The sequence below is a fragment of the Bacillus sp. GW821-FHT01G09 genome (genome assembly GCF_059422205.1).
The window spans coordinates 54,430-110,691 of sequence record NZ_JBWKWL010000003.1 but is presented as its reverse complement, the minus strand read 5'-3'; the positions used below and the strand labels follow the sequence as shown (position 1 = coordinate 110,691).

Genomic DNA, 56,262 nt, shown 5'->3' with positions numbered 1-56,262 from the left:
TTCAAGTCATGATCATGTTCACCCTGCTGTTGACTATGGCATTTTCGGCAGATGCAGCCGATTCAAGCTACTATGATGAGGATTACCGTCCTCAATATCACTTCACACCGGAGGCAAACTGGATGAATGACCCAAACGGAATGGTATATTATGCTGGGGAATATCACTTGTTCTATCAATACCATCCATACGGGCTTCAGTGGGGGCCCATGCATTGGGGGCATGCCGTCAGCAAAGATTTGGTTACATGGGAACACCTTCCTGTTGCGCTCTATCCGGATGAAAAAGGCACGATCTTTTCTGGAAGCGCAGTTGTAGATAAAAATAACACAAGCGGTTTTCAAACAGGCAAAGAGAAGCCGCTTGTGGCCATTTATACACAGGATCGGGAAGGCCATCAAGTGCAAAGTATTGCCTATAGCAACGACAAAGGAAGAACATGGACGAAATACGCTGGCAACCCTGTCATTCCAAACCCAGGTAAAAAAGATTTTCGCGATCCAAAAGTCTTTTGGTATGAGAAAGAAAAAAAGTGGGTAATGGTGCTTGCAGCTGGTGACCGAATTCTCATGTATACATCAAAAAATCTGAAACAGTGGGCGTATGCAAGTGAATTTGGACAGGGGCAAGGAAGCCACGGGGGAGTATGGGAATGTCCGGATTTATTTGAGCTACCGGTAGATGGCAAACCGAATCAAAAAAAATGGGTCTTGCAAGTCAGTGTCGGAAACGGAGCGGTTTCGGGAGGATCAGGTATGCAATATTTCGTAGGGGACTTTGATGGAACTCATTTTAAAAATGAAAACCCATCAGACAAAGTTCTCTGGACGGATTACGGCAGAGACTTTTACGCAGCTGTATCCTGGTCTGATATTCCAGCCACAGACAGCCGCCGGCTATGGTTAGGGTGGATGAGCAATTGGCAATATGCGAATGATGTTACGACATCCCCATGGAGAAGTGCAACGTCCATTCCAAGAGAGTTAAAATTGAAAGCGTTTACCGAAGGGGTTAGAGTGGTCCAAACACCAGTGAAAGAGCTGGAAACCATTCGCGGAACCTCTAAGAAGTGGAAGAATCTGACCATATCGCCTGCAAGTCATAATGTGTTAACGGGGCAATCTGGAGATGCCTATGAAATAAATGCAGAATTTAAAGTAAGCCCTGGTTCAGCTGCTGAATTTGGTTTTAAGGTCCGAACAGGTGAAAATCAATTTACGAAGGTCGGCTATGACCGAAGAAACGCCAAATTGTTCGTTGACCGGAGCGAGTCGGGCAACAACACCTTTAATCCGGCCTTCAACACCGGAAAAGAAACAGCCCCATTGAAGCCGGTAAATGGGAAGGTTAAGATGCGCATTTTTGTTGACCGCTCCTCGGTTGAAGTATTTGGGAATGACGGAAAGCAGGTCATAACGGATATTATTCTCCCAGACCGATCAAGCAAAGGGCTTGAATTATATGCTGCAAATGGCGGTGTAAAGGTAAAATCTTTAACCATACACCCTTTAAAAAAGGTATGGGGAACGTCACCTTTTATGTCCAATATGACTGGCTGGACGACTGTAAATGGCACGTGGGCCGACACGATTGAGGGGAAACAAGGGAGGTCGGACGGAGATTCCTTTATCTTGTCTTCAGCATCCGGGTCAGACTTCACTTATGAATCTGATATCACCATTAAGGATGGAAACGGAAGAGGGGCAGGAGCACTAATGTTTCGCTCTGACAAAGATGCCAAAAACGGTTACCTTGCCAATGTAGATTCGAAGCATGACCTAGTGAAATTCTTTAAATTTGAGAACGGTGCTGCTTCTGTCATTGCTGAATACAAAACACCGATAGACGTTAATAAAAAGTATCATCTGAAAACAGAGGCCGAGGGCGATCGCTTTAAAATCTATTTAGATGATCGTCTTGTGATTGATGCAAATGATTCCGCATTTTCAGAAGGCCAATTTGGCTTGAATGTGTGGGACGCGACTGCTGTCTTTCAGAATGTAAAGAAGGAGTCTTAATTTTAAAAAAGGCACAGAGCCGAACAGTCTGTGCCTTCTCGTTATTTTAACAAATTTAAAGATTCGCGGTTAAATGCTTCCAAATCATCAGGTGTTCTGCTTGTGACAATGTTGTGGCTGACGACTACTTCTGCATCTTTGTAGTTTGCACCGGCATTGATTAAATCTTTGCGGATGCTGCGGTAGCCTGTGATATCTTTGCCTTTTAGAAGATCCGTATCAATCAGTACTTGCGGGCCGTGGCAAATTGCGAAAACAGGTTTTTTGTTTTCGACAAATGCTTTTGCGAATTCACCCGGACGGTCATCTGCACGAAGCAAATCCGGAGAGAATCCCCCAGGAATTAAAAGTGCATCAAAGTCACTTGCATCCACATCAGAGATGGCTTTGTCAATCTTTACTTTCTCGCCATGCTTACCGGTAACTTCTTTGCCGGCTTCCAAATCGATAGCCACAACACTGTAGCCAGCTTCTTCGTATGCTTTTACCGGACTTGTATATTCGATGTCTTCGAATTGGTCTGTAACAAGAACTGCAATTTTTTTGCTCATAAAAAACCCTCCTAATAACTCTCTATTCATAGAATAACAGGAAGATTGACCGGCCTTCAAAATATTTGCTTAACGAGATCGTTTTTCGTGAGTTTCATTAAAAGCGGGTCAGCCCATATAAGGACTAACCTATTACAATGTGGAAATATCAATCACAAATCGATAACGGACATCGCTTCGGAGGATACGTTCGTATGCCTCGTCCACTTGGTCAGCTCCGATGACTTCGATTTTAGGTTCGATGCCATGCTCAGCTGCGAAATCCAGCATCTCTTGAGTTTCTTGAATTCCGCCGACTAGAGAACCTGCAATGCTGCGGCGCCCCATGATTAGGGAAAACACACTGTATGTGTCCGGCTTGGCAGGAGCTCCAACGTTTACAAGTGTCCCGTCTATACGAAGCATTGATAAATAGGCATCTACATTGAGATTTGCCGATACCGTATTTAAGATCACGTCAAAACGCCCGGCCAATGCAGTGAATGTAGCTGGGTCACTTGTTGCAAAGTAATGATTTGCACCTAGTTCCAGAGCTTCCTCTTTCTTATTCATGGAACGGCTCAGGACGGTTACCTCTGCCCCCATCGCATGTGCAAATTGAATCGCCAAATGTCCAAGGCCACCTACGCCTACAATCGCAACCTTTTTACCAGGGCCAACATTCCAGTGTTTCAGCGGGGAATACGTTGTGATACCTGCACACAACAGCGGACTGGCAACATCCATTTCCAAACGGTCTGGTATGCGAACAACAAATCTGTCAGTGACAACGATTTCTTGGCTGTACCCGCCATAAGTGGGGTTTCCGTCGTAGTCTACTGAGTTATACGTTTGAACAACACCCTTCGTGCAGAATTGTTCCTCTCCGTTGAGACAGTATTCGCATTCTCCGCAAGAGTCAACAAAACAGCCGACACCAACGCGGTCCCCGACAGCAAACTTGGTGACTTTTGTTCCAATGGCTGTTACAACACCGGCTATTTCATGTCCAGGCACCATTGGGAAGATGCCACCGCCCCATTCATCAAAAGCGCTATGAATGTCTGAATGGCAAATACCGCTGAATTTAATATCGATTAAGACATCGTGCGGCCGTAATCCTCTTCGCTCAATCGTCGTTTGTTCAAATTTGGCTTTTGCATGTGCCACGCTTAATACACGGGTTTGATGTTGATTACACATATGAACCTTTCCTTTCTTCATCATAAGTGTTGTAAAAAAACATGCACTTATTTATGTTTTATGGTGTCTTCAACATAACGATAAACCTTAAAGTCTGCTTTAAGGCAAGGGTTTTTTAAAAATAACATTTAAAATGAACCTGATTTATAAGGTGAGCTACAGTCAGCAATTAACGCAGAAACTGTAATCATGCTGCGATCTCGGGGGGAAAGTTCTTCCTCTCTTGCCCAAATGTCACCGAATAGGACATCATCATGAAGTTCAGCAAACTTTGGCGCAAATTCTCCTAATTGTTCTCTTCCGGCAGTTAGTTTATTTGCCATTCAGCAATCCCCCCATCTACACTGTTTTTATTGCATGGAGAAGTATAGAGCTTAAAGTGTGCTTTAAAGCAAGTCCCGAATATATAAACCCAGATTCAGCAGCTAACCACTTGTCTTGAGCTTGACTTAAAGTTAACTTTAAGTGTTACCTTCACAACATGCAGGATAGAGAGGTGAAGATAATGAATATTGCTCAGGTGGCAAAGCAGTTTGGCCTGACAGCCGCAACACTCAGATATTACGAACGTGTAGGATTAATCCCGCCTGTAAAACGAAAAGACAGCGGCATTCGCGACTATGATGAAGAAGATATCAAATGGATTGAATTTATTAAATGCATGCGAAATGCGGGACTATCGATAGAAGCGCTAATTGAATATACAACATTATTTACCGAAGGTGACCGTACGGTAGAAGCTCGAAAAAATATCCTGGCTGACGAACGACAGCGGCTGATAGAGAAGCGGAAAGAAATTGATGAAACAATTAAGAGATTAGACACAAAAATTAAAGATTATGATGGGAAATTGCGTGAAAATGAGGCAAAGCTCAAAAGCAGGCCTAAAACGGAAAGTCTTCACGGATCAGTGGAGCAAAGAAGGTAGCATTCTTTGCGTGTGAAGAGGGCAGGTTAAAGTTTTCTCCATCAAGAAATCGCATAAAAAGAGGTGGTTACGAATTCTTATTTGATTGGAGAATTTGCAAACATTATCGGAGATCAGATGGAAAAAAGCGGGTTAATCTATTTACGATCATAGGACCCGAACAAACAGTGCTCATTTTGAAGCTGAGGAACAGTTGTGGCCAATCAATACTGTTCCTCAGCAAATCAGTCATTGTATGTTAAAGGGTTGGCAATTGAATGGCTGTATCAATATTTTTTAAATTCAGCTTGACTTGTTCGTCAGGGTTCCAAGGATGGTACCAGCCTTTTTCCATCATATAGCTCGAGAGTTGTTCGTGCATATCAAGGGCTTCTTCCAAATGGCGGATAAGGACCTCTTTCACTTCAGGCGTTCCGGCTTCAGTGGCTGCCATCGCATAATTTCTGACTCCGTTTTTTGCTGCAATTAATAAGTCCATAGCAATGATTTGGTCTGTTAGAACATTCATGCCGGTCAGATATTCAATGATAGGATTCATGATTTATTCATCTCCTCATTCGTGCTTTGCATTAGATAAAATAGAGGCAAATTCCTGCAGCTGGCGTGTGGTGATATCAACATCTTGCTGCATGATTTCTTTCAGCTTCGGATCAGATACCAGTGCTTTCATTGTTTTAGATTTCGTCAAACAAAGTGTCTTGAAAGCAGTCATTTCCTGAACCTCAAGCACTTCGTGTAAGGCATATTCCATTTCTGTAACCTCCGTTTTTTAAGGCTTTAACACAACTTTGATACAATCATCCATTTTTGAATCAAAAATGTCATAGCCATGCTTGGCTTCACTAAGCGGCAGGACATGGCTGACAACATCTCCCGGGTCAATTTTGCCCGTTGATACTAGTTCAAACATGTACGGCATATAGTGGATCACAGGAGCCTGCCCAGAGCGTATATTGACGTTTCGCTGCATGATATCGCCTAGCGGAAAACCGTTATATCTGCCTCCGTACACACCTGTAATTTGTATGGTTCCTCCTTTGCGAACAGCTTGAGAGGCAATGACCAATGCACTCATTGTTCCGCCATGAAGCTTTAAGCCGCTGGCAAGGAACTCGAGATCGCTCATTTTACCATCCATCCCAACAGCGTCAATGACTACATCCGCTCCGCCTTTCGTGATTTCCTTTAAATAATTCCCTGTATTCTCATGGTCTTCAAAATTAACGATTTCTACTTTGTTTGTACGTTTCGCATGCTGTAAGCGATAGTTTACATAGTCAACTGCTATGACGCGTTTTGCGCCTTTTAGCCAACAAAACTTTTGAGCAAACAGGCCGACTGGTCCGCAGCCGAGAACGATAACTGTATCGCCTTTTTTTACGCCGGCATTGTCCACACTCCAAAAGCCGGTGGTCATGGCATCGGCAATCACGCTTAATTTCTCATCGGGTTCCTCACAAGATTCAGGGATTTTAAAATGGGTAAAATTCGCAAACGGCACTCTTAAATATTCAGCTTGCCCGCCTGGATAACCGCCAGTTTGCCCTGAATAGCCGAAATAAGCACCCATTTCCCCATTGTCATTAGACTGATCACATTGGCTTTCCAGCTGGTTTTTACAAAAAAAACATTCACCGCAGGCGATCGTAAAAGGGATAATGACGCGGTCACCTTTTTTGACCTTTGTAACCCCTGGCCCAACTTCTTCAACAATTCCCATCGGTTCATGGCCGATGACATAGTCTTCATGGAGATTAGGAATCAATCCATGGATTAAGTGTAAATCTGATCCGCAAATGGCTGTACTGGTGACTTTGATAATCATGTCATCGGATTTTTCAATCTTTGGATCGGGGACATCTTTGACAACAACATTTTTAATGCCTTGATACGTTACTGCCTTCATGCTGTACAACCTCCAGTGTTAGTGTTCATCAGGTGTCCGGTCAAACATCCCTTTACGATTTGTTTCATCAGGAAAGAGGTTCATATTGCCGACCATGATCGTGTTTTTTGCAGAGAGCTGATCCAGCTTATACTGTTCGCTCAGCTCATATGGGTGGAACCATTTTTTGCTGATCATCAGTTCCGTAATCTCTTGGTGCATTGCAATTCCTTGCATCAGCTGTTTCCGCAGCAAGGCTCTTACATCTGGTGAAGCGGTTTCTGTCAAAGCTACAGCAGTATTCCTTACGCCTTCCTTAGCTCGTATAAGAAAATCCATCGCGAATGTAGTGTCTGCTAGTTCAGGCACATTCAGCGAATTAATGGGGTCTAAATGATCATTATTCAAAGAGGCTTACCTTCCTTTCAATTGATGATTGGCGTTGGGCGGCTTTGAGGGACAGGGGCCTGAAATGAGGCACGCTCATAAACCGCCTGTAATTCAGTAAGGTCTTGAATGGATTGCTGCACATCTTTTTGCATCAAGTCCTTCAGTTCTTGGTCAAACACAAGTCCTTGCATTAACTTTGATTTCGCTATACAAAGTGTTTTAAAGTTCACGATTTCATGTAAGTCAACAGCCTCGTGAGCTGCCAATGTTTGATGATCCATATTGATGTAACCTCCTTTTATCAACGTTACATTTCCCGAAATGACGATGAAGCATACAGAAAGTACACTCGGTGTCATTTTTTGTTTTAAGAATTGCTGTTTTTGCCCGTTCTTATGACTTGCACTAAACTGCACTTAAATCTGAAATAAAGGTGAAGTATGGAAATTTATTTATGTAAACTTGACATAGTGCTGTCAGGTTTCCTTTTATATCATTAAATTGGATGACCAGTAAAAAGTATGGTTTTATAGGAGGCACTCGATATGAAGCTGTTGCAAATTAGACTTTTGGTGAATGATTTTAAGAAAAGCGTCGAGTTTTACAAAGATTCATTAGGACTTCCAATAAGTTGGTTAGAGAATGAAATGGAATATGCACTCTTTGATAATGGGGAAACGAAAATAGAGCTTTTATCTCGAGAAACGATGGCTGAAATCGTTGGAGAGGGAAAAAAATCGTTGGAAGGAGAAGCTCAATCAAAATTTTTGCTTCAGTTTAAGGTAGAAGATGTTGATAAAATGTATGACGATTTACACAAAAAAGGAGTTAAATGTGTGAATAAACCGCATGATCGCAAGGAATGGAGTGCCCGAGTTGCTCACTTCAGAGATCCAGATCATAACCTGATTGAAATATATAAAATGTTATGATTTTTCGACTCGCAAAATCATAGAATAACGTAACGTACCTTATCATTTTTATACGCCCTGGTAAAAGAAAGCAAAGTCATAATAGGTTGCGGACACTGAACTTGCAGCATTTACGCTGATTTGTATGGTGTCCGTTTTTTGATGACTAGACAAATGATTAAGGGCCAAATGTAACGCACCATCAATATCAAGCCTGACTACCATTTATTTTGTATCCTTAATTGTCGAAAACATAGGAACAATTCCACTTTTGAAAGATCTAGTTTATGGTACATTGATAAATATATGGGAGGGGAGGGGGCATGGTATCTGAAAGTAATCCTTAACTGGATGTAAGAAAGTCAAACGCACGGCATTTATATGGGGAGGGTATAAAGTGAATAAGCTAAAGAGGCTAAGTATGCTAACGGTGATGATTGCATCTTTGTTCATTTTTTCTAGCCATGCACTTGCGGCTCAGTATTATACGGTTTCAACAAGCAGCGGTGCTCCTGTCAATATGCGCAGCGGCCCAGGTACAAGTTGGGGAATTGTAACGACCATTCCGAGCGGAACCCGCATCCCGATCTATTGCTACAAAACCGGTACAACTGTAACTGGAAAATATGGAACGAGCAATATTTGGAATTACACAGAGCGGACGCTTGCCAGCGGGGAGATCGTTCCTGGATTTGTCTCTGATACATATATGTATACAGGCTCAGACGGTCCGGTTGTTCCTAAATGCAGCTGGTAGCATATGTTCTATCGTTTCTTAAAATGAAGGAATTGAAGAAAGAGGGATGACATTGACTAAACTGAAAATGCTGAGTATGTTAACCGTGATGATTGCATCTTTATTCATTTTTTCCAGTCAGGCACTTGCCGTTCAGTACTTTACTGTCTCAACAAGCAGCGGTGCGCCTGTCAATATGCGCAGCGGTCCTGGTACAAATTATCCTATTATGCTTTCCATTCCGAGCGGCTCCCGTGTTCCTTATTATTGTTACGCTTATGGAACGACTGTTACAGGGAAGTATGGAACGAGTAATATCTGGGACCAAATCCAGTGGAAAGATTCCCGGGGGATCGTGAATATTGGATATGTGTCTGACACATATGTGTACACAGGATCAGACGGCCCTGTCGGTTACAAATGCAATTAGTTAAATACTCCGTACAATAGAATCTCTTCTTAAGGGCCTATCTAGGACGAACCATACCAACAACATTAGTTGGTATGGTTTTTGCTGCGATGAAGTCTTCCATACCTGCATTTGTGGTAATTTTCAAAAGAGATTCATGATGTTAGACACTGGTTGTTGTTGAGGACAAAATAACGAGCCGCTTTAGAGTTGTATCTAATGGTATAAAATACGGAATTAAAATAGGAAATAATCAATAGGAGAACGTAATGTACAAACCTATTTTTCGATGAAATCCCTAATATCACTTTGGTTAGACATCTCACATTGCGTTCTCGTTAGTGAAAAGTTCTTTTTACGCTTCGTGAAATCTTCTCTAATTCTATAGTTAGTTTTACCTGTCCTATTTTGAACACGTATGTTTCTTTTCTTTTTCTAACATGTCGTGTAACCTCTCAGAAAATTCTTTATGATGCATTGTGTACCCCGTATGATTTCCGGGGAATTCAACCAATTCTGTTTCCAATTGTTCCGCTAGGGCGTTCGCGCAACGATAGGGGAAAAGCTCCCGAGAAGCACTTCCGCCAGCTGGGAGTACCTTTATCGGTGAAGATGTAAACACAGTTTTTAATGCTTCGAAATCTAATGTATAGTTGAGAATTCCTTGAATTTCATACTCAGTGAAATACGTTGAATTGCCGAGAAGCCGCTTTGTCAGGACAGCCTTTGATTGTTCGTCTGTCTCTAATCTTGACATTAATTTAATGACTTCACTTCGATGATTTTTCTTAAGGTCTTCCATGAATTGCTCGGCTTGTTTCAGCTCATTTCCATGCAGAAGCTGCAATAAGATTGGTTCGTGTGGGATCATGACATGTACTTGTTCGGGATGGCGTATGCACAGATCAAGCCCGATAACAGCCCCGGAGCTGCTTCCAAATACGTATGCCGGTTTATTGGTGATTTTGGCTAGAAGACGGTGAGCATCGTCACTGTGTGTTTCCACACGGTAATCCTCAATATGATTGGCGAGATTGCTGCGGGAATGGCCGCGGCGATCGTAAGTAACAACCGAGTACCAGTTAGCCAGATGATTGGCAACATGATGGAACTTGTCGGCATCACCGCCTCCGCCGTGGACCAAAAGAATGATTGGACCTGAGCCACGCACCTGATAGTGGATGTTCGCGCCGGGTACTTGCAACGTTCCATTGTTTATCGTCATTTGTAGGACCTTCCTTTCTTCTCATCTCCCTTAACTTTACACAATTGGCCAATGGTATCATATGCAGGAAATAACTAAGAAACAAACTCGCCATATAAAAAGCACTGATGATTTTTCATCAGTGCTTCCGTTTTGTTTATTTAGAGTAGACAATTTTTTTTATTGTTTCATCAGAGAGGTGATATTCATCAGATAATTGATGAATGGTTTTGCCGTTTTTAAATGCTTTTTTAATAGAAGCGTTTCTGTCATCGATCAGCTTTCTTGTTCCTGAACACGCACCCCATTTTTGATGAGAGGATTCAGGTTTAGGGATATATATTGTTTTTCCTTGAACATATTTTTGAATTTCCGATATCAGCTTTTCAGGTAAAATAGCGGTTGCTTTTACATATGCCATTTCTGCCAGCTCCTTATTTTTTTATGTCAAATAAGGTGCAAAGCCACTATATCAGAAAAGCTTACTTGGGCGATCTTTTAGAAAGTCTACCCCATGCAAAGTATCGCCTTCCTAATAATAGGCTTTGCATGGGACGTTGCGGAATCTGGCATTCTCATCTTGCTTGCCATTTACATCACCTCCCTAACGATTTTCTATGATCACTTCCATTATAAAATAGAGTAAAGCCTTATGGCATCTTGTTAATTAAAGTTGAAGCAGTATGAAAATCAAGGGACCTTCCCAGTGAGAGGGGCTAAGGCTGATTGGCAATGAAAAGAGTAAGATTTAAGCTATATTACTTTAGATTCAAAATATTGACAAATTGATGTATTTTCAACAATAGGGCAGTTTCTTCATGTATACTGAGTCTGTATTTACAATATTTAGAAAGGGGAAGTAAAATGAAAATCAGTATGCAAAAAGCAGATTTTTGGAAAAAGGCAGCGATCTCATTACTTGTTTTCACCATGTTTTTTACCCTGATAATGAGCGAAACGGTTTTTGCGGCGGGACTGAATAAAGATCAAAAGCGCCGGGCGGAACAGCTGACAAGTATCTTTGAAAACGGCACAACGGAGATCCAATATGGATATGTAGAGCGATTGGATGATGGGCGAGGCTATACATGCGGACGGGCAGGCTTTACAACGGCTACCGGGGATGCATTGGAAGTAGTGGAAGTATACACAAAGGCAGTTCCGAATAACAAACTGAAAAAGTATCTGCCTGAATTGCGCCGTCTGGCCAAGGAAGAAAGCGATGATACAAGCAATCTCAAGGGATTCGCTTCTGCTTGGAAGTCGCTTGCAAATGATAAGGAATTTCGCGCCGCCCAAGACAAAGTAAATGACCGTTTGTATTATCAGCCTGCCATGAAACGATCGGATAATGCCGGACTAAAAACAGCATTGGCAAGAGCTGTGATGTACGATACGGTTATTCAGCATGGCGATGGTGATGACCCTGACTCTTTTTATGCCTTGATTAAACGTACGAACAAAAAAGCGGGCGGATCACCTAAAGACGGAATAGACGAGAAGAAGTGGTTAAATAAATTCTTGGACGTACGCTATGACGATCTGATGAATCCGGCCAATCATGACACCCGTGACGAATGGAGAGAATCAGTTGCCCGTGTGGACGTGCTTCGCTCTATCGCCAAGGAGAACAACTATAATCTAAACGGACCGATTCATGTTCGTTCAAACGAGTACGGTAATTTCGTAATCAAATAAGCAATTGAATGAGTAAAACGTCAGCGTTTCTTATCGATGTTTAGCCAGCATTTTCAGCACGATGTGGAAAAGACAAGAGACAAACAAGCCCTTGTCTTTCCTATATATGATAGTTCAGCATAAATATTTAAGAAAAATGTCAGTATTGAGTAATGAATGTATCACCAGGCGTATGCCTCAGGTGTCTCTCCTCCAGGTCCGGGAAAGATATCATTTAATATGCGGAGAATCTCCTCATCCAGACTGATTTCAACGGCTTTTATCGTATCACGCAGCTGCTCAACCGTTCGTGGTCCGATGATCGGAGCAGTTAAAACTGGATTTGCCAGCACCCATGCCAAAGCCACATTTGCTTCTTTTTCTCCTAGTTCTTTGCATAAATCTGAAAATTTCTCGAGTTGTAAACGATGTTTTTCAATTAAATCTGCTCTTTTTGCTGTACGAGTTCCGGCATTGCTTTTCAATGCCTTCCCGCCAAGAAGCCCTCCTGCAAGGGGACTCCACGCCACTACTCCTAAACCAAGATCCCGTGCAGCCGGCAGCACTTCCATCTCAGCTGTTCGTTCTAATAAACTATACTTATGCTGTTCAGTGACGAGTCCCATGAATCGCCGTTTTTCAGCTTCAGCTTGCGCTTTAACTAAATGCCAGCCTGCAAAATTACTGGATCCAATATAGTCTACTTTGCCGGAGCGAACCTGAGTCTCAAAAGCTTCCCATATCTCATCCCACGGTGTCCGCCTATCGATATGATGCATTTGGTACAATTCGATATGATCTGTCTGAAGCCGCTTCAGTGATCCTTCCAGGTGACGTCTGATTTTGTATAGAGACAAGCCCCTCATATCATTTGGCCCGTCATTCGAATCAGAAATCGGTTCATATACTTTTGTCGCCAGAACAACTTTCTCGCGGCGCTGTCCTCCTTGTGCAAACCATTTTCCAATGATGCTCTCTGTCAATCCTGCGTTTTTGCCCCAGCCGTAAATATTGGCAGTATCAAAAAATTGGATGCCGTTATCAAGCGCTTCATCCATGATACGGAACGCAGTCTTTTCGTCTGTATCAACTCCAAAATTCATCGTGCCTAAACATAAACGGCTCACCCGCAATCCTGTTCTCCCTAAATAGGTATACTCCACAACAAACCTCTCCTTTATCATTATTTTTTGCAACAGCTGCAATACAATTGATTCAACAATTGTTTCGCTCTTTGTTACGATTAAAAAGACGAAGCAAATGTAAAGCAGACGCAAAATTATAGGAGGTTTTTTCAAATGAATATAGAGGATCTATGGGATCAATTTCATCAGCCGTTAAAAACATATATTTCACAAAGGGTTAACGATCAATCTATCGTTGATGACCTCTTGCAAATCGTATTTATGAAAATACAAGTGCATCTCCCAAATCTGATCGATGAACAAAAGATCGACAGCTGGATTTATCGGATCACTAGAAATACGATTATTGATTTTTACCGTACAAAAAAACAAGCGAAATATTGCCTGATGATCTACATTTTAATAACAGTGCAGAGGAAGAAAATTTCACCAAGGAAGCAGCTGTGTGTATTCGATCGACCATCAAACGGTTGCCTGAAAAGTATCGAGAGGCGCTCGAGTTAACTGAATTTCAGGGGTTATCACAGAAAGAGTTGAGTGAAAAGCTCGGCATTTCTTACTCAGGAGCAAAATCAAGGGTACAACGCGGACGGGGAAAATTAAAACAGCTGCTTGAGGGGTGCTGTCATATTGAAGCGGATCGATATGGAAATATCGTAGACTTTCGTATTTTAAAGGAATAACTGATGAACAAAGTCAGTTATTCCTTTAAAATAGTCCATCCGCATGAAGAGCATTTTCCCTTTGATGTTTGCAAGAGATGCATGTATAATATAAATCGTAATATTTTCGATTTAATAAAAAGGAGTGTTGGAATGAACATTTTATTTTCAAAGCGGCTAGGCATATTAACGATTGGTTCATTACTCGTATTGGCAGGATGTCAGACTTCCGGTTCATCTAAAGGTGAGTCTAATCAAACAACATCATCCTCAGCAGTTGAAGAAGACTCTTCCAAAACGCAAGAGCAAACATCTGAAAGTCATACACACGAACATTCTCACGATCATAGTCATGCGCATGATGAAGAAACAGAAAAAATATATGAAGGCTATTTTAAAAACAGCCAAGTAAAGGATCGCTTACTTTCTGATTGGAAAGGAGATTGGCAATCTGTATATCCATACCTGCAAGATGGTACTCTTGACGAAGTGTTTTCATATAAATCAGAACACGAAGGCGGCAAGACAGCTGAAGAATATAAAGAGTATTATAAAAAGGGCTATCAAACAGATGTTGACCGTATTGTAATCCAGAAAGATACTGTAACGTTCTTCAAAAATGGAAAAGAATATTCTGGTAAGTATACGTATGACGGGTACGAAATTCTCACCTATGATGCGGGCAATAGAGGGGTAAGATACATATTCAAACTAGCTAAAAAAGCAGAAGGGCTGCCTCAGTATATTCAGTTTAGTGATCATAGTATTTACCCGACTAAAGCTAGTCATTACCATCTCTATTGGGGGGACGACCGTGAAGCTTTACTTGATGAAGTCAAAAACTGGCCTACCTACTACCCGTCAAAAATGGATGGACACGATATTGCCCATGAGATGATGGCTCATTAATGATGATTACTCTATGAAGTATGGTGTTCTTTTATCATAAAGCTGTTCTGCAACAGCCATTTATCACTGTGGAAAATGGCGCCTGTCCTTTATAGAGGTGAAATGCTTAAATGCTCCTGTGTTAGCTGCTGACTCTTCGCCAGCAGCTTTTTGTCTGTTTTCTCTCTCCGCCAGCGGTAACTTCTTTTTCATTGACTCCTAAAAAATAAACAAAACATTAATAAAACAACGTTATTGCATTAACAAAGTGAAAATATCCCTTAGCCGGGTTCGTTGAAGAATAGGGTCCGCGTAACTATTGACCAAACTCACGATGCTGCCGAGACTGGAGCTCGTGCTGCCGGAATTGGTTCCTTTATCATTATATTTTTTCATCGTGGCATTTGCCGGGACCCTGTTAATCGTTGTCGTCGCCCCCGCCTTCATTCGATATACATCGATAAGCGGACCAAGACCGTCAATTACACTGTAGCTCTGGTTTCTGCGATATCAAAATATGCGGCATTTTCCTCTCTGAAAGTACGGCGTTCTGCAATGAATGTTGGCATCCAACAAGAGGCAATTGATTAGTTGGGGGAGCCACTTCATAAAGAATATGTTTCAAGCTGGTGCTTATTGCTGCCAGCTTGTTTATGTTTATCGGTTGATGATGCCGGTAAACAGGCTAGCGGATTGACGAAGAAAGGCAGGGATACCAACGAAAGCCTCTGTTTGTCCAATGCGCCCGAATAGCTAAAGTAGCTTTCAGAAAAAAGCAACTGAATTTTTAATTTACTGCCCGATCTGCAAATTGTTAATCATAGTTCTTTTATTCACATATTCATTATTGTTAAATAAAGTAGAGGAAATCAATCGCTAAAGAAAAAACTTTAGGCAGTTATTTATGTGTAGAAGGAGAGGCAAGCAATGAAAAATAGAGAGGAAGCAATTGATTATTGTTTGAGTTTTAAAAATGTATATGAAGATTACCCGTTTCGTGATAAAAATTGGACGTTAATGCGACACATAGAAAACAGAAAGGTATTTGCGTGGATATTTAAAAAAGATGATTATATTTGGGTCAATGTGAAGTGCGAACCCGGTTTTCTCGATTTTTGGAGACAGAAATACACTTCGGTCGTTCCAGCATTTCATCTCAATAAAGAGCATTGGAATTCTATCATTCTTGACGGAACTGTCCCAGATAAAGACATATACGATATGATAACACAAAGCTACATGTTAACTAAAACCAAGTAAGCGACAGGCCCGAGGGAGAGGGGATGTAATATGTAAAGCCTTGAAGTGCTGCAAGAGCCTTGCGTCTTGATATGGAATCTATAAGGTGAGCATTGGAAAGGAAAAAAGCTTAATCTTTTTAAGGAGTAAGCTTTTTAAAAAGTTCAAATATATGTAACGACCCATTTACATCATCTATGCCTGTCAGCCTTGAATGACTACCTCATAAACTCAGCGACGAGCTACAGTAGATACTTTAAACATCTTCTGACAGATACTCCCCCTCCTTTTTCCAACTATTTTAAAATTGCGTAACAAATCATAAACCCTGTTGTGACGATAGGGTCAATACTTTTCCTGCTTAACATGCAATTGTTATGAAACTGGAAAGATCATTTCTTGGCGGATCTTTTTAAGAAAACGAAAAAGAAGATAACAGATTGATCTCAAGATTGCTCAGTTAAGATTTTGAAGGTTACCGTGTATAGTGAAGAAAGAATTCTTAGAGCTAAGACGAAAGGATGAGATGGATGAAGGAATATTTTACAATTGGCGAAACAGCCCGTCTAAATAACATCTCAATTCAAACATTGCGCTATTATGATAGGATCGGAATTTTCAAGCCTTATTATACAGATCAGGATAATGGTTATCGGTATTATCATGTCAAACAGTTCTTTTATTTAGATGTTATCAAGTATCTAAAATATATTAGGACACCTCTAGAAGAAATTAAGCGTTTCAGCTCATATACTTGCACCCCAGAAGATATGCAACACTTTCTTGAGGAGAAAGAAAGCGTTATTGTGCAAGAAATGGAAAAGCTCGAACGTGCTCGTCAATTACTTCATAGGAGACGAAAACAGCTTAATGAACAATTAGAAATATGCAGTAAAAAAGATGAAGGTTTCGTTTATTTTCGGTATATAGATAAACAAACAATATTAAAAGTAGAGACGCCTCAAGTTAATCCTCATAATCAATCCGATTTGTATTACAGAAAGCTGGCTGACGTTGTCGAAAAAATAGGAGATGTAATAGATAACTATTATGGATTCATTTATGATTTCAAGCCCTATAAGGATTCTCGTGAAATTTGTTGCAATAGTATTTATACGACTGTTTGCAGTGGGAAAAAAATAGACATAGGAGAAAAAAACATGAGGTTAGATACGATCCCATCTGGTGAATATGTATGTATTGCATTTAATTGGTCTGCAAAAAATTATGATGAGTATTATCAAAAGCTTTATCAATATATTGAATCTCACGGCATCCAAACGGATGGAAAAGTATATCAAGTTTCTCTTCCAATCGACTATAACTCATTAAGAGAAGAAAACTTCCTTACAGAATTAAGAGTGCTAAAAAATAACTAACCCTTGACCCTATAGCTGCTATAGGGTTTATGATTTGTTCATCATATTCATTCATGAAAGGAAGGATGTATAAAATGACAAAGAAAGAAGGTAAGCGCTTCGGTTACTCATGCCGCAATGGCAAGGCGGTAACACCCCTTACGTACTCGGAGCACACTTAATAAACTGGCTTGCTCCCAAAACGAATGGCCCATTTGAAGATGTACTTGTCGATTTTGATGCGGATCTTGAAAAAGAGCAGGGGATTATTGGTAGGAGTTTTTGATTAAAGCAAGCTCGGTCTGCCTAAAGTTTAATTCAAAAGCACAGCCCTGATCGTGTTATCGTTTTTGGCGGAGCGTGCGGTGTAGAGCTTGCTCCTTTGCATACTTAAACAAAACATACGATGGAGATACTGCTTTATTATCAGTTGATTGACACCCTGACACCTCAGTCCCTGACCACCATGCTCATGTACTTCTAATTTGCTGGGTTAGCTTTTATCATTGTTGTTTTGCCGCATCTCAAATTTTAATAAAAATTAAATCTTAGACAAAAGGAGCGATGAAGATGAGAGCACCGATAGATGAACCAATTTGGTACGCCTACCCTGGAATGGTAGCTGTAGTTACGGCTCAATATGAAGGTGAAAAAAACGCAATGGCTTCTGGGTGGCATACGTACATTGGATCTTCTCCAGGAATGTATGGGATATCAGTAAACAAAGAGACATATACTTACAAAATGATTGAGAAAAGTGGTGTTTTCGGTGTGAATTTTCTTCCAGGGAGATGTTCGGGATTAATTCAAGCATTAGGCACCCATAGTGGTAGAGATATAAATAAGTTTGAAGCATTTCATATTCAATACGAAAAAGGGCTAAAAGCCGAGGTGCCGATTTTAACTGATGCTTATTTTGCTTATGAGTGTAAAGTACACAGTGTTTCCACGTTGGGCGATCAAGAGTGGATTGTGGGTGAAGTTTTACAGAGATATCAAGATAAAGAGCTTTTCCTGAAAAATGGAATGCCAGATTTAGAAAAACTGGATATTCCGCTTCACATTGGAAAATCGAGCTACCGAATATTAAACAGCAAAGCAGAGGAACGTCAACACGCATTTGATCCCACAACGGATTGAGACCAGTGGATTACGCTTGAAATCTATTGGCTTATATGAAGCAAAAAAGAGACCCAAAAACCGCAAAGCTTCTTCAAGAAAGCTTTGCGGTTTTTTATATGTCTAAGCCTCGATTCATCTCACCATAAAAAGGTATTTCAACTTTCTCTTTTGATCGACAATAGTCCATAAAGGGAAGAATATTTCCCTCACAAAGAAGTCGTGGCAGTAATCTCCATAGGTGTGTTTGCATGGCCCCACTTTAATGGTTTTGTTTAAATCTAATAAAAAACAGACGCCATAAAGATTTCTTATGGCGTCTGATGGATATGAGGTAAGGTGTGTTCTTAATAGCCACCAAAGAAAGATGTCCCAACGATGATTAATAGGATGAATAGAACTACAATTAATGGAAATGACCTCATAACATCACCTTCCTTAAAAGAGGATAGTACATGATATGCAGATCGAGCTTATTCGATAGTGATGCTAGTTTAATTGATGTAAAAATATTTTTTAGCCTAAGGCTGGACTGCTAACTGATCTTTATTAGTTATTGGATCATTCTTATCATTTTGGAATGAATCCGTTTCAAAGTGATGTGTTGTTCTCGGCACTTCCTGGTGCAATCGAGCTATATGAAGACACTCCCCTTTTATGGAACTACACCCAAAACTTCTCTCTCTTGCAGACCCTTAATCATTTGACTTGCATATCGAGCGTAAGCATGCCTCATCTAAAAATAAAGTGCACCATCTGCCATTTGTTTTAACATTTTTAAGACAGTGATGCACACCTTTTGCGTTGAGCAAATGGAACAGGTTCAGAAGGGGCGAGCTGCTCCTTACTTCACCCAGATAAAAGACGGAGATAGACGGCATGTACCGAAGCTAACTGAAAGTTAAATTGAAATGAAAAAAGGGGCATGTTAAGCCCCCTTTAAGACGATCGAGAGCTTCTCAATAGCCTAATGCATTGTATGTTTAACATGTTTTAATTTTTCACAACGGATAAACTGACACTGTTGCCTGAGACTGTTACTTTAGCGAAGTCTTGTGTATCAATTACAGGTGTTATTGCTTTGTTGTCGATGGTGATGTTTGTAAAAGATGTAGAAAAGTTTGATTTGATAGATTGGCGTGACCCTGTTGTAGCAACTGTAGCGAGCGCTTTCCATTTGGAGATGGAGCCGACATTTGTTTTGCTGATCTCTGAAATGAGACGGCCGTTGTATCCCGCATTGTTTGTGCCCCAGTATGTAGCGCGTGTATTGCCGTTAAGGTTTTTGTAGATGGTAAGTTGTACGGTGCTGCCGGGACGGAAGCCTTTCGTATTCGTGAATTGGCTTCCTCCTTCGAGGTACTGAACCTGATCCTGTCCTTTTGAACCGACTTTCATATATGGTTTCCATACGTTATATTTATCACTGTACTGAAACCCGATATCGGATTCTGTGCCTCCGCTAAAGCCAGAGTAGATATAGGCTGTCCCATTTGAAACCTGAATGGAGCTAGGAAGCTGGATTTTCGTAACAAAAATGGCACCAGTGCTGTTCAAGTAAGCCCTCCCGCCGATTCCATCAGTTAGCTGTGATGCAGCTTCTGCGGTTTTTGGGCTAATAATACCCGGCACATCTACTGCACATGTGCCAAAAAGCACAGTTGCCGTAAGCGCACCCGCAAGCAGTCCTTTTTTCATCATCATTATTTCCCCCTATCATTATAATTAGAAAGCGTTATCATCTTGTATTATAAAACATTATGAAAATAATTCCATGATAAACATGAAAATAGACACAGAATTTACACATTATGACTATGTATATCTGGCAAACGGTCGATTCGCAATCTCGAAAAATGTCCTGTGAAGTGTACATGTTACGATAACTTTTCAATCGATACTTGTGCTTTATTGTAATAGAAAAGCTATAGAGATGGGGTAGAAATAAGAGGGGAAAGAGCGAAAACACTGTAATCAGATATGTGTGCATAACTCAATTGTTTGTTAGAAAAGAAGTGGGCTTTTTCAACCCGCTTCTTAGTTCATGTTTCCCTTCAGGAGACTGTCTTTTTCATTTACATTGGATAACAAACCCGAATTCATACTTCTCCCTTTTATAAATTTACTGAAAAATTGTTTATAACCAGAGCCCCTTACATTCAATGTCCAACACGACTCCTTTGATTTTCATCTAATATTTCAAACAATTTTTTGTACTTTGATATGATTTCTTGGTCCACAATTTTCTGGCCTGAATTGAAAAAGGTGATTGAGCCCGATCCTTTACCAAGCTGGTTACGATCTGCAAGAACTTTTTTCAACTGTTTTGCAGTACCGACACTGCCTGAAATCATATCAACTTTTATCCCAAACAGTTTTTCAAAACTGTTTTTGAAAAACGGAAAATGAGTGCATCCTAACACAATCGTTCCGTATTGTTTCAAATCAAAAGAAGATAGTTCGTTCTTTAGATATTTAATGATTTTGTCTTCACTAAAATCAAAGTTCTCAGCAAATTCAACTAGTCCTGGAAGAGCTAAGCAATCAACAAGGTCATGGTGATCAATTTCTTTAACTAGATTATGAAATTTCTCTTCTTTAAGCGTCAAATTAGTAGCAACTACCAGAACTCTTTTTCTTTCCTCTGTACATTTATTTATAGCAGGCTTTACAGCGGGTTCGATTCCGATTATCGGAAAGTCGAAGTTTCTCCGAAGATCCTCTATCGCAATGCTAGTAGCTGTATTACACGCAATAACAAGAGCTTTGATATTTTGACTGGCCAGAAATTTAGCTGCATTGAAAATATATTCTTTAACTTTACCCTTTGATTTTTCACCGTATGGAACGTTTAACGTATCTGCATAAAAAATGTAATCTTCATAAGGAAGAACTTTTATGGCCTCATACAATACAGTCATGCCACCAATTCCTGAATCAAAAAATCCTATTTTCATCACTTCTCACGCTTTCTGTCTCATTCTTTTTTTATCATATGACTTTATATCATCTGAATCAAACGAAAAAGAACCATTTTACTATTCAAATTTAATATGGGAGCTATCGATTATTCGAATAGGGAGCAAAACTGGAGAAGGGGAGATAAGATCGAAATGTTGGTAATGTATTGTGGTTGTGGTGAAATTATCAAGATCGCATCGTATCAATGTGATGATTGATAACCCGATTCAAATTAGCTTTGAAAATGTAGGAGTATTTAGATTTCCAGAGTCAGTGGATGAAATTACGAAAAAAAAGCAAACTGCCTGTCGAAGTTTGCTTTTTGCTCTATCAATGAGGTGCGCCTATATTTTTATATCCTCTTGGCAAAGCTGATTTAAAAGCTGCTTAACCGAAATTTCCTCAGTCAATGACCGTATCCCTTGACCTGCCCATAAAGACATCTGATCATGGTTATTTTGAAGTGAAGCCTGCTGTCTCATTGCCTTCGTTAGTGTATTTTGATAAGGATACGGAAGGGTTTGTGTCTCAAACTGTTCTTTTTCTTCCATCCATTTATTTACGATTCCTCTGGCCTCTTTACCTGAAAATAATGTCGTAAGCTTTGTATCTGCTTCGTTTGCTTCTAGTATTTTCTGTTTATGTACTGGATGTGCGTTACTCTCGTGACAAATTAAAAAGGCAGAACCGATTTGAACTCCTTGGGCTCCAAGGGTTAAAGCCGCTTTTACTCCTCTGTGGTCTATCATTCCCCCAGCAGCTATGACAGGTACGCTCAGTGCATCTGCTGCTTGTGGAATCAGAGCCATTAAACCTACGGCAGATTCACCTTTGGAAGGTAAGAATGCTCCGCGATGTCCACCGGCTTCACTTCCTTGAAGGACTACTATATCCATTCCCCGTTCTTCCATTAACAATGCTTCTTCTACTGTTGAAGCGGTTCCTATTAAACAGCATCCAGCGGTTTTTAGCTCCTTTACTGCGTCTTCAGGCGGCAGATCAAAAGTGAATGAGCAAGCCTTAACCTTATATTTTAAAATTAGATCAATTTTTTGATAGAAGTCATCCCACTCTTCTTGTACAGATGTGAATTGATTTACTTGATTAGCTAACGGTATGTTTTCTTTCCACTTTTTAATCTGATCTTTTGGCGGCATCTCTAGACCTAGCGGAACAAACACATTAATTTGAAAAGGAGCGTCTGTCAGCTCAAACATATCTTTTATCTGTTGTTCTAGTAGGTCTGGCGTAAGATACCCCGATGCTAAGCTGCCAAGAGCACCTTGATTCGAAACTGCAGATGCAAGTCGGGGCTTTGTAATACCGCCAGCCATTGGAGCTTGAATAATCGGTTTTGTTAAGGAAAACTTCTTCATAAATTCATTCATACCGAATCCCCCCGTTAAGACATGATTTTTGAAAAAAGTGTCATTTTTAAGTTTACTCAAAAACTCGTATTCGCTTAAATATATCGTTTTCCTTCTTTTTGTCAATCTCTCATGCTAGTTAACATGTCGATAAAGCAGGGGGATTAAAGTGTGTCAAAGATAGTGTCGTCCCATGGCGGCTCTACAAAAACCTGTAACAACTGAATATTCATGAAGTCCGTCATAGTTGATATCTGATTTTGAGATGTCTTGCATCTTAATTTTGAATGTTATATAGGAGAACATCATGTAAAATAAAGCTTAGAAGAATACATCACATTCAAGAGTAAAAAAATCTATAAGACGTACAGATCAATATTCGGTTTTACAGTTAGATATTAAGGCTGAAACGGAGGAACATGTAATGCGAAGTGAACAGGAAATGATGGACATTTTTTTGGACTTTGCTTTGAACGATGAGAGAATCCGATTGGTCACTTTGGAAGGGTCACGTACAAACAGAAATATCCCTCCTGACAACTTCCAAGATTATGACATCTCGTATTTTGTAACTGATGTAGATTCTTTTAAAGAAAATGATCAGTGGCTCGAAATCTTTGGGAAGCGCATTATGATGCAAAAACCAGAAGATATGGAGCTTTTTCCTCCCGAATTAGGTAATTGGTTTTCATACATTATTCTTTTTGAGGATGGCAACAAATTAGATCTAACCCTTATTCCAATTCATGAAGCAGAAGATTATTTTGCTAATAACGATGGTTTGGTTAAGGTCTTGCTCGATAAGGATTCGTTCATCAACTATAAAGTGACCCCAAATGATCGCCAATACTGGATGAAAAAGCCGACTGCAAGGGAATTTGATGATTGCTGTAATGAGTTCTGGATGGTTTCGACTTACGTAGTAAAAGGATTAGCAAGAAATGAAATCCTTTTTGCCATTGACCATTTAAATGAAATTGTACGTCCTAATTTATTGAGAATGATGGCTTGGCATATCGCATCTCAGAAAGGGTATTCATTTAGTATGGGGAAGAACTATAAATTTATGAAACGGTACCTTTCAAATAAAGAATGGGAGGAACTCATGTCTACATATTCTGTGAATGGGTATCAGGAAATGTGGAAGTCTTTATTTATTTGCTATGCATTATTTAGAAAGTATTCAAAAGCTGTATCAGAAGGTCTTGCATATAAGTATCCTGATTACGATGAAGGTATCACTAAGTATACGGAAGGTATTTATTGCTCAGTAAAGTGATAAGAATATAGGATTGTCTTCATATGATATTTGATTCTCGCTGACAATGGAGACCAAGTAGTCAGATGTTTGTAAAAAGATGCGTAAATCGTTACGTTTAAGAATGTCTACGCATTTTACTATGATTATTCTTGTCCGAAATTTTTGTTCTTTTTAACGAAACGAAGCATTATAATTAACCTATAGGCACATTAAAAAAATAAAAGAATGTAAAGGAGGATTTTTGTGTTCCAAACCTTAGACCATTTTTTGAAATCTTGGGAGTTCGAAGCAGATGCTACACAGAAACTATTAAATAGTCTAACTGATGAATCACTTAAACAAGAAATAACTTCACAAAATTGGACTCTAGGCCGTATTGCTTGGCATACTGTTGCTGCCATTCGCATCATTACCTCAAACACAGACTTAACGTTCCATGCCCCAGCTGAAGATTATCCTGTTCCAACTTCGGCTCAGTTTATAGCTGACAGCTATCATCAAGCCAGTAATGCATTTGTACAGGCATTAAAAACCCAATGGACTGACCATACACTTCAAGAACGTATCAACTTTATCGGGCAACAATTGCCTAACGGTTCACTTTTGATGTTTTTGATTCAACATCAAAATCACCATCGGGGACAAATGACTGTTCTTATGAGACAAGCAGGTTTAACTGTTCCAGGTATTTATGGTCCAGCAAAAGAAGAATGGGTAAAATTTGGTTTGGAAGCCCCGAAAATGTAATCAACCTTTTTATAAAAAAGTTACGCTATGACAACATATAAGAAGATGTTTTGATCTATCTTTTTTCAAAACATGTTCTTTTTTTGTTCGTTTACCAATGATAAGAACATATTCGAATCATTTTTATTCCAAACACTTCAAATGACAACGTTCTTCTGCTTTATTGTTGGCCTATTCCCAACGATGTAAGTATAATTTTTAATGCTGTCTAATCTTCTAGATACACATATCTATAGATTCCTCTCTAACAAAACCCCCGCTTTTTCTGCCATCACTCGAGGTGGGTAAGGCATTGCATTTTTCAACCGCCATTCGACTACTCCTACGTATGCATTTGCAACAAATTCGATCTATGGTTCAGAAATTCCAATGAAACATTCAGGTGTTGCTCAATTTGGACTAGAAGCAGCTGCGCCAAAAGGAAGCCTATTGGAAGAGTCTAGCTAAGTTGCAACAAATGGATATAAGAGAGGAACGTCTTCTCAAAAGGGAAGGCAATTTATTTACTGTAATTCATACAATGAGTAAAGCCTCCAAGGTATATTCTTTACTTCGTTCGACAAATTCTGCAAATTGTAGACAACTTCCTGATTATTTGGATAATTAACTGGATAGGAGGGGAAAAGTTGTCATATTTCATTATACTTATCATCGTTCTATTAATCGGAGCATTGGTAACAGCAGCAGTCGGTATCATCTCTTCAAAAGTAGAGGTAATCTCGCCGAAAACTACAATAAAATCTAAAGAGGAAGAACAGAAAAGTTTTTATACGCTGAAATAAAGCAGAGAAAGAGCATCTCCTACGGGGGTGTTTTTTATAGAGGAGTTGAAAAAACTGAATCAGACTAATTTACTTTTAAGATTCACCCTTGAAATGGCTGCACTAATCTCCTTAGGGGTGTTTGCTTGGATAAGCTTTAATGGTTATTTTAAATATGTTTTAACTTTGGTTTTACCTATTGCAGTTATGATTGTCTGGTCTGTATTTGCAGTACCTCATGATCCTAGTCGAAGCGGACAAACTGTAATAGCTGTAAACGGGGTAACAAGGTTAGTTATTGAATTATTGATCTTTGCAATGGCTGTTGCAGCGCTTTATTTTAGTCATTTAAAACCAGTTGGTATTGTCTTTTTATGTCTAATAATACTCCACTACATCTTTTCAGCTGAGCGTATCAAATGGCTTCTAAATCAATAGTTTTTAATTTCGGCACTCGTTATTTGAGTGCTTTTTATCATTCTCTGTAGAGCCAGTGATTCTCAGATTAGATTATTGAAGGTTAACGGCTTGGGCACAGTTGCAGTTTAGAACGCATTTTTCAATAAAGAAGGCGCTCATTTGAAATTCATCATTAAACAATTGTACAAAAGTAAAATTTGTATTTAGAATGTAGTAATAAATAGAAATTCTACGTAGGAGGGTATCTTGTGGAAGAAAAGAAAGCTTTAATCATTGTGGATGTACAAAAAGCCTTCGATGATAAAAAATGGGGGGAACGGAATAACGTAAAGGCGGAAGAAAACATTAGTAAAATACTAAAATTATGGAGAGAAAAAGGATGGACAGTCATATACATACAACACACTTCTGATAAACCTCATTCTTTATTCCATCCAAAGAATGAAGGGTTTGCGATAAAGGAAATAGTTAAGCCTATGGATGAAGAAGTCATTATAACCAAGACAGTAAATAGCAGCTTTATTGGTACGAATTTAGAAGAATTCTTAAAATTAAATGAAATAACCACTGTAGTCATAACTGGTTTAACCACGCCTCACTGTGTATCAACCACCACAAGAATGAGTGGTAATTTAGGGTTTGATACATACCTGATTTCAGATGCAACAGCAGCCTTCGGAATGAGAGACCAAAATGATACATATTATGATGCGGCGACTATTCATAATATATCTCTAGCTACATTGCATGATGAATTTGCCACAATATTGACAACTGATCAATTAATAAATGATTTTATAAAAACTCACTGATGAAAAACATTTTGGCACAGTAAAACGGCAGGCGTCTTTCCAATAGGAAGGGCGCTTTAATTCGATTTCATGCTTTACTTGCTCAATAGAACTATTAACCACAGGCAGCACCTCGGCTGAAATCTCAATTTCTTTCCAAACCGCACTTCCACATAACAAAGGCACCCATGCCTGCCCTTCGCCTTTGTTGTGTCATTGAAAACGTGATTCATTAAGTTATATGGGACGGCTGACAATTAAACCCCTTCTGTAGAAGAAGGGGAGAGGAGAGGTACATTCAGTTACCTCATTTTAGGTCCATTTTTACAGTCTTTTTATGATGGTTTCAGCTGATGAAACAAAATAAAGCCTTACTGATTTAAGAATCAAACTCCTTTGTGGATCAAAACGCTAGTGTATTATATTTCGAGATGTTTAATTAATTTAGCTGGATTGCCCCCAACTATAACATTATCTGGCACATTTTTAGTAACAACAGCACCAGCAGCAATAACCACATTGTTACCTATCGTAACTCCTGGATTAATGACTGAGCTTCCTCCGATCCATACATTATTTCCAAAAGTAATGGGTTTTCCATATTCTAACCCTGAATTGCGTTCTGTTGGATGAAGGGGGTGTGTTGCCGTATAGATTTGTACACTAGGGCCAAGCATACAATTGTCACCAAATCGCACTTCACATACATCTAAAATTGTACAATCAAAATTTGCGAAAAAGTTATCACCTACATAAGTGTTATACCCATAGTCGAACCTAATATTGGGTTCCATATATACGTTTTCTCCAGATGAACCAAGTAACTTTTTCAATAAATTAACCCGTTTAACTATTTCAGTTTCTGTAGTTTGATTGTAAATTCTAACAAGTTGTCTTGCTGTTTGTCTGTCTTTTGCTAACTCGGAGTCCGACGGATCATATAAATCTCCGGCTAACATTTTCTCTTTTTCTTTTATCATTAATATCACCCTTGTTATGTTTAAAAGTTGGTACTTGCAAGAGATAGTAATATGAGTGGATTATTTCTAAGTTCTTATTTCTCTTGGATTTCCTTCCTAGCAGAAATAAAGTTCAGTACATGCTGTCTGCCCGGTGCAGCGTGAATTGCTCCTTTTACAGAAGCAGTGAGAGCCCCGCTTGCATTTGCAAACGTGAGCAAGCGTCGGTGATGTTTACTTATTTGTTCGCATAGCGTCTCCTTTGATATGCCGATTGACATCAATTCAGATAAAAAACCGCCGATAAAGGCATCACCCGCACCGGTTGTATCCGAAACAGCGACTTTAAACCCTTTATGTTTGTGCGACTCGCCATTTTTTAAATAAATCGCCGCACCGTTGTTACCTTTTGTCAGAACAACGACGTTAACAAGTCCGGTGAAAAGCGATGTGACCGCTTCTTGTTCGTTATCAATGTTTGTGATAAACTGCAGCTCCTCATTAGACACTTTTACGATATCCGCAAGAGGCAGAAACCTCTGAATCGTTTCACGGCAGCTTGCCTCATCAGGCCATAAAGGAAGCCTGATATTGGGGTCAAAGCTTATGATTCCACCTATTCTTTGAAAGTCCTCAATAACTTTGATATGGGCTTGTTTCATTGGACTGTCAACTAAATCGATTGAACAAAAGTGAAGCATATCTCCTTGATTAAACCTTTCTGACATCAATTCATCCGGTGAAAGCAGCAAATCGGCGGCATTTTTTCGATAAAAATGGAAACTCCTTTCCCCAGACTTGTCTACAGATACAAATGCCAATCCGGTTTCACCTTCATCGCTTTGAATAATATAAGAGGTATCTACGCCATTTTCTTTAAGTACGCCAACTATATAATCCCCGAAATGATCGTTAGCAATCTTCGTCAGCATGACGGCATGCGCGCCGTATTTTGCAGCTGCGATTGCCGCATTCATTGGCGCACCGCCGGCAACGCGCTCAAAGGTAGTGACATCTTGTAAAGCCTTTTCTTTTTGACTGGAATGAAATCAACCAGTGTTTCACCGATGCAAAATATTTTTTTCAAGTGATTCATCTTCCTTCCAGATGTCTTTTAAAGTCCAATAAGTGAATTCCTCAACCCTTACAACGCCTTTCTCAGAAAAAAGCTCAATTCCCAATCGATTTTTTTTCGGATAAATGCGGCTAGTCATCGTTATTTCTCCATGGTTTGCGAATACTTCTATCGAGGATCTGTCAATAAATATACGCAGTGTCAGCTTTCCATTTGCTTCTAGCGGCGCATTTCTCACACTGTCTCGCGATTTCCCCATTTTAGAACAATCGAGTGAGAGCTTTTGATCAGTTATGCTGTATTTGATAGCTGTTTCTTCTTCTTCAAGGCCGCGAATCTTCAAACCTACTGATTCGGCACTGCAATCTCTTAAGTCATATACGACTTGAATTTCAAGAAGCTCTTCGTCTGTTTTTGCCAGGTAACCCCCTGAAATCAACTGATTAGCACAATCCAGATGTTTTGATTTTCGCAACAACTTAGTTTCTTCCACAGGATTCATTAAAATTTTATGATCCTTCCGCAATGTTAATTCTCTCGGCAATGTCAAAGCACCGCACCATCCATCGGCTTTTGTCGGCATCTCAGACTCCCACATATCCATCCAGCCTATGGCAATTCTGCGTCCTTTATCGTCTAATAACGTTTGTACAGCATAAAAGTCATGGCCGTAATCCAGCTCTGTAAAAGCACCGTACACAAATTCGTTTGTTTCATCATCATATTCTCCAATTAAATAACCGGTTTGATGTAAATTCTTATATAAATCACCGTCTGCTTCAATGCCTTGAGGAGAAATCAGCAAGACATGTTTGTCGCCCAATTTGAAGAAGTCAGGACATTCCCACATATAGCCGAGATTTCCATCACTTTGGGCAAGAACACCTTTGTATTCCCAATCTCGCAAATTAGGCGAGCGGTATAAAATAACTCGCCCGACGTTTTCTTTCGTTGAATTACCGACTACCATATACCAGCTGTCCCGATGCTTCCATACTTTAGGATCGCGGAAATGGCGGGAGCTGTCTTCCGGCGGTTTCGCGATGACAGGGTTTTCCTGAAGCTTTTCAAACACGATCCCATCTTGACTGACAGCGATATTTTGATTTTGATAGAAAATGTCCTTCTCTTGATCTATCACATTATGCCCTGTATAAATTAAAGCAAGTTTTCCATTATAATCTACCGCGCTTCCTGAGAAACAGCCGCTTTTATCAAAAGAGTCACCAGGGGCTAAAGCGACCGGGAGATGTTCCCAATGAATGAGATCTTTGCTTTTTACATGGCCCCAATGCATTTGTGCCCAATTCTCATCATACGGATGATGCTGATAAAAGACATGGTATTCTCCTTTATAGTGTATAAGCCCGTTCGGGTCATTTATCCAGTTTGCCCGAGGCATAATATGGTACCCTAATCGATAACGTGTGTTCATCTTTTCCTCCGCTTTTTTCAACGCTTCCTCTGCCTGTTTGATTCTATCCATTTGTGACATCCTCTCTATATCTGTTTTTTCGAAAAGGCTGAGTATACGCAACACCTTTCTTCGAATCTAATAAAGTGAAAATTGAAATAATTGTGAAGCACAAAGCCAGGGTTCCCATGAAAAGATAAGTGTGACGGAAACCTATACTATCGTATAAACCTCCCGCAATCGGGGAGAAAATCGATGTACCAACTTGAGATGCAAATTGAAAGCCGACAAGGTAAAGAACTGATGAAAGCCGTGTATCAAAATTCGCGGCTAAATATTTGAAAATCGCAATCAGCATGATTGGCAATTCTAAAGCATGAATAAGTTTCATCGACGAAATTCCGAACGGCCCGATGACAATTCCAGACCCAATAATACGGAAAGACATTAAAAGCCCCGCGAGAATCAAGCTTTTTTTAGGACCGAGTCTATTAACAATAAAGGGGGCTAAAAACAACATGCCCGCTTCAATAAATACTTGAAATGAGTTTAAATATCCATATATTTGATTCCCCATAGCTGAAGTGGGAAATAAAGAAGCGTAGTAAATCGGGAATTGCTGATCATAGACGCCGTACACACATGTCACTCCGATTACGTACAACATTAAAAACCAAAAGTCTTTTAATAGAAAAAGTCCTCCTACGTCTTTTAATCGGATCGAATCCGCTCTTTCCTTATCATAATCTGTCATCTCAATTTTTATGGACATAATAATGGCCACCAATATGACTGCTGAAAGGGAGGCAATCCAGAAATTGATATTCGGATTGATATTGAACAGCTGTCCTGCAAAAAAAGTTGCTGCCGCCCAGCCAAGTGAACCCCACATCCTTGTCTTGCCGTATTCGAACTGATATTTTCGGCTGACCTTTTCAATATAGGTTTCAATAGCGCCAACTCCCGCAAGAAAAGCAGTTCCTAAATAAATACCACCGACAATGGCGCCGAGGAAGACATCATATTGTAAAAGCGGCCCGTAGATAAAGATATAAAACGGCCCGGTAAAAACAATAAGTATACTAATCATAAATAATATGTTTTTCTTCAGCCCAAGTTTATCAGAGATAAAGCCATATAAAGGCTGCATGCATAAAGTAAAGATAGCGTTTACAGAAAAGATGATCCCAGTCGCCGATCCATTCAATTTGACTTCCTGTCCCAACCAAATCGCAAACAAAGAGTAGCTGGAAGACCAGGTAAAAAAGAAAAAGAAGAGATAAGCGCTCAGTTTCCAATACAGACTTTTTGAGCCTTTCATTTCTACAGCTCCTTTTAACCCAACATTGATATCTACTTAATACCTGTTCCTGAACCGCTAAGACCTTCCAAAATGTAGCGCTGAGCCACAATATAAATCAAGATCAATGGGATGGTGGAAATCGTCAAGACAGCCATAACTTGATTTGTGTAGACAGGCTCTGTGCTGTTGATAGCTGTAATCGCAACTTGAATCGGAAATTTCGACTTATCCGTCAAAACCATTAGCGGCCAAATATAATCATTCCAGCTGCCGATAAAGGCTAAGGTTCCGACAGTTGCTACAGCTGGTTTAGACATCGGTATCATAATCCGCCAGAAGATTTGCCATGTATTTGCCCCGTCAAGCTTGGCCGATTCAATCATTTCCTCCGGAATTGCCATGAAAAAGTTTCGGAACAGATAAATATTGAATGCCCCCGCTAATGCCGGCAAAATAACGGCAAGGCGTGTATCGACCAGACCGATTTTATGAATAATTGTAAACTGTGAGATTAAAATCGTTTCAAACGGCACAATTAAAAGCGCCAACAAAATGCCAAAGAGCATCTTTTTCCCTGAAAATTGCAGCTTGGCGAATGCAAACCCTGCCATTCCGTTAATCACAACAGATCCAACTGCTACGCACAAACCATAAAAAAGACTGTTACCAATATACATAAGCAAATCAAACCGAGTCAGCACTTCCCTATAGGACGAAAACCATTCTGCCAGATGAAGAGAGGGCAGAAACGCTTTAAAGCTGTTCATATTGTTGTAAATTTCCGCTTCCGGTTTCATGGAAGATGCAATCATCCAAATTAGCGGAAAGATAAATAGAACGGCCAGCAAAGCAAGACACGTATACTCCAGAATTGTCAAAGGCCCGAACTTACGTCTCAATGGTCTTCATCCTCCTTAACCAGCTTGCGTTGTGCAAGTGTCACCAATCCAATAATCGTTCCAAACAAGAGCGCGATCGAGCTTGCATATCCGACCATCCGATCGGTAAATCCAGTTTGATAAATATAATAGACAACGGTCATCGTTGAATTGACTGGTCCGCCCTGGGTCATGACCATGGGCTGAACAAGGAGTTTAAACGCGCTGATCAGCGTTGTGATAAAGATAAAAACAGATGTCGGTTTTAACAATGGTAATGTAATGTAAATAAAACGCTGCCATTTATTCATACCATCTAATTGTGCCGCCTCGTAGACATCCTCGGGAATGTTTTGCAAACCAGCTAAAAAAATGAGCATCTGAAAACCTGCTCCCTGCCAAGCGGAAACGACAACGATCGTAAAGATTGCTTGCTTAGGGCTCGTCAAGAAAGGCTGTGGTGATAGACCGAAGTGCGCCAATATATTATTTATCATACCTTCATTCGGATTCAGCAAGTACATCCACAAAACGGAGATGACAACCAGTGACATGACGACAGGACTAAAGTATGCGACTTTGAAAAATGCGTTGGCTTTGCGCTTTTTATTCAATAGGAGGGCAAGCCCAAGTGCTGCCCCGATCTGTAACGGTATCAATAAGACAACAAATTTTATGGTGTTGCCCAAACTTTTTAAGAATATTGGGTCCTGAAAAAGTTTGATGAAATTATCAAAGCCAATAAACTTACGCAAATCAGGCGTCAACAAATAGTAATCTGTAAATGCGTAGTACACAGCCATGATAGAAGGAATCACAAGAAACATTAATAAAATAAGCAACGCCGGTCCTAAGAACATATATGCGACTGCGTTTTCCCGCCAGCGTATTTTATTCACTGTCTTTCTTTCTATTGGCAAGGCCGGTCTAGTCTCTTTCAATATTGTTTTATTCATGGCGTCCACCTGCTAGTTTGCCTTATCGATGGCAGATTGCATTTCTTTTACACGTGTATCCAGCACTTTTTGAATATCCTGATTTTGATCATAAAAGCTAATATCATCGATTGTTTGTTGAAATGCTCGAGTTACCTGCGGATATGCCGGTGTCACCGGACGTGCATGGCCTGTTTCTTTCAGTTGCTGCATAAAGACATTCATCTCATCAGAAAATTCTTTTGTCAGCACTTTCTCTGAAGAATAACGTACAGGCAGGGCGGCGATTGATCGGCTCAATTCGATATTGGATTCCTTATTAGTCATCCAATCTACTAATTTTGCTGCCCATTCTTTATTTTCAGACGCTTGTGTCATTGCGAACTGCCAGCTTCCCGAAGGAGAGACGAGCTTTTTGGTTTTTGGCGATACAGGATACGGCATCACTCCATAATCGACGTTGGGAAAGTTTGTTTTCAGATCGGTTATTGTCCACACGCCGCTCATCTTCATCGGGTATTTCTCCGTTTCAAACGCTTGTTTGACAGGGGTGCGTGTTGTGTAGCCCTCTTTAAGCATCGTTTGTATAAACGTCATCGCTTCAACTGTTGGTTTTTTGTTAAAGACGCCATCCGCTTTCTTCCCGTTTTCTGAAAGAATATCCCCACCAGCTGACCAAACAAACGGTAAGAGCGCATAAGACAATATTTCGTCTTTTGACTGTAATTGCATATCGATGGCTGGTTTATCGTATTTATTTTTCAGCTTTTCGCAAAGCTCAAGAAATTCTTTCCATGTCCAAGGATCTTTCACTGTTGGTAGCGTTTTCAAATCAACCCCGGCATCCTTAAGCATTTTTTTGTTATAGTAGATGCCGACCGACGATTCACTGACGCCGATGGCATACAGTTTCCCTTGGTAGGTGCCTTGCTGCTTAATACTTGGCAATAAATCATCCTGGTCTTTAATAAACTCATCCAAAGGTGCAATAACGCCAGATTTCGCATAAGCCGCAGTATTTGGTCCGTCCAAAGTGATGACATCAGGCAGGGTGTTCGTTGTTAGTGCCGCATTCACTTTGTCTTCATAACCTCCACCGTTGCCGCTTCGGGGAATGAATTCAATTTTCGCCTTGACATTTTCTGAAGCGTACTTTTTATTAAAAGCATCCACCCGCTTTTGATAAACCTTTCCTTCCTCATTATCATCCGATACGTGCACCCACATTGTAACCGTTTTCTTTCCGCTGCTATTTGCGCTTTCGCTTTTGTTACAACCCCAGACTGCAAACATGAGCAGCAACGACAAACTTCCTAACATCAACCTTTTCATATTCATTAATTTCCCTCCTTTTGTACAAAAATGTAAAAGCGCTTTCAAGAAGAATTGTATGTCAACCGGTTTCTTATGTCAACCGGTTGACATAAATTTATGCATAATTCTAAATTTAAAGAACGAACTTGAGTATATACTACGAACTATGGAAAATCCTTGCACATGTCAGGCTGATTCTCTAAAATAAGTGCGTGACGAGAATTGTAAGCCATTTCAGTAAAAGCAGGGGGAAAGGGAATGAAGCCTAGCATTCACGATGTTGCAAAATTAGCGGGAGTTTCATCTACAACCGTTTCGAGGGTATTAAATAATCGCGGCTATATAAGCGAAAAAACAAAAGATAAAGTTTACAAGGCGATGGAAGAAATCAATTACTTTCCAAATGATTTGGCCCGTTCTTTATTTCGAAAGCGTACTAATTTAATAGGGCTTATCATTCCAAACTCCAGCAATCCGTTTTTCGGCGAACTCGCCTTTTTTATTGAAAGCATATGCACGTCTAGGGGCTATAAACTGCTGCTTTGCAACAGTTTAAATCGAATAGATAAAGAAGAAAAATATCTTGAAATGCTGATCAGAAATCAAGTGGATGGCGTCATCGCCGTCACTTACAACAGGGGAATACTCAATTATCACCAGCAAAATCTGCCGATTGTCGCAATTGACCATTACTTATCGGAAACAGTTCCTGTCGTCGGCTCAGACAACTTTGACGGAGGCAAAAAGGCTGCAGAACTATTGATAAAAAAGGACTGTCAGCACATCATTCACATCAATGGGCCGATTGAACTTGAAACGCCTGCAAATCTCAGGAGAAAAGCATATGAAGATGTTATGCGTGAACACGGAAGACAGCCTATTACATATGAAGTGTCATTTCATGATAACTACAGGAACATTATTTCAAAACTATTTGATGAACAGCCTGCAGTTGACGGGATTTTTGCCAGTGATGATATCATAGCTGCAGGAGTCATTACGGAAGCCAAAAAACGCGGAAAAGACATTCCAGGTCAATTAAAAGTGATTGGTTATGACGGTACAGAAACCATTCAGGCTATTCTGCCAGAATTGACTACTATTCAACAGCCGATCGAATTAATTTCCAAAACGGCCATTGAGATTTTAGAAAAACAAATTGAAGGCGAATTTGATGATTTACCACTTGAAACATATTTGCCCATACAGCTTTCCGAAGGTGGGACGACGTAATAAACATGTTAGAAGAGTTCCATGGAGTTAGTTAGATGATCTGTTTTTATAGATGGCCTTTTAACGCTTCTAATTGATTGGCTTGTTCTACATTTGATACGCATAAAATGAGAAACAAGATTTGATTTTGAATTTTGAACCAAAATTATTCTCTTGTTAAAAATTTGTTATAAGGTTTGAGAAAGATTATTTGCAGAGGATCTATTTCAAAAAGAAAACATACCAAATGATATTGGTATGTTTTTATTTATATGTTGATTCTCTTAAAGGTATCCAAACATGCCACCAATGCCATGTGCGTGTAGCTACCCGAGCTCACTATATCTAATAGATTCGAGAACTGGTTTGTTTTCGCGATTCGCTTTTTCATTACTTCTTTCCCAGCGGGACCAAATTCACAAGGGTATATGCATGTGAAATAACACAGGACCTCTCTGCGCAATCTATTGGATTTACACAAAGTCTCCTTCTTTACATGCTAATCTTCAAATTTTAATAACAATTGATGAATGTTATTAGAGATACAAGTAGGTGTTTTTATCATCCCATTGTTAATCCATTCTTCTATAATTCCTACCACACCTGAAACGATAAATGTTGTTTCAAATTTCTCAATTTCGGTAATTGATTTTGCTGATTGTATCATGCTCAATTCCTCAATCATTTTTGTTTTGAAAAACTCTTTTAGTTTGTTGATTGAAAGGACATTCATTTTTGGTTTTGTTAACAATGTGAAAATTTCGATGTTTTGGTATATGTATTCTGTCGTTTTTTCTATAAAGGTCAGTATGTTCAGTGGATCATCACTTGGAAAAGATGCATCATAAATGCTTCCTAGCTGTTGAAATATTTCGTCTTCGATCTGTTCATACAATTCAAAAACGTCTTTGTAGTGAAGATAAAAGGTGCCTCGGCCTATATCGGCTTCTTTAGATAATTCGGAAACAGTTATTTTGTTGATTTCTTTTTCCTGAAGCAACTCTAAAAAGGCATGTTTTATAGCACTTTTTGTCTTGATTGATCGTCTGTCCCCCATAGCGTCCTCCGTTAATATACAATTTATCATGTATTGTTCATTAATGAACATGTACAGCTAAATTGCAGATTGATACTCAAATTTTCTTACCATTATAATGAACATGTGTTCATGAGTCAAAAAATGTTTATTGGAAAAGGAGGTGTATCAATGTTTCATTATCGACAAGCAAGAGCTGATGAAGTAAACAAAGTGACAAATCTATTCCATGAATCTTTCAATCAATATCCTTTTATGGATTTACTCGTAAAACGCGAAAAAAAAGATCGTTCATTTATTTTTGAAATGCATAAAGTACTAACAAAAGCATATTTTAAAAAGCATTTCTGTTTTGTTGGTATTCAGAATGGTGAAATTGTTGTTGCCGCTCTATTAAAACATCGTGATAAACCTGACATTAACTTGATCGATTATATAGCAGCAGGGGGGATAACATTAATCAAAATGGAGGGATTTTCAGTATTGAACATGTTGACGGTGACTAATGAGGCTGAAAAATCCTCCAAATCCTTAAAAGAGCCAGCATGGTATTTAGAAGTATTAGGAGTTTCGCCATTTTATCAGGGAAAGAGTTTAGGCAGCAAAATGATTAATGACTGTCTCATACCTTTTATTTCAAAATGCGGGGGAGGCATCTTGGCCCTCATCATGAATACTGATCTCAATAGACATTTTATAAATCGTACTGATTTTATATTTAAAGATTAACATAACCTTTCATAAAGATGGAGGTCGAATGAATGTCTTCAAAAGAAAAAAAGAGTGTAACCATTTTGACGGAAAGTCAATTGTCTTCGAGAACATTTAAAGATGAAGCGTATGAATTTTATAAAGAATTGCGAAAATCACAGCCTCTCTACCCATTATCTTTAGGAGCTCTGGGGAAAGGCTGGCTCATATCGAGATATGATGATGCAATACATTTATTAAAGAATGAAAAATTAAAGAAAAACTATGAAAATGTAATAACCGCAAAAGAAGAGAACCGTCCTGTTCTGTTGAAGAATGAAGAGCCTTTAACAAAGCATATGCTTAATTCAGATCCCCCGGATCACAATCGTTTGCGAACTCTTGTTCAGAAAGCATTTACTCATCGGATGATTTTGCAGTTGGAAAACAAAATCCAACATATAGCAGATTCTTTATTGGATAAAGTACAGCCCAACAAACTCATGAACCTAGTAGACGATTTTGCGTTTCCTTTGCCGATTATCGTGATAAGTGAAATGCTTGGCATTCCCCTAGAAGATCGTCAAAAATTCAGAGTGTGGTCGCAAGTAATTATTGATTTTTCAGATGCTCCTGAAAGACTTCAGGAGAATGATCATTTATTAGGAGAATTTGTTGAATATCTGGAATCCTTAGTTCGCAAAAAAAGGAGCGAGCCTGCAGGAGATTTAATCAGTGCATTAATTCAAGCGGAAAGTGAAGGCACACAATTAAGTACAGAAGAATTGTACTCGATGATTATGCTGCTTATCGTTGCAGGTCATGAAACAACCGTAAACTTAATCACCAATATGACATATGCTCTGATGTGTCACGGTGATCAATTTGAAAAGCTCCGCCAGCAGCCAGACTTGATGAATTCAGCCATAGAAGAAGCATTGCGGTTTCACAGCCCTGTTGAGCTAACGACAATTCGCTGGACGGCTGAACCTTTTATACTGCATGGGCAGGAGATTAAACGGAAAGATGTGATCATCATTTCTTTAGCATCAGCAAACCGTGATGAAAAGATATTTCCAACTGCCGACATATTTGATATTGAAAGAAAGAACAACCGCCATATTGCTTTTGGCCATGGCAATCATTTTTGTCTTGGTGCACAGCTAGCCCGCTTAGAAGCAAAGATTGCGATGTCCACCTTATTACGCCGCTGTCCAAATATACAGTTAAAAGGCGAAAAGGAACAAATGAAATGGAAAGGGAATTTTCTGATGAGAGCACTCGAAGAACTGCCGCTTAGTTTTTAATTTTTTGGGGATATGTGATTTTCAAACATATCTTGTTTTACTCCTCAATTAGATTAAACGATAGTAAAAGCTGTAACATAAAAATTTGATATGATAGCTTTTCAAAAACAAAGTTTAGCATTATTTATGCCTACCGGGCATGAAAATGTTTTGCAAACACCAATAGTTTCATCCTATCGGTGTTTTTTATTTGTTTTCAGCCTCATTTGGACAAACAGCTGTTACTTAGTAAACATTTGTTAAGATAAAATAATGGAGGGCACAGTTTCTAATGAGAAAAATAATGATAGATGGAAGAGACTTTGAAAATATAGAAGTTTTACATGATGTTTTAAAAGATAAATTAGACTTCCCAGACTACTATGTGAGAAATTTAGACGCTTTATGGGATTGCCTGACAGGGTGGGTGGATTTGCCGCTCACTTTAGTCTTGAAAAATTTTGAGTTCAGCAATACACTTTTAGGTTCATACGCTGACGATGTATTAGAAGTTTTACAAGAGGCTCAAGAGGAACTAAAGGACGAATTTAAAATAATAATAGAGTAGACTTTCTGTTTTGCGAATTTTAACAATTTTCGTTCGCGGAAAAAGGCAATGGGCACCGCAAATTAAATTTTCGGTGAGACCGCAATAACTTTTTGGCTTCTGATAAGTTTCTTATGATGTTGGTATCAAGTCACACAAGTACATAACTCTCCCATGACTTCTTTCTGATGTAAGTTAATTTAATTATGAGTTAATATCAAGGATAATTTTATTCTGTGAATAATATTTTAAAAGGATTTAAATTTAAATAATATTTTATCGACGAATAAAAATTCGTTATTATTTAAATTGGATGAAATATAATTCTGTTAAGGGTATTGAGGGTTATGAAATGGGTATTATGCTTGACGAAACTGATAAGGCCATCTTAAGAGAATTGCAGGAAGATGCTTCAATATCAAATCTAAATTTATCTAAGAAAATTGGGCTTTCACCATCAGCTTGCCTTGCAAGAACAAAGAACCTAGTAGAAGCAGGTATAATTAAAAAGTTTACGACTATTGTTGATGAGAAAAAACTTGGAATCGAAGTCACAGCACTAGCTCTCATCAACTTATCACCTTTAAATAGGGAGACAATTCATTCATTTTTAGAGGATATAAACAAATTCCCACAGGTTCAAGAATGCTACACACTTACAGGAAGCCATGACTATATGCTTAAGATTGTGGCGAAGGACATGGAGAGTTATCGGAATTTTATCATTGATTCATTAATGCAGAACCCTGCTATTAGTGGAGTTGACACAAGCATAGTCATGAGTACAGAAAAAAGAACTGTCAGTGTGCCAATTGATGAAATGTAGGAGGTTGTTGATTTGAATAAAAATAAAGAATCGTTACATTTAAGCTCTTCTGCTATAAACACTCATATGAATAAGAGAAGTCAAATATGGGCTGCATTTCGTTCTGCATTCCCATATACCATTCCGATTTTTGCGGGGTTTTTGTTTTTGGGGATAGCTTATGGAATCTTTATGCATTCTTTGGGATTTAGCGCAATCTATCCAATCATCATGAGTTTTATGATATTTGCGGGCTCAATGGAGTTTGTTGCAGCGAATTTTTTACTTGGTGCGTTCAACCCTATGAATGCTCTTTTTTTGACGTTAATGGTCAATGCCCGGCATTTGTTTTATGGAATTTCCATGTTGGATAAGTACAGGGGGACTGGAAAGAAAAAGCTTTATCTGATTTTCGGAATGTGCGATGAATCATTTTCTATCAATTATACCGCTAATGTTCCGGCGAATGTTGATAAGGGCTGGTTTATGTTTTTTGTGACACTGCTTAATCATTTATATTGGGTCGCGGGGGCAGCGATAGGAGGTATTTTTGGGTCGTACGTGAAGTTTAATACCGAAGGGCTTGATTTTGTGATGACTGCTCTGTTTATTGTGATATTCATAGAACAATGGATGAAAGAGAAAAAGCATTACAGTGCTCTCACAGGACTTGGACTTTCAGTAGCCTGTCTTATCCTTTTTGGCGGAAACCAATTTATTATTCCTGCTATGCTCGCCATTTTAGGGGTACTGACTGTTCTGAGAAAACCATTGGAGAAAGCTGAGGTTTCCGTATGACGATGACTATGACGCAGCAAATGATCACCATTGCAATGGTCGTGCTTGGAACAATGCTGACACGGTTCCTTCCATTCATGATTTTCCCGTCTGGCAAACCGACACCGAAATATGTACAGTATCTTGGTAAAGTGCTGCCATCAGCGGTAATCGGGCTTTTGGTTATTTATTGTTTGAAAGATGTGAGTCTACTTTCTGGAAGTCATGGCATTCCTGAATTGGTTGGAGCAGCTGCTGTTGTACTGCTTCACTTGTGGAAGAAAAATATGCTTCTTTCCATAGCGGGGGGAACCGTTGTTTATATGGTTTTGGTGCAATTGGTTTTTTAACCGATATCGGAAACGATCAAAATGATCATGCTTTTATTGAACTTGATAAAAATATATAAAACTGACACAAGCTTATTTTGGAATCAACACTGTGCCAGTGCAAATAGCATCTGTAATGTTTCCTGGCTATTCAAGAAGTGTCTACTTTAATCGGAGGATATATAATGTCAAAAAAAGTGTCTGCTTCCTATATCATCATTATAGGATTAATGCTATTTGCATTGTTTTTTGGAGCAGGAAATCTCATTTTTCCGCCTATGCTTGGTCAATTGGCCGGGAAAAATGTATGGGTCGCTAATGCAGGTTTCTTAGTGACCGGAGTTGGATTGCCATTACTGGCTATAACAGCATTTGTTTTTTCGGGTAAACAAAACTTACAGTCGTTAGCCAGCCGTGTTCACCCGGTGTTTGGCATTGTATTTACGACGATTCTCTATTTGGCAATCGGGCCTTTTTTCGCTATCCCGAGATCAGGAAACGTATCGTTTGAAATTGGAGTAAAACCTTTTTTATCAAATGATGCAAGCCCTGTCTCATTGATCATATTTACAATATTGTTTTTCGCATTGGCATGCTTGTTATCACTCAATCCTACAAAAATCATTGATATAGTTGGTAAATTTTTGACGCCAATTAAGCTGACATTTATCGGATTGCTTGTAGTGGTAGCTCTTATTCGCCCAATTGGAACCATTCAAGCACCATCAAAAGGGTACACATCACAAGCGTTTTTTAAAGGATTTCAGGAAGGATACCTCACTCTGGATGCCCTTGTAGCATTTGTTTTTGGAATTATCATCGTGAATGCATTGAAAGAACAAGGAGCTTCTACCAAAAAACAGCTGATGGGTGTTTGTGCAAAAGCAGCCGCGATTGCAGCTGTACTCTTAGCAGTTATGTATACAGCCCTTTCCTATATGGGGGCTTCCAGCGTTGAAGAACTGGGGATTTTAGAAAATGGAGCAGAGGTTTTGGCTAAGGTTTCATCCTATTATTTTGGTTCTTATGGTTCAATCTTATTGGGCTTAATGATTACAGTGGCGTGTCTGACGACAAGTGTCGGACTGATCACTGCGTGTTCTTCATTTTTTCATGAATTATTTCCGAACATTTCTTATAAAAAAATTGCTGTCGTTTTATCAGTGTTTAGTACGCTTGTCGCAAATATAGGATTAACCCAGCTCATTAAGGTGTCAATGCCTGTCTTACTGACGATGTATCCTATCGCGATTTCCTTAATATTTTTAACGTTTTTGCATTCTGTATTTAAAGGGAAGACAGAAGTGTATCAAGGCAGTTTATTATTCGCATTCATCATCAGCCTATTTGACGGTTTGAAGGAGGCTGGAATAAAAATTGAAGTTGTGAATCGTATTTTCACTCAGATTCTTCCTATGTATAACATAGGGCTGGGGTGGCTCATTCCAGCTATTGCAGGAGGAATATGCGGCTATATACTGAGTATATTCCGAACAAAAACAAGTTGATCAATCAACAGCAATATCACTCAGATCTGCAGGAAGGACAAAGTGCTTGTTCGCCGGTTGCATTGCTTATTAAATGTGATCAACCAAATTTACAATCATCCTTCCTCCTGCTTCGCCTCTTCGTAAGGTAGGAAGAACATCCGGTAATTGATCAAGGAGTTTACAATCACGAATACTATCCGCCGAATGGACAATTGGTTGAACTTGAAGAGATTGATATTTTCGGTTGGACATGGGCAGAACATCCAATTGTAACAGTTGAAGTATCCACTGATGGAGGAGAGAGTTGGAAAGAAGCTCAAGTTGAAGGTCGTAAGAGTGTTGAGTGGCAGAAATTCTCTTTCCGTTGGCACCCGAAATCTGTAGGTGAATATTTAATAGTTGTGAGAGCGACTGACTCTTTAGGAAATAGTCAGCCTTTAACTTCAAGACGCAACCAAGTGTCTAGGGCAATGATCTTCGTTCAAAATTCTTTGAATGAAGAAAATCTACATCCTAATATCGGCTAGGTTTCACGATTCAGAGTGCGAAATCACGAAGAAAAAGCAAACTACATACCGAAGTTTGCTTTTTTTGCTCTATACAAACAATGAGATGCGCCTATATTTTTATATCAGACAACTGATCAGGGGTATGTTGAGGCGAAGCCTGCCTTCCATCCATTTATTTACGATTGATCTGGCCTCTTTACCTGAAAATGATCCCTCATATGCGTTAAAAAAGCAGATAAAGCAGGGGTAATTAAAGTGTCTTTCCGCCTTATAAACATGGTTGATACGAAAGAATATTTGTCAGAGATAGTGTGGCTGCGGATGCGGCCTTCTTTTTCATGCGAAGCAATGATTGAACGAGGCAGCAGTGAAATCCCCAAGCCGGCGCTTACACAGCCAATGATCGCTTCAAGTATGCCAAATTCCATTAATTTTATAGGTAATAAACCTTCTTCTTGCAGGATATGATTGAGCTTTGCTCTGTAAGAGCATCCTTCACGGAATACAAGCATTGTTTGTGTTTGAACATCCTGAATGGAAGAAATCACAGGGTGTGAAGCGCTTGTAACAAGAACCATCTCTTCATCCAATACCTTTTCTTGAACTAAATCAGGGTGTTCAATAGGCCCTGAAATAAAAGCGCCGTTTAACTCATAATGTAAAACTGCTTGTATTTGTTGTTCCGTAGGGCCGGTTACTAGGTTCAAATCAACATTTGGATAGAGGTTATTATAATGTGCAAGGAGTTGAGGAAGCCAAACTGCAGCTGTTGTTTCCATTGATCCTATACGCAGTGGCCCAGAAGGCGCTGATGATTCGCCCATGGCTGCTCTAGCTTCTTCAATAGTATGTAGAATTTTCTCTGAGTAAGAAACAAGAATTTGCCCTGGGGGAGTAAGTGTGATTCCTCGACTATGGCGATAGAATAATTTTGTCTGTAAATCGTTTTCTAGTTGTTGTATCTTATTCGTTACATTCGATTGTGCATAATTTAAAGTCTGAGCAGCCTTGGAAATACTGCCTTCACGAGCAGTAGTGAGAAAAACCTGTAACAACTGAATATTCATGTAGTCCTCCATAGTTGATATCTGATTTTGAGATGTCATCCATCTTAATTTTGAATTATATATGATAGCAGAGTTTCATGTAAACTAAAGATTAGAAGAATAAATGATTTCTAGAGTAAGTGATAAGGCTATTTCAAAAAATGGTTAATTACTCGAATCTGATTCTGTATATTGCCTATGGAAATACACATCATAACATAGGCTTGACTAACAACAGAATGAAGGGGTTATTGGGGAAATTATTTTATTCTAATGTAGTAAGAATAAAAATAAGCACATTATGTAGCAGCTGTTTGGAAATAGCTGACACCTAATGAATGAAATTAAAAAGACTGTTGATTTGTAGTAGAAGGAGGAAATTTTATGCCATTACTTCGTTTTGACTTAATAGAAGGGCGAGATCAATCAAGTTTGAAAAAACTTTTAGATGTCGCTCACAATGTTGTAGTAGAGGCTTTTGATGTGCCTCAACAAGACCGTTATCAAATTGTTCATGAACATCCAGAAAATCATATGATTATTGAGGATACTGGGTTAGGATTTAACCGAACTAAAAATCTTGTTGTTCTTTCAGTTACAAGTAAATCCCGACCGGCAGAGAAGAAACAAAAATTTTACAGGCTGTTAGCCGAAAGACTGGAATCTGAGTGTGGTATCGCATCAACTGATTTAATTGTATCTATTGTTGAAAATGATAATGCTGACTGGAGTTTTGGACTTGGTGAGGCCCAATTTTTAACAGGTAAATTGTAGTTGCATACTACCCTCAAATGCTTGAGTGAAGAAAAGGAAAAGGATAGAGAAACTAGGTTAGCGGAGCAAACCATGGGTTTGCTCCGCTTTTTAGAGAATAATTAAGGAGGTATTGTAGATTTCCATAAAAAATATTTTGACATTTCAGTAAAGAACAGATATATTTATATATGAGCACATGATCATATATAAATATTATTACATCATGTTGGAATGCTTCATAACAGATTTGAAATAATAAATACATATGTATCAATAAACTTTGGGTAAGGAGGAGTTTTTTATGGGTCACAATCATAATGAAGGAGCAAATAAAAAGGTTTTATTGATCTCTTTTATCATGATTACAGTTTATATGATAATAGAAGCTATAGGTGGATTTTTAACAAATAGCCTGGCGCTTTTATCTGATGCAGGCCATATGCTGAGTGATTCAATTTCATTAATGGTTGCCCTGATTGCTTTTACATTAGCTGAAAAAAAGGCAAATCACAATAAGACATTCGGCTATAAACGATTTGAGATTCTTGCAGCTGTGATAAACGGTGCTGCCTTAATTCTTATTTCTCTTTATATCATTTATGAAGCAATCGAACGCTTCTCTCATCCACCAGAAGTAGCAACAACCGGCATGCTTACAATTAGTATCATCGGGTTAGTTGTGAATCTATTGGTCGCTTGGATTATGATGAGTGGCGGAGATACGAAGAATAATCTGAATATAAGAGGAGCTTATTTACATGTAATAAGCGATATGCTCGGCTCTGTAGGTGCCATTTTAGCTGCCATACTTATCATCTTCTTTGGATGGGGCTGGGCAGACCCATTGGCTAGTATCATTGTGGCTATTCTTGTTCTAAGAAGCGGTTACAATGTGACTAAAGATTCCATTCACATCTTAATGGAAGGAACTCCAGAAAATATCGATGTCTATGATATCATTCGTACAATTGAAGGGACAGAGGGAATTCAAAACATTCATGATTTACACATATGGTCTATCACAAGCGGATTGAATGCTCTTTCTTGCCACGCAGTTGTTGACGGTCAACTGACCATTTCAGAAAGTGAAAATATTTTACGCAAAATTGAACATGAACTTGAGCATAAAGGCATTACGCACGTAACCATTCAAATGGAAACCGAAGCGCATAATCACGACAATGCGATCCTTTGTCAGGCCAAAATTGAGAAGCCGCGTGACCACCATCACCATTAAATTTTTTATCTAACTTTATAGTGAGGAGATCAACTAGCATTTTGCAGATTCTGTCTACTGACAATTTGAAATTGGCGGGGTGATAATGTGTACGACACTATAGTAATCGGGGCTGGTCAAGCAGGGATCTCGATAGGATATTATCTTAAGCAGTCCGATCAAAAGTTTATTATTTTGGATAAAAGTCATGAGGTGGGGGAGAGCTGGAAAGATCGGTATGACTCATTAGTTTTATTTACTTCTCGAATGTATAGCTCTTTGCCTGGAATGCATCTTGAAGGAGAAAAACATGGATTTCCTTCAAAAAATGAAATTGTTGCTTATCTAAAGAAATATGTTAAAAAATTTGAAATTCCAATCCAATTACGGACAGAAGTAATAAGTGTCCTAAAAATAAAGAATCATTTCTTAATAAAAACAAATCGGGAAGAATATCAAACGAAGAATCTTGTCATTGCTACAGGTCCTTTTCATACCCCTAATTTTCCATCAATATCAAAGGATTTAGCTGATAATATTAATCAACTACACTCATCACAATATAAGAATTCAAAACAATTGGTACATGGAAATGTACTAGTAGTTGGTGGTGGGAATAGTGGTGCTCAGATAGCTGTTGAATTATCCAAAGAAAGAGTTACATATTTAGCTTGTAGTAATAAACTTGTTTATTTCCCTTTAATGATCGGAAAAAGAAGCATCTTTTGGTGGTTTGATAAACTAGGAGTTTTACATGCAAGTCATACATCAATAGTAGGCAAATTCATTCAAAAGAAAGGTGATCCAGTATTTGGGCATGAATTAAAACATGCAATAAAACAGAAAAAGATCATCTTAAAAAAAAGAGTCATTGCCGCAAAGCAAAATGAAATCATTTTTAAAGATTCATCTACATTAGAAGTAAACAATATTATTTGGGCTACTGGTTTCAGGAATCCCTTATGTTGGATAAATATAAAAGGTGTTTTGGATCAAGAAGGTCGAATCATACATCATAGAGGTGTTTCACCTGTAGAAGGATTGTACTTTATAGGTTTGCCTTGGCAGCATAAGCGAGGTTCAGCGTTGCTTCAAGGCGTAGGAAATGATGCTGAATACATTGTAAAACAAATGAACGGTGAATAAACGAAGCAGAGCAGTAACTCACATGTTTACTGCTCTATTTTATTGTGAATAAGGGTAGCGAAGTGGAGATGAGCCTTCTCTTTTATTTAAGAAGTTAGAATATAGAAAGAGAAAAATCACTTTAAGCCATACTCATATTTTTATGTTCAACAATGGTCTTAAGGAGGCTGCGCATTGAATTTGTCAGGTACGCATCTTTATGGCGTATAAAGATTGTTGAGATACAGCTATCTTTCTCAGGCAATGGGTGGCAATAAACCTTACCTTGTGCAGCTAGATGCATAACAGCAGATTCCGGTACCACTGTTATACCGAGTCCAAGTGCAACACTATTTAAGATTGTCTCTAGGATGTTAAATTCCATCATTCTGTTTGGGAGCACACCTTCATCTTTGAGCCATTGTTCAAGCCTAGACCGATACCCGCACCCCTGGTTAAAAACAAGAATCGGAGTCGTTGAAAAATCCTCTATATTAAACGTTTTGTTACTGGTTACAAGAGTAAGTTTTTCAGTATAAACATCATATTGTTCCAGAATAGAATGTTTCAAAGGGCCTGAAATAAAAGCTCCGTCTAATTCGTGATTCATGACCTTTTTAATAAGTTCCTCTGTTAGACCAGCCTGCAATGATAAATCCACATTAGGATACTTTTTATAATAGGAAGCTATGATGGTCGGCAGTATCCTCACTGTTTCCACTGTACCGATTTTTAATATTCCAGATGGTATATCAGTATCTAGAAAGACTTGCTCCAGTTCTTCAACATCTTTCAAAATTTTGTTAACGTATTCAATCATTTTTCGGCCCTCTGGGCTTAGTGAAACCCCTTTTTTATGGCGATTGAAAAGAGGTGTTTTGAGCTCATTTTCTAATTGCTTAATCCGCGCAGTTACATTAGATTGTACATAATTTAACTCTTTTGCAGCACCGGTAATACTCTTGTGATGGGCTACGCATTTGAAAATTTGTAAGTCTCGCAGTTCCATGAAGATCCCTCCTTCATTAAAGTATCATTATCAATGATGTTTTTCATCACTTTTGTTCATTTTACTTGATGCTTACTTCTTTTTATAATTCTCATTGTAATTTTAAAGAAAAGGAGGGGAATTCAATGAAAAAAGGTCAATTATTCATTGGTGCCCTTACATGTTTAGTAGCAAGTATGTCTTGGGGCGCGATGTTTCCAGTTGCAGATCATGCATTAGAATTTGTTGATCCGTTTTATTTTTCATTTATTCGCTACGGTGTGGTAACGATTATGTTAGTGATTTTATTATTGGTGAGAGAAGGAAAGAAATCATTTCATTTAGAGGGTAAAGCAAGATGGATCATTTTATTTGGGGTGATGGCGTTTACTATATACAATGTTCTTATTTTTTTAGGTCAAAGGTTGATGGGGAAGTCTGGAATTATGACAGCATCCATTGCCGAGGCACTCATGCCAATGCTTTCAATTGTTATTCTATGGGGATATAAACATGTGAAACCTAAAAAATACACAATGATCAGTATATTGATTGCCTTTTTGGGGGCTTCGATGGTCATAACCAAAGGTAATATAAGTTTCTTTTTTTCATTAGGGGATCATCTATTCTCGCTACTCTTTATATTAATTGGTGTTTTAGGATGGGTTGTCTACACAATGGGGGGACAGTTATTCCAAGAGTGGTCCACACTTCGTTATTCAACATTGACATGTTTATTCGGCACAGCTATAACAGGAATCATGACAGCTATACTTACCGCGCAAGGTTACGTGTCGGTACCGAGTATTAAAGTGATTGCAGCAATTAAGTATGATTTTTTATTTATGATTACTTTACCAGGTATCATAGCCCTCCTTGGTTGGAACTATGGCATTAAAATCCTATCATCCATTAATGGGATTTTATTTATTAACTTTGTCCCCATTACTACATTGTTAATCATGGTGATCAAAGGATATAACATAACTGCATTTGATATAGTAGGAACACTGTTTGTCATTATTGGACTCATTTTAAATAACATATATCAGCGTAAGGAAGATTATAAGCAGGTATTACAAAAAGAAAAAACAAATTTGACTATCAGTTAGACGGTGGGGGATTTAAAATGTTTGAAGGTTTATTGTTTTTCATTTCAGCTGGAATTGTCTGTGAACTTGCTGCAATTAATAGAAATGGCCGCAAAAATATAAAGCAACAGGCGGAATTGATTCAAATTTTAAAAGAAAACCTTAATAAAGACATTAAATAAATCAAGACGGTTGGATATTATTGAAACACACCAGAAAATTCAGGTGTGTTTTTATTTTGCTTTCTTTTTTAAGCCTTAAAACGCCACTAATCGTTAGTTGAAGACTATGGGAACCACTCTCCATGCGGAAAAAGATGATTATTTACATCATTCAGAGTTGATTTTAGGTTCTTTTGAACTTATAATGTTATATATACTGTTTTTTGTTTATTCAGAAAAAAAGGATGTTATAAAAATAAAAGAAAATATTTACATCGGAGGTGTACGCCTTACTAGGTAAGGCAAATCATTGACAACCATTAACCTTATAATCTTTACTATTTTAATTGTCTTAACAGCATTTTTTGTTGCGACTGAATTTGCGATAGTAAAGATTAGGTCATCAAAAATTGACCAACTCATATTAGAGGGAAAAAAAGGTGCCGTATCAGCCAAAAAGGTCATTACTCATTTGGACGAATATTTGTCAGCTTGTCAATTAGGGATCACGGTTACAGCGTTGGGAATTGGCTGGGTCGGAGAATCGACTTTTGAAGTGATTCTGCACCCCTTATTTGCTCATTTTCATGTAAGTGAAACAGTCTCACATGTATTGATCTTAGTGATTGCTTTTGTGATGGCGACTTTTTTGCACGTTGTAGTTGGAGAGCTTGCTCCTAAAACACTCGCTATCCAAAAAGCGGAAACCATCACTCTTTTGACTGCAAAGCCAATTATTTGGTTTTACCGCATCCTGTTCCCTTTTATATGGTTTTTAAATGGTTCAGCCCGGTTTATAGTAGGACTTTTCGGTTTGAAACCTGCATCAGAACATGAACTTGCTCATTCTGAAGAAGAACTGCGCATCTTACTGTCTGAAAGCTATAAGAGCGGTGAAATCAATAAAAATGAGTTGAAATATGTAAATAATATTTTTGAATTTGATGAAAGAATCGCCAAAGAAATTATGATTCCAAGAAGAGAGATCGTAGCGATTTCTAGTGAGGATTCTTATGAAACTATTGTTAAGACCATTAAGACAGAGAGCTATACAAGGTACCCCGTCCTAAATGGAGATAAAGATTCAATCATTGGTTTTATCAATGCTAAAGAATTCTTGTCAGCTTATATTGACACAGACCAGAAGATAAAAGAGAATTTCAAGTTAGAAAATCATATCAATCCTGTTATCCATGTTATTGAATCCGTTCCAATTCATGATTTATTGGTAAAAATGCAAAAAGAGCGAACACATATCGCTATTCTTGTGGATGAATATGGCGGCACTTCAGGTTTAGTCACTGCTGAAGATATTCTTGAAGAAATTGTTGGGGAAATCAGAGATGAATTTGATAAAGATGAAGTGCCTGATATTAGAAAAGTAAATGATAATCACTATATCTTAAATTCGAAAGTGCTCATTGAGGATGTAAATGATTTATTGGGAACGACGTTAGCAAGTGACGAAGTGGATACAATAGGCGGCTGGTTTATGACTCAACAAATAGACGCTGCAGTTGGGTCCGTTATAGAAGCCGATGGGTATATTTTTAAAGTGCACAAAACAGTTGGCCGGCATATTAATTATTTAGAAATTGTCCGGAAAAAAGAATAACATCTGGATAAAACACATGAGATTTTGACTAATAAGATGCTTAAAGCCTGAGATGAAATTTTCATCCAGGCTTTTTTAAACAATGATCTTGCAGTTTAAGTAGGTAATCATTATCGAAGTTAAAACGTTACTCAGCAAACAAGGAGGCTTGGATATCTATAGCTCTTTTACCATTACCTTCTCACCATTAAAGTCGAGTTCACCATTAAATCGAAAACCAAACCTTTGATAAAGGCGTATAGCATGAATATTATTTTCAAATATACTTAAATAAATTCTCCTACATTTATATAGCTCAGCAAGGTGCTGAATGAGGGCTTTAAGCATTTTCTTCCCTAATCCTTTTCCCTGATAGCGTTCGTCAATAAAAAATCGGTCAAGCCAGACTCGTCCGTTTTTATTATCTTCATCATACTCGGGAAACAATCCATACATTGCAAAACCGACTAGATCTCCTTCATAGTAAAGCCCGACAGGTTTATAATAGTGACATTCTTTTGCATCTTCTAAACATACTTTTGTAGATTCAATATATGATAATTGATTCTGGCTGACATGTAGATCAAGAATTGCAGCACGATTATCATCAGTTACTGCTTTTATTTTTATACTCATACTACATTCTCCTTTTTTCTTATCCCGGTATCCTGATATTGCCAAAACTCAGCTTAAACTATATTCACGTCAAGCAACATGTAGCCTATCATATTAAGTACCTTTTCTTATTGTGCCTAACCAGAGGCATTCCCTGCATCCAAATGACTTGACTTTATAGAGGCTGAATTAATTCAAAGCTGTAGCATCATTCTTTTTTTCTTTCCAAACCATTGTAAGGCCAAGGCCGACAATCATAACGAAACCTGCAAAAAGGAAAGGATAATGAATGTTAAAATCAAATAGTATACCGCCTAGAGCAGGTCCAAATATATTTCCCAGGCTGGTGTATGTGGAGTTCATGCCTGCTACGAAACCCTGCTGGTTACCGGCCATATTGGATAAATGAGCGGTTAAGGCCGGACGTAGCAAATCGAACGCCAGAAAAATAAAACAAGTTACAAGCAAAACAGTTAAAAATCCTGACATAACAGTAGACACGAAAGCCAAGATCGCTCCGGTTATTAAGCATAGCTGAATCATTCTTTTCTCTCCAAGTTTGTTGACCAATTTCCCGAATAGTAAAACTTGAATAACTACCGCAACAATGGAACTAATCGTAATAATGGTTGCAATATCTTTTGGTGTGAAGCCAAATTTATGATCAGAAAACAAGCTGAATACCGTTTCATAAGCTGATAAACCAAAAGCCATTACAAAGACGATAATAAATGCAATGAAATAGACAGGATGAATGGATCTCTTCAAGTCTTTAATGAAATTTGATTCCTTTGTATGAGATGAGAGTTGATGGCGTTCTTCTATTGACAATGACTCTTTTAGTATAAAAACGGAAGTGACAGCTGCTATTAATGCGATGGCGGAGGCGAAGAAAAACGGCATGCGGATACCAAAGCCGGCAATAAATCCTCCCGCACCAGGTCCAATAATAAAGCCGGTGCTAATTGCAGCAGAAACATACCCCATAGCCTTTGACCTTTCCTTTAGGGTTGTAATATCAGCTACATATGCTGTTACCGCGGGCATGATAAAAGCCGCACTTATACCACCCAATATCCTCGAGAAATAAAATATTGAAACATGGGTCCCTAATCCGAAAATCAACTCAGATAAACTGAATATAAGCAGCCCGAGAATAATCATTTTTTTTCTCCCGAAACGGTCAACCCACCTACCTGCAAAAGGTGAAGTAATTAACTGAGAAATGGCAAAAGCCGCAACAAGATAACCCATTGTGCTGCCAGATAAATGCATGATTTTCATAAAAGAAGGCATAACTGGAATGATTAAACCGATACCAAGAAATGCTACGAAGATGTTGCTTAATAGTATAATGAATATCGTTTTTTGCTCATTTATTGATTTTTTCATTTAAATTCCCCTTTACTAAATTGAAGCCCTTTTTACTATCCCTTTCTTTGTAGAATGAAGCTCTTTTCAAGTACAATAATCATAAGGTATATGGTTACCGTATAGTCAAGGAGGTTTTTATGAGCGAAGATGTTAAGAAGTATTTCACAACAGGGGAGTTTTCGAAGCTCTGCCGTGTAAAAAAACAAACCTTATTTCATTATGATGAGATTGGTCTTTTCTCGCCGGAAATAAAAAAAGAAAATGGGTATAGATATTATTCCTATCATCAATTTGAGATTTTTCAAGTCATCAGCTTATTTAAAGAGCTTGGGGTTCCATTAAAAGAAATAAAGTGTTTAATAAAAGGAAAAACACCAGACAAGATTCTGCATGTTCTAAAAGAAAAGTCTATTGAGATTGATAAAAAAATAAATGAGCTTAAGCAGTTGCAAACGATCTTACAAACAAAAGTGGCGCTTACTGAACAAGCACTTGAGACTGATTTTTCCTCAATTTCTTTTGAATATTTAAATGAAGAAACATTCATGTTAAGCCGAAAAACATTAAACTTACCGGAACGAAAATATGTGGCAGCCATTTCAGAACTCATTCATGAAGTTCAGCAAAATGAATTAGATGAAGGATATCCGATAGGCGGAATCTTTGCACGGGAACAAATCTTAGAAAAAGACTTCTACAATTACAGTTACTTTTATATAAAAGTAAAAGATGGGGGAGAGAACATAAATTATCATGTACGGCCAAAAGGCCTGTATGCAGTTGGATATGAAATAGGCGGAAATACTGAAGAGGCGTACCGGAGAATCATTGAGTTCATTGAAAAGAATGGAATGCAAATAGGGGAAAATGCATATGAGGAATATATGCTGGATGAGATGGTAGTTGACGGGTATGAAAATACATATGCAAAAATCCTCCTTCAAGTTAAAGAGGTGTAAGATTATCAAAAGAATATAAACTGGTTTACTAAAAGCGAGCCCACATACAGGTGACGGTACAAACTGCACTGGGAACCGCAAGTCTATCGGCGTTGAAATATGCTATAACGATTCAGGAGGCGCTAAATACTACGCTGCTGAAAAGCTGGCCATCAAGGCGCATCCAAAGAGATAAATCTAAAAGAGCTGGGATAGGGGGGACAAACAACAGAATTCCGTATACTCTGTTGTTGTGCTATGTAAATGTTCAAAAGCAATTTAGGATCGTTGACCTTTGGTAATCCATCATATAAAAATGTCATTCGATGTCTTGTTAACAAAGGCTAGTGAAATTCAACATCCAGAAAACGATTACAAGGTCGGTGATAAATTATTCATCCGTGAATCAAACGGTGATCGAACATTCATTTTTGTGTTTAATATGAGTTTTCTTGATTTAGCACACTCCCTTAATAAATGCATAGGATACTATCACAAAAATTTATAATTGTGGGGATCAAAAAATGTACTATAACCCTTTTTCGCCTCAATGTTATTATTATGTGACTGTACCGATGTATAATGATGGAAGATCTGTTTGTTGGACTATTCCAAATGAGATGGAGAACGTACACAGAGGTGCCGATTTGCGCTCTTCATATGAAGATAGAAATCTTCTTTTAAAGGATTATGGACCAAAACCATTTGTTGTAAATATCAATAGAGCCACAAAACAAAACAATACGTTCCGTACTGCTTTATGGACAGGAAAGCATTTTCAAGTTACTTTGATGAGTCTTGGTATTGGAGAAGACATTGGTTTGGAAATCCATCCTAACGTTGACCAGTTCTTACGGATTGAGCAGGGGCGTGGGGTCGTCAAAATGGGAAAGAGCAAAGATCATTTGAACTTTCAAAGAAATGTTTATGATGATTCTGCCATTGTTGTACCTGCCGGCACTTGGCATAACGTGATTAATACAGGTAATACGCCATTAAAACTTTACTCCATTTATGCTCCTCCTAACCATCCATTTGGTACAGTTCATAAAACCAAAGCAGATGCAGTGGCTGCGGAAGATTAGCATAGTTATTCGCAGAATTCTGAGTAATTGGAGTCACATCCAGCATGAAACATGGGGAACCAGTACCTAAGAATTGTTTTTATGCAAATGAAACCCAATGTAATATCCAAGCAGTCTTGTGCTAATTTTAAAAGTAATTGATAAAATAAAGTCGATTTAAAATAAAATCGGCTTATTTCTTTATTCAAGTTACTTTTAGCAGAATTGGCATTATCGAAATGTAAGTATTTTTTCAATCCGCGGATATTGAAATGAATCTATCAGCTCAAAGAAAGTGACTTTCACACTTGACTATATACCTATGGGGGTATATTATAGTTTTGTGAATAACAAAGAGTTAATAAGGTGGTGTAAGTAGTATCAATTATTTAGTTATTGCATTCCTGCTTATTTTTGTGATTATCATTGCAACGTATAGACGTTATTATCCTATAACCGGAATCTCTTGTATCCATAAAGATAAATTAAAGGCTATAGACATGACAATATTAGATATTCGCCATTATAACGATGTACCCAATTTTTCGGATAATATTATTTTAAACATCCCATATGCGTATCTAAAACGTTTTTATTTAGAGATTCCACGTGATAAAATACACATAATAGCTCGTGATCGGGTGGAATTAAATTTAGGAGTGCGTTTTCTAAAGCGCAAAGGTATCCATGTAAACAGTTATGAACTGGCAGCATGTAAATGTAAAAATAAATTTAAGAAAGGATTTCATTGATATATGGAGTATGATCAAAAGATTAAAAACCGTTTACGACGGATAGAAGGACAAATTAAAGGTGTATTGACTATGATGGAACAAGGAAAAGATTGTAGAGAGGTTGTGACCCAATTAGCAGCTTCCCGTAATGCTATCGATCGAGCGATGGGTTTAATTGTGAGCACAAACCTTGAACATTGTGTTCGTGAAAGTTTAGAAAAAGGCGAAGACACACAAAATTTAGTAAAAGAAGCAGTCGACTTATTGGTAAAGAGCCGATAAAAATTCATCAACCTAAGGTTGACGAATTTTTATATGCGTTATATTATACCCCTACCGGTATTTAAAGAGTTGAATAATAGAAAAATTTTTTGACTTCAATATACCCATG

62 protein-coding genes and 7 pseudogenes (1 of these 69 only partly in view) are annotated in these 56,262 nt (G+C 38.5%); 38 read left to right on the top strand and 31 right to left on the bottom strand.

Translation table 11 applies throughout. From position 1 onward, the window contains the following. On the top strand, positions 1-2,018 hold the 3' portion of the coding sequence (sacC, locus tag AC07VD_RS11240; protein ID WP_217018160.1) for a levanase SacC. 16 nt of this gene lie to the left of the window's left edge; the window shows 2,018 of its 2,034 coding nt (coding positions 17-2,034); the start codon falls outside the window, past its left edge; its stop codon occupies positions 2,016-2,018. A gap of 41 nt (positions 2,019-2,059) precedes the next feature. Here the strand turns inward: sacC and yraA are convergent, their stop codons facing one another. From yraA to AC07VD_RS11225, 3 genes are all read right to left on the bottom strand, one after another. Beyond that, positions 2,060-2,569: a cysteine protease YraA gene (gene yraA, locus AC07VD_RS11235; protein ID WP_003229836.1), complete on the bottom strand. Its 510-nt coding sequence runs from the start codon at positions 2,567-2,569 to the stop codon at positions 2,060-2,062. A gap of 132 nt (positions 2,570-2,701) precedes the next feature. After that, complete coding sequence (locus AC07VD_RS11230; RefSeq protein ID WP_134156173.1) at positions 2,702-3,751, bottom strand: NAD(P)-dependent alcohol dehydrogenase; 1,050 nt, start codon at positions 3,749-3,751, stop codon at positions 2,702-2,704. Positions 3,752-3,879: 128 nt separating this feature from the next. After that, positions 3,880-4,074, bottom strand: coding sequence for a carboxymuconolactone decarboxylase family protein (locus AC07VD_RS11225; RefSeq protein ID WP_024571542.1), 195 nt, complete (start codon positions 4,072-4,074; stop codon positions 3,880-3,882). A gap of 182 nt (positions 4,075-4,256) precedes the next feature. Between AC07VD_RS11225 and adhR the strand changes: the two genes are divergently transcribed. After that, positions 4,257-4,679 (top strand): aldehyde stress transcriptional regulator AdhR, encoded by a 423-nt coding sequence (adhR, locus tag AC07VD_RS11220; RefSeq protein WP_004398725.1) that lies wholly within the window; start codon positions 4,257-4,259, stop codon positions 4,677-4,679. A gap of 238 nt (positions 4,680-4,917) precedes the next feature. On the opposite strand, the gene AC07VD_RS11215 is transcribed toward adhR, so the two are convergent. Genes AC07VD_RS11215 through AC07VD_RS11195 form a run of 5 tightly spaced genes read right to left on the bottom strand, consistent with a single transcriptional unit; the run spans position 4,918 to position 7,235 of the window. Further along, the gene (locus AC07VD_RS11215) at positions 4,918-5,217 is read right to left on the bottom strand and encodes a spore coat protein (protein ID WP_124058755.1); all 300 of its coding nucleotides are present in this window, start codon (positions 5,215-5,217) and stop codon (positions 4,918-4,920) included. 15 nt (positions 5,218-5,232) lie between these two features. After that, positions 5,233-5,430 (bottom strand): hypothetical protein, encoded by a 198-nt coding sequence (locus tag AC07VD_RS11210; protein ID WP_014480384.1) that lies wholly within the window; start codon positions 5,428-5,430, stop codon positions 5,233-5,235. An 18-nt stretch (positions 5,431-5,448) separates the two neighbouring features. Further along, positions 5,449-6,585: a zinc-dependent alcohol dehydrogenase gene (locus AC07VD_RS11205; RefSeq protein WP_021480189.1), complete on the bottom strand. Its 1,137-nt coding sequence runs from the start codon at positions 6,583-6,585 to the stop codon at positions 5,449-5,451. An 18-nt stretch (positions 6,586-6,603) separates the two neighbouring features. Then, entirely contained in the window at positions 6,604-6,972 is a 369-nt protein-coding gene (locus tag AC07VD_RS11200) for a spore coat protein (protein ID WP_009967868.1), read from the bottom strand. A gap of 17 nt (positions 6,973-6,989) precedes the next feature. Next, complete coding sequence (locus tag AC07VD_RS11195) at positions 6,990-7,235, bottom strand: hypothetical protein (RefSeq protein ID WP_014477469.1); 246 nt, start codon at positions 7,233-7,235, stop codon at positions 6,990-6,992. Between the two features lie 264 nt (positions 7,236-7,499). Between AC07VD_RS11195 and AC07VD_RS11190 the strand changes: the two genes are divergently transcribed. The 3 genes from AC07VD_RS11190 (at position 7,500) to AC07VD_RS11180 (ending at position 9,031) form a co-directional block, all read left to right on the top strand. Beyond that, positions 7,500-7,886 carry a VOC family protein gene (locus tag AC07VD_RS11190; protein WP_024571544.1) on the top strand — a complete coding sequence of 129 codons (387 nt, stop codon included), beginning with the start codon at positions 7,500-7,502 and terminating at the stop codon, positions 7,884-7,886. A 376-nt stretch (positions 7,887-8,262) separates the two neighbouring features. Beyond that, positions 8,263-8,622: an SH3 domain-containing protein gene (locus AC07VD_RS11185; RefSeq protein ID WP_119899611.1), complete on the top strand. Its 360-nt coding sequence runs from the start codon at positions 8,263-8,265 to the stop codon at positions 8,620-8,622. A gap of 52 nt (positions 8,623-8,674) precedes the next feature. Further along, positions 8,675-9,031: an SH3 domain-containing protein gene (locus tag AC07VD_RS11180; protein WP_014664754.1), complete on the top strand. Its 357-nt coding sequence runs from the start codon at positions 8,675-8,677 to the stop codon at positions 9,029-9,031. 382 nt (positions 9,032-9,413) lie between these two features. On the opposite strand, the gene AC07VD_RS11175 is transcribed toward AC07VD_RS11180, so the two are convergent. Together AC07VD_RS11175 and AC07VD_RS11170 are read right to left on the bottom strand one after the other, a co-directional pair. Next, positions 9,414-10,235 (bottom strand): alpha/beta hydrolase, encoded by an 822-nt coding sequence (locus AC07VD_RS11175; protein ID WP_494721792.1) that lies wholly within the window; start codon positions 10,233-10,235, stop codon positions 9,414-9,416. A 136-nt stretch (positions 10,236-10,371) separates the two neighbouring features. After that, complete coding sequence (locus tag AC07VD_RS11170) at positions 10,372-10,635, bottom strand: CD3324 family protein (RefSeq protein ID WP_015384191.1); 264 nt, start codon at positions 10,633-10,635, stop codon at positions 10,372-10,374. A gap of 443 nt (positions 10,636-11,078) precedes the next feature. On the opposite strand from AC07VD_RS11170, the gene csn reads away from it, so the two are divergent. Then, positions 11,079-11,912: a chitosanase gene (gene csn, locus AC07VD_RS11165; RefSeq protein ID WP_085186596.1), complete on the top strand. Its 834-nt coding sequence runs from the start codon at positions 11,079-11,081 to the stop codon at positions 11,910-11,912. A gap of 161 nt (positions 11,913-12,073) precedes the next feature. On the opposite strand, the gene AC07VD_RS11160 is transcribed toward csn, so the two are convergent. Beyond that, positions 12,074-13,054, bottom strand: a complete 981-nt coding sequence (locus AC07VD_RS11160; protein WP_494721793.1) for an aldo/keto reductase — start codon at positions 13,052-13,054, stop codon at positions 12,074-12,076. Positions 13,055-13,189: 135 nt separating this feature from the next. Here AC07VD_RS11160 and sigZ point away from each other — a divergent pair. Then, positions 13,190-13,719 (top strand): annotated as a pseudogene (gene sigZ / locus AC07VD_RS11155) (RNA polymerase sigma factor SigZ). Positions 13,720-13,851: 132 nt separating this feature from the next. Further along, positions 13,852-14,607, top strand: coding sequence for a metal-binding protein ZinT (locus AC07VD_RS11150; RefSeq protein ID WP_217003057.1), 756 nt, complete (start codon positions 13,852-13,854; stop codon positions 14,605-14,607). A 63-nt stretch (positions 14,608-14,670) separates the two neighbouring features. On the opposite strand, the gene AC07VD_RS11145 is transcribed toward AC07VD_RS11150, so the two are convergent. Both AC07VD_RS11145 and AC07VD_RS11140 read right to left on the bottom strand, forming a co-directional pair. Next, positions 14,671-14,799 (bottom strand): hypothetical protein, encoded by a 129-nt coding sequence (locus AC07VD_RS11145; protein WP_286673100.1) that lies wholly within the window; start codon positions 14,797-14,799, stop codon positions 14,671-14,673. 52 nt (positions 14,800-14,851) lie between these two features. Next, positions 14,852-15,143: pseudogene (locus AC07VD_RS11140) on the bottom strand (phospholipid phosphatase); the annotation flags it as partial. 370 nt (positions 15,144-15,513) lie between these two features. Between AC07VD_RS11140 and AC07VD_RS11135 the strand changes: the two are divergent. From AC07VD_RS11135 to AC07VD_RS11125, 3 genes are all read left to right on the top strand, one after another. After that, on the top strand, positions 15,514-15,846 hold the full coding sequence (locus AC07VD_RS11135; RefSeq protein WP_024571552.1) for an MmcQ/YjbR family DNA-binding protein: 333 nt from the start codon (positions 15,514-15,516) through the stop codon (positions 15,844-15,846). Positions 15,847-16,355: 509 nt separating this feature from the next. Continuing rightward, complete coding sequence (locus tag AC07VD_RS11130; RefSeq protein ID WP_124058742.1) at positions 16,356-17,204, top strand: MerR family transcriptional regulator; 849 nt, start codon at positions 16,356-16,358, stop codon at positions 17,202-17,204. 549 nt (positions 17,205-17,753) lie between these two features. Continuing rightward, positions 17,754-18,323 (top strand): flavin reductase family protein, encoded by a 570-nt coding sequence (locus tag AC07VD_RS11125; RefSeq protein WP_342819570.1) that lies wholly within the window; start codon positions 17,754-17,756, stop codon positions 18,321-18,323. Between the two features lie 326 nt (positions 18,324-18,649). Here AC07VD_RS11125 and AC07VD_RS11120 read toward each other — a convergent pair whose 3' ends face one another. From AC07VD_RS11120 to AC07VD_RS11105, 4 genes are all read right to left on the bottom strand, one after another. Then, positions 18,650-18,727: a YjcZ family sporulation protein gene (locus AC07VD_RS11120; RefSeq protein ID WP_072175780.1), complete on the bottom strand. Its 78-nt coding sequence runs from the start codon at positions 18,725-18,727 to the stop codon at positions 18,650-18,652. Positions 18,728-19,295: 568 nt separating this feature from the next. After that, positions 19,296-20,003 (bottom strand): YrpD family protein, encoded by a 708-nt coding sequence (locus tag AC07VD_RS11115; protein ID WP_015483480.1) that lies wholly within the window; start codon positions 20,001-20,003, stop codon positions 19,296-19,298. Between the two features lie 458 nt (positions 20,004-20,461). After that, positions 20,462-21,259, bottom strand: coding sequence for a glutamate racemase (gene murI, locus AC07VD_RS11110; RefSeq protein WP_024571555.1), 798 nt, complete (start codon positions 21,257-21,259; stop codon positions 20,462-20,464). A 348-nt stretch (positions 21,260-21,607) separates the two neighbouring features. Continuing rightward, positions 21,608-22,651, bottom strand: coding sequence for a nitronate monooxygenase (locus AC07VD_RS11105; RefSeq protein ID WP_167559431.1), 1,044 nt, complete (start codon positions 22,649-22,651; stop codon positions 21,608-21,610). A 403-nt stretch (positions 22,652-23,054) separates the two neighbouring features. Between AC07VD_RS11105 and aadK the strand changes: the two genes are divergently transcribed. Together aadK and AC07VD_RS11095 are read left to right on the top strand one after the other, a co-directional pair. Continuing rightward, positions 23,055-23,909, top strand: a complete 855-nt coding sequence (aadK, locus tag AC07VD_RS11100) for an aminoglycoside 6-adenylyltransferase AadK (RefSeq protein WP_216996082.1) — start codon at positions 23,055-23,057, stop codon at positions 23,907-23,909. Positions 23,910-24,134: 225 nt separating this feature from the next. Then, complete coding sequence (locus tag AC07VD_RS11095; RefSeq protein WP_086344116.1) at positions 24,135-24,638, top strand: DinB family protein; 504 nt, start codon at positions 24,135-24,137, stop codon at positions 24,636-24,638. Between the two features lie 230 nt (positions 24,639-24,868). Here the strand turns inward: AC07VD_RS11095 and AC07VD_RS11090 are convergent. Then, positions 24,869-24,988: pseudogene (locus AC07VD_RS11090) on the bottom strand (TetR-like C-terminal domain-containing protein); the annotation flags it as partial. Here AC07VD_RS11090 and AC07VD_RS11085 point away from each other — a divergent pair. The 4 genes and pseudogenes from AC07VD_RS11085 to AC07VD_RS11070 form a co-directional block, all read left to right on the top strand. Beyond that, positions 24,987-25,128: pseudogene (locus tag AC07VD_RS11085) on the top strand (sigma-70 family RNA polymerase sigma factor); the annotation flags it as partial. The pseudogenes AC07VD_RS11090 and AC07VD_RS11085 sit on opposite strands and share 2 nt — an antisense overlap. Before the next feature lie 136 nt (positions 25,129-25,264). Continuing rightward, on the top strand, positions 25,265-25,420 hold the full coding sequence (locus tag AC07VD_RS11080) for a hypothetical protein (RefSeq protein ID WP_174245731.1): 156 nt from the start codon (positions 25,265-25,267) through the stop codon (positions 25,418-25,420). 45 nt (positions 25,421-25,465) lie between these two features. Next, positions 25,466-25,837 carry a DUF2568 domain-containing protein gene (locus tag AC07VD_RS11075; protein ID WP_101169803.1) on the top strand — a complete coding sequence of 124 codons (372 nt, stop codon included), beginning with the start codon at positions 25,466-25,468 and terminating at the stop codon, positions 25,835-25,837. Positions 25,838-26,067: 230 nt separating this feature from the next. Continuing rightward, on the top strand, positions 26,068-26,631 hold the full coding sequence (locus tag AC07VD_RS11070) for a cysteine hydrolase family protein (protein ID WP_015251614.1): 564 nt from the start codon (positions 26,068-26,070) through the stop codon (positions 26,629-26,631). Positions 26,632-26,691: 60 nt separating this feature from the next. Here AC07VD_RS11070 and AC07VD_RS11065 read toward each other — a convergent pair. From AC07VD_RS11065 to AC07VD_RS11030, 8 genes and pseudogenes are all read right to left on the bottom strand, one after another. Continuing rightward, positions 26,692-26,817, bottom strand: a pseudogene (locus AC07VD_RS11065) (baseplate J/gp47 family protein); the annotation flags it as partial. Positions 26,818-27,029: 212 nt separating this feature from the next. Further along, positions 27,030-27,590: a sugar O-acetyltransferase gene (locus tag AC07VD_RS11060; RefSeq protein WP_130572615.1), complete on the bottom strand. Its 561-nt coding sequence runs from the start codon at positions 27,588-27,590 to the stop codon at positions 27,030-27,032. 74 nt (positions 27,591-27,664) lie between these two features. Further along, positions 27,665-28,656: pseudogene (locus AC07VD_RS11055) on the bottom strand (carbohydrate kinase family protein). Continuing rightward, positions 28,631-30,130, bottom strand: a complete 1,500-nt coding sequence (locus AC07VD_RS11050; RefSeq protein ID WP_160831890.1) for a glycoside hydrolase family 32 protein — start codon at positions 30,128-30,130, stop codon at positions 28,631-28,633. Before AC07VD_RS11050 ends, AC07VD_RS11055 begins: the two are co-directional and overlap by 26 nt. Next, positions 30,123-31,379, bottom strand: coding sequence for an MFS transporter (locus AC07VD_RS11045; protein ID WP_124058726.1), 1,257 nt, complete (start codon positions 31,377-31,379; stop codon positions 30,123-30,125). The genes AC07VD_RS11050 and AC07VD_RS11045 overlap by 8 nt, the downstream gene beginning before the upstream one ends. Positions 31,380-31,411: 32 nt before the next feature. Then, the gene (locus AC07VD_RS11040; RefSeq protein WP_124058725.1) at positions 31,412-32,260 is read right to left on the bottom strand and encodes a carbohydrate ABC transporter permease; all 849 of its coding nucleotides are present in this window, start codon (positions 32,258-32,260) and stop codon (positions 31,412-31,414) included. After that, entirely contained in the window at positions 32,257-33,195 is a 939-nt protein-coding gene (locus tag AC07VD_RS11035; protein ID WP_101169747.1) for a carbohydrate ABC transporter permease, read from the bottom strand. Before AC07VD_RS11035 ends, AC07VD_RS11040 begins: the two co-directional genes overlap by 4 nt. Positions 33,196-33,207: 12 nt before the next feature. Next, positions 33,208-34,512 (bottom strand): ABC transporter substrate-binding protein, encoded by a 1,305-nt coding sequence (locus tag AC07VD_RS11030; RefSeq protein WP_252403117.1) that lies wholly within the window; start codon positions 34,510-34,512, stop codon positions 33,208-33,210. A gap of 234 nt (positions 34,513-34,746) precedes the next feature. On the opposite strand from AC07VD_RS11030, the gene AC07VD_RS11025 reads away from it, so the two are divergent. Then, positions 34,747-35,721, top strand: coding sequence for a LacI family DNA-binding transcriptional regulator (locus tag AC07VD_RS11025; protein WP_128738054.1), 975 nt, complete (start codon positions 34,747-34,749; stop codon positions 35,719-35,721). 478 nt (positions 35,722-36,199) lie between these two features. Here the strand turns inward: AC07VD_RS11025 and AC07VD_RS11020 are convergent, their stop codons facing one another. After that, positions 36,200-36,757: a TetR/AcrR family transcriptional regulator gene (locus tag AC07VD_RS11020; protein WP_217018175.1), complete on the bottom strand. Its 558-nt coding sequence runs from the start codon at positions 36,755-36,757 to the stop codon at positions 36,200-36,202. Positions 36,758-36,907: 150 nt separating this feature from the next. Between AC07VD_RS11020 and AC07VD_RS11015 the strand changes: the two genes are divergently transcribed. The 8 genes from AC07VD_RS11015 to AC07VD_RS10980 all read left to right on the top strand — a co-directional run bounded on the left by AC07VD_RS11015 (position 36,908) and on the right by AC07VD_RS10980 (position 43,187). After that, complete coding sequence (locus tag AC07VD_RS11015) at positions 36,908-37,465, top strand: GNAT family N-acetyltransferase (protein ID WP_254149939.1); 558 nt, start codon at positions 36,908-36,910, stop codon at positions 37,463-37,465. A 32-nt stretch (positions 37,466-37,497) separates the two neighbouring features. Further along, positions 37,498-38,733, top strand: coding sequence for a cytochrome P450 family protein (locus AC07VD_RS11010; protein WP_101169743.1), 1,236 nt, complete (start codon positions 37,498-37,500; stop codon positions 38,731-38,733). A 271-nt stretch (positions 38,734-39,004) separates the two neighbouring features. Further along, complete coding sequence (locus AC07VD_RS11005) at positions 39,005-39,280, top strand: barstar family protein (RefSeq protein WP_124058715.1); 276 nt, start codon at positions 39,005-39,007, stop codon at positions 39,278-39,280. 331 nt (positions 39,281-39,611) lie between these two features. After that, entirely contained in the window at positions 39,612-40,085 is a 474-nt protein-coding gene (azlB, locus tag AC07VD_RS11000; RefSeq protein ID WP_015251617.1) for an azlBCD operon transcriptional regulator AzlB, read from the top strand. Between the two features lie 12 nt (positions 40,086-40,097). Then, positions 40,098-40,862, top strand: coding sequence for an azaleucine resistance protein AzlC (gene azlC / locus AC07VD_RS10995; RefSeq protein WP_019712540.1), 765 nt, complete (start codon positions 40,098-40,100; stop codon positions 40,860-40,862). Then, entirely contained in the window at positions 40,859-41,191 is a 333-nt protein-coding gene (azlD, locus tag AC07VD_RS10990) for a branched-chain amino acid transporter AzlD (RefSeq protein WP_003245988.1), read from the top strand. The genes azlC and azlD overlap by 4 nt, the downstream gene beginning before the upstream one ends. A 164-nt stretch (positions 41,192-41,355) precedes the next feature. Continuing rightward, complete coding sequence (brnQ, locus tag AC07VD_RS10985; protein WP_024571815.1) at positions 41,356-42,678, top strand: branched-chain amino acid transport system II carrier protein; 1,323 nt, start codon at positions 41,356-41,358, stop codon at positions 42,676-42,678. A gap of 194 nt (positions 42,679-42,872) precedes the next feature. After that, positions 42,873-43,187: a molybdopterin-binding protein gene (locus tag AC07VD_RS10980; RefSeq protein WP_024571816.1), complete on the top strand. Its 315-nt coding sequence runs from the start codon at positions 42,873-42,875 to the stop codon at positions 43,185-43,187. A gap of 158 nt (positions 43,188-43,345) precedes the next feature. On the opposite strand, the gene gltR is transcribed toward AC07VD_RS10980, so the two are convergent. After that, complete coding sequence (gltR, locus tag AC07VD_RS10975; protein ID WP_042976658.1) at positions 43,346-44,236, bottom strand: glutamate biosynthesis transcriptional regulator GltR; 891 nt, start codon at positions 44,234-44,236, stop codon at positions 43,346-43,348. Positions 44,237-44,599: 363 nt separating this feature from the next. Here gltR and AC07VD_RS10970 point away from each other — a divergent pair, with 363 nt between their 5' ends. The 3 genes from AC07VD_RS10970 (at position 44,600) to AC07VD_RS10960 (ending at position 47,333) form a co-directional block, all read left to right on the top strand. After that, complete coding sequence (locus AC07VD_RS10970) at positions 44,600-44,989, top strand: tautomerase family protein (RefSeq protein ID WP_024572236.1); 390 nt, start codon at positions 44,600-44,602, stop codon at positions 44,987-44,989. 283 nt (positions 44,990-45,272) lie between these two features. Then, complete coding sequence (czcD, locus tag AC07VD_RS10965) at positions 45,273-46,208, top strand: CDF family zinc transporter CzcD (RefSeq protein WP_130572608.1); 936 nt, start codon at positions 45,273-45,275, stop codon at positions 46,206-46,208. An 87-nt stretch (positions 46,209-46,295) separates the two neighbouring features. Further along, on the top strand, positions 46,296-47,333 hold the full coding sequence (locus AC07VD_RS10960) for a flavin-containing monooxygenase (RefSeq protein ID WP_217018186.1): 1,038 nt from the start codon (positions 46,296-46,298) through the stop codon (positions 47,331-47,333). Positions 47,334-47,454: 121 nt separating this feature from the next. Here AC07VD_RS10960 and czcR read toward each other — a convergent pair whose 3' ends face one another. Further along, entirely contained in the window at positions 47,455-48,321 is an 867-nt protein-coding gene (czcR, locus tag AC07VD_RS10955) for a LysR family transcriptional regulator CzcR (protein ID WP_015251625.1), read from the bottom strand. Between the two features lie 125 nt (positions 48,322-48,446). Between czcR and AC07VD_RS10950 the strand changes: the two genes are divergently transcribed. The 3 genes from AC07VD_RS10950 (at position 48,447) to AC07VD_RS10940 (ending at position 51,167) form a co-directional block, all read left to right on the top strand. After that, positions 48,447-49,412, top strand: coding sequence for a DMT family transporter (locus tag AC07VD_RS10950; RefSeq protein WP_212130109.1), 966 nt, complete (start codon positions 48,447-48,449; stop codon positions 49,410-49,412). Positions 49,413-49,429: 17 nt separating this feature from the next. Then, positions 49,430-49,573, top strand: a complete 144-nt coding sequence (locus AC07VD_RS10945; protein ID WP_014477437.1) for a YrzO family protein — start codon at positions 49,430-49,432, stop codon at positions 49,571-49,573. Between the two features lie 289 nt (positions 49,574-49,862). Further along, a complete protein-coding gene (locus tag AC07VD_RS10940; protein WP_217003065.1) occupies positions 49,863-51,167 on the top strand; it encodes a hemolysin family protein in 1,305 nt (434 codons plus the stop codon). Between the two features lie 156 nt (positions 51,168-51,323). On the opposite strand, the gene bltD is transcribed toward AC07VD_RS10940, so the two are convergent. Further along, the gene (bltD, locus tag AC07VD_RS10935; protein WP_024572230.1) at positions 51,324-51,782 is read right to left on the bottom strand and encodes a spermine/spermidine acetyltransferase; all 459 of its coding nucleotides are present in this window, start codon (positions 51,780-51,782) and stop codon (positions 51,324-51,326) included. A gap of 168 nt (positions 51,783-51,950) precedes the next feature. Next, positions 51,951-53,153, bottom strand: coding sequence for a multidrug efflux MFS transporter Blt (gene blt / locus AC07VD_RS10930; RefSeq protein ID WP_217018191.1), 1,203 nt, complete (start codon positions 53,151-53,153; stop codon positions 51,951-51,953). Positions 53,154-53,272: 119 nt separating this feature from the next. Between blt and bltR the strand changes: the two genes are divergently transcribed. The 6 genes and pseudogenes from bltR (at position 53,273) to AC07VD_RS10900 (ending at position 56,153) form a co-directional block, all read left to right on the top strand. After that, entirely contained in the window at positions 53,273-54,094 is an 822-nt protein-coding gene (bltR, locus tag AC07VD_RS10925) for a multidrug efflux transcriptional regulator BltR (protein ID WP_024572228.1), read from the top strand. 43 nt (positions 54,095-54,137) lie between these two features. After that, positions 54,138-54,251, top strand: a pseudogene (locus tag AC07VD_RS10920) (N-acetylmuramoyl-L-alanine amidase); the annotation flags it as partial. After that, the gene (locus AC07VD_RS10915; RefSeq protein WP_494721804.1) at positions 54,229-54,375 is read left to right on the top strand and encodes a hypothetical protein; all 147 of its coding nucleotides are present in this window, start codon (positions 54,229-54,231) and stop codon (positions 54,373-54,375) included. The pseudogene AC07VD_RS10920 and the gene AC07VD_RS10915, both read left to right, overlap by 23 nt. Positions 54,376-54,597: 222 nt before the next feature. Beyond that, positions 54,598-55,158 carry a cupin domain-containing protein gene (locus AC07VD_RS10910; RefSeq protein WP_494721794.1) on the top strand — a complete coding sequence of 187 codons (561 nt, stop codon included), beginning with the start codon at positions 54,598-54,600 and terminating at the stop codon, positions 55,156-55,158. A gap of 395 nt (positions 55,159-55,553) precedes the next feature. Then, complete coding sequence (locus AC07VD_RS10905) at positions 55,554-55,889, top strand: sulfurtransferase (protein WP_124058699.1); 336 nt, start codon at positions 55,554-55,556, stop codon at positions 55,887-55,889. A 3-nt stretch (positions 55,890-55,892) separates the two neighbouring features. Next, on the top strand, positions 55,893-56,153 hold the full coding sequence (locus tag AC07VD_RS10900) for a metal-sensitive transcriptional regulator (protein ID WP_003237170.1): 261 nt from the start codon (positions 55,893-55,895) through the stop codon (positions 56,151-56,153). The last annotated feature ends 109 nt before the right edge of the window (positions 56,154-56,262 follow it).

Coding starts and splice junctions, on each gene's coding strand:
- AC07VD_RS10900 (WP_003237170.1), top strand. CDS start 55,893: ATGGAGTATGATCAAAAGATTAAAAACCGTTTACGACGGATAGAAGGA.
- czcD (WP_130572608.1), top strand. CDS start 45,273: ATGGGTCACAATCATAATGAAGGAGCAAATAAAAAGGTTTTATTGATC.
- AC07VD_RS11115 (WP_015483480.1), bottom strand. CDS start 20,003: ATGATGAAAAAAGGACTGCTTGCGGGTGCGCTTACGGCAACTGTGCTT.
- AC07VD_RS11130 (WP_124058742.1), top strand. CDS start 16,356: ATGAAGGAATATTTTACAATTGGCGAAACAGCCCGTCTAAATAACATC.
- AC07VD_RS11150 (WP_217003057.1), top strand. CDS start 13,852: ATGAACATTTTATTTTCAAAGCGGCTAGGCATATTAACGATTGGTTCA.
- AC07VD_RS11025 (WP_128738054.1), top strand. CDS start 34,747: ATGAAGCCTAGCATTCACGATGTTGCAAAATTAGCGGGAGTTTCATCT.
- blt (WP_217018191.1), bottom strand. CDS start 53,153: ATGAAAAAATCAATAAATGAGCAAAAAACGATATTCATTATACTATTA.
- AC07VD_RS11190 (WP_024571544.1), top strand. CDS start 7,500: ATGAAGCTGTTGCAAATTAGACTTTTGGTGAATGATTTTAAGAAAAGC.
- AC07VD_RS10970 (WP_024572236.1), top strand. CDS start 44,600: ATGCCATTACTTCGTTTTGACTTAATAGAAGGGCGAGATCAATCAAGT.
- bltD (WP_024572230.1), bottom strand. CDS start 51,782: ATGAGTATAAAAATAAAAGCAGTAACTGATGATAATCGTGCTGCAATT.
- AC07VD_RS11135 (WP_024571552.1), top strand. CDS start 15,514: ATGAAAAATAGAGAGGAAGCAATTGATTATTGTTTGAGTTTTAAAAAT.
- AC07VD_RS11050 (WP_160831890.1), bottom strand. CDS start 30,130: ATGGATAGAATCAAACAGGCAGAGGAAGCGTTGAAAAAAGCGGAGGAA.
- brnQ (WP_024571815.1), top strand. CDS start 41,356: ATGTCAAAAAAAGTGTCTGCTTCCTATATCATCATTATAGGATTAATG.
- AC07VD_RS11020 (WP_217018175.1), bottom strand. CDS start 36,757: ATGGGGGACAGACGATCAATCAAGACAAAAAGTGCTATAAAACATGCC.
- AC07VD_RS11030 (WP_252403117.1), bottom strand. CDS start 34,512: ATGAATATGAAAAGGTTGATGTTAGGAAGTTTGTCGTTGCTGCTCATG.
- AC07VD_RS11125 (WP_342819570.1), top strand. CDS start 17,754: ATGAGAGCACCGATAGATGAACCAATTTGGTACGCCTACCCTGGAATG.
- AC07VD_RS11010 (WP_101169743.1), top strand. CDS start 37,498: ATGTCTTCAAAAGAAAAAAAGAGTGTAACCATTTTGACGGAAAGTCAA.
- AC07VD_RS11120 (WP_072175780.1), bottom strand. CDS start 18,727: ATGAGGTCATTTCCATTAATTGTAGTTCTATTCATCCTATTAATCATC.
- azlB (WP_015251617.1), top strand. CDS start 39,612: ATGGGTATTATGCTTGACGAAACTGATAAGGCCATCTTAAGAGAATTG.
- AC07VD_RS10910 (WP_494721794.1), top strand. CDS start 54,598: ATGTACTATAACCCTTTTTCGCCTCAATGTTATTATTATGTGACTGTA.
- AC07VD_RS11005 (WP_124058715.1), top strand. CDS start 39,005: ATGAGAAAAATAATGATAGATGGAAGAGACTTTGAAAATATAGAAGTT.
- AC07VD_RS11175 (WP_494721792.1), bottom strand. CDS start 10,235: ATGACGATAAACAATGGAACGTTGCAAGTACCCGGCGCGAACATCCAC.
- AC07VD_RS11215 (WP_124058755.1), bottom strand. CDS start 5,217: ATGAATCCTATCATTGAATATCTGACCGGCATGAATGTTCTAACAGAC.
- AC07VD_RS11060 (WP_130572615.1), bottom strand. CDS start 27,590: ATGATAAAAGAAAAAGAGAAAATGTTAGCCGGAGATTTATATGATCCG.
- czcR (WP_015251625.1), bottom strand. CDS start 48,321: ATGGAACTGCGAGACTTACAAATTTTCAAATGCGTAGCCCATCACAAG.
- AC07VD_RS11170 (WP_015384191.1), bottom strand. CDS start 10,635: ATGGCATATGTAAAAGCAACCGCTATTTTACCTGAAAAGCTGATATCG.
- yraA (WP_003229836.1), bottom strand. CDS start 2,569: ATGAGCAAAAAAATTGCAGTTCTTGTTACAGACCAATTCGAAGACATC.
- AC07VD_RS11015 (WP_254149939.1), top strand. CDS start 36,908: ATGTTTCATTATCGACAAGCAAGAGCTGATGAAGTAAACAAAGTGACA.
- AC07VD_RS10950 (WP_212130109.1), top strand. CDS start 48,447: ATGAAAAAAGGTCAATTATTCATTGGTGCCCTTACATGTTTAGTAGCA.
- AC07VD_RS11210 (WP_014480384.1), bottom strand. CDS start 5,430: ATGGAATATGCCTTACACGAAGTGCTTGAGGTTCAGGAAATGACTGCT.
- bltR (WP_024572228.1), top strand. CDS start 53,273: ATGAGCGAAGATGTTAAGAAGTATTTCACAACAGGGGAGTTTTCGAAG.
- AC07VD_RS11045 (WP_124058726.1), bottom strand. CDS start 31,379: ATGAAAGGCTCAAAAAGTCTGTATTGGAAACTGAGCGCTTATCTCTTC.
- AC07VD_RS11035 (WP_101169747.1), bottom strand. CDS start 33,195: ATGAATAAAACAATATTGAAAGAGACTAGACCGGCCTTGCCAATAGAA.
- AC07VD_RS11225 (WP_024571542.1), bottom strand. CDS start 4,074: ATGGCAAATAAACTAACTGCCGGAAGAGAACAATTAGGAGAATTTGCG.
- gltR (WP_042976658.1), bottom strand. CDS start 44,236: ATGAATATTCAGTTGTTACAGGTTTTTCTCACTACTGCTCGTGAAGGC.
- AC07VD_RS11145 (WP_286673100.1), bottom strand. CDS start 14,799: ATGAAAAAGAAGTTACCGCTGGCGGAGAGAGAAAACAGACAAAAAGCT.
- aadK (WP_216996082.1), top strand. CDS start 23,055: ATGCGAAGTGAACAGGAAATGATGGACATTTTTTTGGACTTTGCTTTG.
- AC07VD_RS11195 (WP_014477469.1), bottom strand. CDS start 7,235: ATGGATCATCAAACATTGGCAGCTCACGAGGCTGTTGACTTACATGAA.
- AC07VD_RS11105 (WP_167559431.1), bottom strand. CDS start 22,651: ATGAATGAATTTATGAAGAAGTTTTCCTTAACAAAACCGATTATTCAA.
- csn (WP_085186596.1), top strand. CDS start 11,079: ATGAAAATCAGTATGCAAAAAGCAGATTTTTGGAAAAAGGCAGCGATC.
- AC07VD_RS10945 (WP_014477437.1), top strand. CDS start 49,430: ATGTTTGAAGGTTTATTGTTTTTCATTTCAGCTGGAATTGTCTGTGAA.
- adhR (WP_004398725.1), top strand. CDS start 4,257: ATGAATATTGCTCAGGTGGCAAAGCAGTTTGGCCTGACAGCCGCAACA.
- azlD (WP_003245988.1), top strand. CDS start 40,859: ATGACGATGACTATGACGCAGCAAATGATCACCATTGCAATGGTCGTG.
- AC07VD_RS11205 (WP_021480189.1), bottom strand. CDS start 6,585: ATGAAGGCAGTAACGTATCAAGGCATTAAAAATGTTGTTGTCAAAGAT.
- AC07VD_RS11230 (WP_134156173.1), bottom strand. CDS start 3,751: ATGTGTAATCAACATCAAACCCGTGTATTAAGCGTGGCACATGCAAAA.
- murI (WP_024571555.1), bottom strand. CDS start 21,259: ATGAAAATAGGATTTTTTGATTCAGGAATTGGTGGCATGACTGTATTG.